The sequence below is a fragment of the Mycobacterium asiaticum genome (assembly GCF_001673635.1).
In the GTDB taxonomy this organism is placed as follows: domain Bacteria; phylum Actinomycetota; class Actinomycetes; order Mycobacteriales; family Mycobacteriaceae; genus Mycobacterium; species Mycobacterium asiaticum_C.
Genome location: NZ_LZMH01000055.1, coordinates 1 through 53889 on the forward strand (window position 1 = coordinate 1; position 53889 = coordinate 53889).

A 53889-nucleotide genomic window follows, 5' to 3' on the forward strand; every position below is an offset into this window, starting at 1 on the left:
GCCACCGCCTCCATGGTGTCCACACACCACTCCTCGGTATCAGAGCACCGCGACAACCGGTAAGCGAACAACTTCCCAACGCCCCCCGCAGGACTACTGCGCCCAGCGCACCGCCATGATGCCCAAACGCGCCCGCACCCGCACCCAAGACCGCGCCTACCGCATCGCCACCGAACGCAACCACAACCACCACACCCGCCAAACCACCCGCCAATCCCGCTACGACCACCCCGACGGCCAAGCACCACCAAACCCCGACAACGACCCACCACCCTTCTAGACGGCCGACAGCCGCCACTCACCCGGCACGCCCTTAAGTTGATGCGCGCCGGGGAGGTGCTCACGATTCCTAGGACTACGGCAGCTCGGTTTCCGGCGTCAACGGTGGCGCTATCGGTCCTCCGACCGCTGCGGGAGATGGTGCCGGAACGGGCATACCCTCACCGGGAAGAACGGGCGCACTGGAAAATCCAGCCGGTTCCATATGGTCCTGGCACGCATTAGGAACGGGCACCATATACCATTTCCAGGCGCCTGGGGGATTTGGTGCCGGCGCCATGCTGTTGTCGGGGCATCGCCAGGTGCAACTCACGCCACCGACACCTGCGCCGCCAAGACCAAGCGTGGCACCGCCGCCGATAGCGGCGCCGGCGTCAACGCCGATGCCCCCCGCCTCGCAGTGCATATGGGATCCATTAATTTCGGTCGGCCAATCGCAATACGCGCCCTGGGAGAAGAAGACGGTTCCGCCGGTGAGGACGGCAGGATAATCACATAAGCCGGCATTAGCCCTCGTCGGCGGGAAAACGCATATCGCACCAAATAGCAATACCGGAGCGAGCCAGCCTTTATTCATCAACTACCCCAACTCGTCTCACCGCACCACCGGACACAACATCGCACGGAGTTCCGCAGTCGCTCCAAATGGCCAAAGTTCACGTACGCCGATACCCCGCGTTCGCACCCATACCTCCAGTCGCCCACAGTCAAGGACAACATCGGTGAACGATTGCGGTGTGTTACGCGGTTGATGCCAACCGCAGCCCGTGCTGCGCCGCGGACACGTGCAGACACCGCAAACCTGGTGCGCAGGACCGTTCACGACGCGCGATCAGAACCAGTCCCCACCGTCCGGATCGCGGAAATTGCGCACGAATAGCACCATCCGTCGCATCCATTTGGGCCGGCGGCTGAGCCACGGGTCGAACCATTCCGCCGAGGCGAATTTGAGGATCCCGACCGCGGTGATCAACCCGAACACCAGCCCATATCCGGCAAAAACCAAACCCGAGAACTTGGTATAGGCCTTGTCGGCGAGCACCCGGACCTCCAGCGATGTCCCACTGGCATACCGGTGCAGCACCATTCCCTGGATTTTCCCGACGTAGTTGCGTCCGCCGACGCTCCACGCGCTTACGCAGGTGTAACCGTACTTCTCGGTGGCGCAACCCTGGACCGTCGCCGTGGTCGGGGTGCCGAGCAGGTAGGCCCCGACGTCGTAGGCGCCAATACCGAAGAATCCCAGCGACACCAGCACGCCACAGGTTGCGACGAACCGGGCCGCCGCGCTGCGCACCCGGGCCAGCGGTTTACCGCGACGTTCCGTAACCCGCCCATCCACCAGCAAATGCTGTCATTCCCGCGCCGCGTCAGCGAATCGACAGCGGCACCCCGGCGTCGCGGCGAGACGATTCCGCCAGTTCAATAGCCGCGGGCAGCAGCTCGCCGAGTTGACGCGGGTACACCTGCTCGCCGACGGCGATCAGCTCGGCGATGTCGACCGGAGTGCACCAGCGGGCCCCGTGGATGTAGCTGTGCTCCAGCTCGGTGCGACCGGTCGCCGTCGGCTCGAACCGCCGGGTGCGGTGCACCAGGTAGAACTCCTCGCTGTCGATCGTCGACCCGTTGAACTCAAAGACCTCGTCGCGCCGCCAGATCGGCCCCACGAGCTCGGCCGGTGCCACCTGCAGGCCGGTCTCCTCGGCAAGTTCGCGGGCGGCGGCTTCGGCCAATCGCTCCCCCGGCCGCACCTCGCCGCCCACGGTGAACCACCACCTAGGCGCATCGGCGATCGCGGGATCCGAACCGCACAGCAACAGCACCGCGCCGTGTTCGTCGAGCAGCACCACCCGCGCCGACGTGCGGTGGTTGAGCTCGCTGTCGGTGTGGCGCTGGGCGTGCGGCCGCTCGGCGATCTCGAAATACGTTGGCAGCGGCGCCCTTCCGCCCAACCGGAACAACCGCACCATCCGGCGCTCCGCCAAAACCAGGGTGTCGCGCACCGCATCGTTGTGGAATCGGCGGGCCAGCAGCACCCGGGCCTCCGCGTCGGCCAACTCCGCCACCAAAGCCGCGGGCACCGACGCCGGGTCGACCCTCGCCAGGGCCGCCGAAAGCTCGTTCTCCGCGGTCTCGCGAGCGTTGCGCGGCGCCCGCTCGGCGGCAGCGGCCAAGGCCGCCAGCCGCTTGCCCTCCGGTGAGCCGCCATAGGCATCAATCGCCACGGCACGCGCCACCACCGCCCGGCGGGCCAGCGCTCCATCCAGCGCCTGCCAGGACAGGTCGTAGCGCACGTTGAGCCGGTCGAGTCGATTGGCCCGCTGATAGCCCCACGCGCCAAAGACCACCAGCAGCACGACCAGCAGGATGGTTGCGGCAACCAGCCACTCCATCAGCTGGCCACCTGCACCTTCACGCCCGATCCGGCGACCGTCTCGTAGACCCGCATGATCTGGCTGGCCACCACCGACCAGTCGTAGCGGCGCACCGCTTCGGTGCCCGCCGCCACGTACCGCTGCCGCAGCGCGTCGTCCTGCAGCACCTCGATCAACGCATCGGCCAGCGCGGCACCGTCTTCCACCGGGACCAGCCGTCCCACCTCACCGTCCTGCAGTACCCGCCGGAACGCGTCCAGGTCGCTGGCCACCACCGCGGTGCAGGCAGCCATCGCCTCCACCAGGACGATGCCGAAACTCTCACCCCCGGTGTTCGGCGCACAGTAGACGTCGGCGCTGCGCATTGCCGCCGCCTTGCCGGCGTCGTCGACCTGGCCCAGGAACCGCAGGTTGTCGACGAGTCCGCTTGCCTGACTACGCAATTCGTCCTCATCACCGCGCCCGACAATGAGCAGCTGCACATCGGGGAACCGCTCGACCACCTTGGGCATCGCCTCGAGCAGGGTCGTCATCCCCTTGCGCGGCTCGTCGTAGCGCCCCAGGAACAGCACCGTCTTGCCCGGCCGCGGATATCCGTCCATCGGTTCGGCCGACGCGAAGAAGTCGACGTCGACGCCGTTGGGGATCTCCACCGCGTCTGAGCCCAGCGACTCCATCTGCCAGCGGCGGGCCAGGTCGGACACGGCGATCCGTCCGACGATCTTTTCGAACCTGGGCCGCAACATGCCGCCCAGCACCGACAGGGCCACCGACTTGGTGGCCGAGGTGTGGAATGTCGCCACGATCGGGCCCTCGGCGATGTTCAGCGCCAGCAGCGACAGGCTCGGCGCGCTGGGCTCGTGCACGTGCAGCACATCGAAGTCGCCTTCGGCCAGCCATTTCTTGACCGCACGGTACGAGGCCGGGCCGAACCGCACCCGGGCCACCGACCCGTTGTAGGGAATGGGGACGGCCTTCCCGGCCGAGACGACGTAGTCGGGCAGTTCCGTGTCCTCCCCGACGGGCGCCAGCACGCTGACGTGGTGCCCCCGGTCCCGCATCACCTCGGCCAGCTGCAGGACGTGCGACTGCACCCCGCCCGGCACATCGAACGAGTAGGGGCAGACCATCCCGATCCGCATCAGGCTTCCTTCAACCACGCCTGCCGCTCGTCCGAGAGGTCGGCCAGCCACTGCGGCTGCATCATGTGCCAGTCTTCGGGGTTGGCGGCGATGTTGGTCTCGAATTCACGGGCCAGCGCCTGGGTAACGGCCTGGACGTCGCCACTGCTGCAGTCCAGCGGTTCCTGCATGTTGCATTCCCAGCCATCGCCCGAGAACCAGCAATGCGACGGCAGCAATTGCGCTCCCGTGGCGATCGCCAGCTTGGCCGGCCCGGCGGGCATCCGGGTGGTTTCACCGAAGAACTCGACCTCGACGCCGGTGCGGGTGAGGTCGCGCTCGGCCATCAGGGCCACGATCTGGTTGGCCCGCAGCCGGTCGCACAGCACCTCGAATGGGGGTCGCTCGCCGCCGGAATGCGGAATCACCTCGAAACCCAAGCCCTCGCGATACTCGATGAACCGGCGGTACAACGATTCCGGCTTGAGCCGCTCGGCGACGGTGGCGAAGGTGCCGTATGTCTGCGAGAGCCAGACCCCGTTCATGTCCCAGTTGCCGCTGTGCGGCAGCGCCAGCACCACGCCGCGACCGGCCGCCAGCGCCCCGTTCAGGTTGTCCTGTCCCCCGGTGCAGCTGTCCAACCGGCGGGTCAGTTCGGCCAGATCCATGGTCGGCAGCCGGAATGCCTCCCGCCAATAGCGGGCGTAGGACGCCAGGGAAGCGCGCATCAGCGAATCCGGCACCTGCGCGGGCCGCACCCCGATCACCCGCGCGAGATTTTTGCGCAGTTGCTCCGGCCCGCCGCGCCGCGCGGCGTAGCGGGCCCCGGCTTCGAAGGCGTTGCGCGCGGCGAACTCCGGCAGCGCCCGCACGGCCATCCAGCCCGCCGCATAAGCCCAACCGGTCGCGGTGCCGGTCAGCATTTCGCGGGGGCGTCCGGGCATTTTCAGTCCCACCGACGGAGGTATCACTACTCGCCCTTTCGTGGCAGCGGGATGCGGTCAACCGCCCCGGGTGAGGTGCGCACCGCGTACAGGCGTTGCGCGCAGGTGATCACACTGAGTACGGCCAACAACCACATCGCGATCGGCAGTGCCGGTGGCCAGGCCACGAACGGGAAATCCGACACCCCGGCGCCGACCAGCACGATGATCAGCCGCTCGGGACGCTCGATGAAGCCGCCGTCACCGCGCAACCCACTGGCTTCGGCCCGGGCCTTGATATAGGAGATGACCTGCGAGGTCACCAGACAAATCAAGGTGGCCGCGGTCAGCAGCCTGTCGTGCAGGTGGAACGCGATCCACCACAGCAGCCCGCAGAACACCGCGCCGTCGCTGATCCGGTCGCAGGTCGCGTCCAGGACGGCGCCGAACCGGGTACCGCCGCCGCGTTCCCGGGCCATCGCACCGTCGAGCATGTCGAACAGCGTGAAAAACCAGACGACGCATCCGCCGGCGAACAGTTTGCCCATCGGGAACAGGAGCAATGCGCCGGCCACCGACGCGCTGGTGCCGATGAGCGTTGCGGCATCCGGCGTCAACCCGATCCACAGGGCCGCCCGGGCGACCGGGTCGGTGATCTTGGCGAAGAACGCCCGCGACAGGAACGGCAGCTTGCTCACGACTGCCTGGCCCATTCGTCCGCAAGCAGACGGCGGGTCTCGCGCAGCAACTGCGGTATCACCTTGGAGCCGCCGACGATCGTGATGAAGTTGGCGTCCCCACCCCATCGGGGCACGACGTGCACGTGCAAGTGCTCGGCCAGCGACCCGCCCGCGGAATGGCCCAGGTTGATGCCGACGTTGAAGCCGTGCGGACGCGACACATTCTTGATCACCCGAATCGCCTTCTGGGTGAAGGCCATCACCTCGGCGCTCTCGGCTTCGGTCAGGTCCTCGAGTTCGGACACCCGCCGGTAGGGCACCACCATCAGGTGACCCGGGTTGTACGGGTACAGGTTGAGCACGGCGTAGACGAGTTCGCCGCGGGCCACCACCAGTCCGTCCTCGTCCGACATCTGCGGGATGTCGGTGAACGGTTCGGCGCGGGCGGCGTCATTGCGCTTCATCGGCGCCTCGGCCAGATAGTTCATCCGGTACGGCGTCCACAGCCGCTGCAGGTGGTCGCGCTCGCCGACACCGCGGTCCAGGATGGTGTCTTCCTGCTCACTCACCGTCGGGTACCTACACCAATTCGGCTGTTGGCGTGGCATTTTCGCGTCTGGTAAGCCAGTCGACGATGGCCGCCACGGCGGCGTCGCGCGGCACACCGTTGATCTGGGAGCGGTCGCCGAACCGGAAGCTGACTGCGCCGGCCTGCACGTCGCGGTCGCCGGCGAGCAGCATGAACGGCACCCTCTGATTGGTGTGGTTGACGATCTTCTTGGCCATCCGGTCGTCGCTGGTGTCCACCTCCACCCGCACCCCGTGCGACTTCAACTGCGCCGCAACATCTTCCAGGTAAGGGATATGGTCATCGGCAACGGGGATGCCGACCGCCTGCACCGGCGCCAGCCACGCCGGGAACGCCCCCGCGTAATGCTCGGTGAGGATGCCGAAGAACCGTTCGATCGAGCCGAACAGCGCGCGGTGGATCAGCACCGGGCGCTGGCGGGTCCCATCGGAGGCGGTGTATTCCAGCTCGAAGCGCTCCGGCATGTTGAAGTCGACCTGCAGCGTGGACATCTGCCAGCTGCGACCCAGCGCGTCCTTCACCTGCACCGAGATCTTCGGGCCGTAGAACGCCGCACCGCCCGGGTCCGGCACCAGCTGCAGCCCGGAGGCCTCGCCGACCTCGCGCAGGATCTCGGTGGCCTCTTCCCACACCTCGTCGGAGCCGACGTATTTCTCCGGGTCCTTGGTGGACAGCTCCAGGTAGTAGTCGTCAAGCCCGTAGTCGGCCAGCAGGTCGAGAACGAAGCGCAGCACCGAGCTGAGTTCGTCGCGCATCTGTTCGCGGGTGCAGTAGATGTGCGCGTCGTCCTGCGTCATGCCCCGCACCCGGGTCAACCCGTGAATCACGCCGGACTTCTCGTAGCGGTAGACGCTGCCGAATTCGAAGAGCCGCAACGGCAGTTCGCGATACGACCGCCCCCGCGCCCGATAGATCAGGTGGTGCATCGGGCAGTTCATCGGCTTGAGGTAGTAGTCCTGCCCCGGCTTGCGCACCGTGCCGTCCGCGTTGAATTCCGCGTCGAGGTGCATCGGGGGGTACATGCCGTCGGCGTACCACTCGAGGTGCCCCGAAGTGACGTAGAGCTGCTCCTTGGTGATATGCGGGGTGTTGACGAACTCGTATCCGGCCTGCTCGTGCTTACGCCGGGAGTACTCCTCCAGCTCACGACGGATAATGCCGCCCTTGGGGTGGAAAACCGCCAAGCCCGAACCGATCTCGTCGGGGAAGCTGAACAGGTCCAGCTCCACGCCCAGCTTGCGGTGGTCGCGGCGTTGCGCCTCGGCGATCAGCTCGAGGTGACGGTCGAGGGCTTCCTGCGACTCCCACGCGGTGCCGTAGATGCGTTGCAGGCTGGCGTTGTTCTGGTCGCCCCGCCAGTAGGCGGCCGAGCTGCGGGTCAGCTTGAACGCCGGAATGTGTTTGGTGGTGGGGATGTGCGGCCCCCGGCACAGATCACCCCAGACCCGTTCGCGGGTGCGGGGGTTGAGGTTGTCGTAGGCGGTCAGCTCATCCCCGCCGACCTCCATCACATCGGGGTCCCCCGATTTGTCGTCGACGAGTTCGAGCTTGAACGGCTCGTCGGCCAGTTCTTTGCGCGCTTCGTCCTTGGACTCATAGACCCGCCGGTCGAACAGCTGCCCTTCTTTGACGATCTGGCGCATCCGCTTTTCCAGCGCCTCGAGGTTCTCGGGCGTGAACGGCTCGGTGACGTCGAAGTCGTAGTAGAAGCCGTCCGTGATGGGCGGCCCGATGCCGAGCTTGGCCTCCGGAAACAGATCCTGGACCGCCTGGGCCAGCACGTGCGCGGTCGAGTGCCGGATGACGCTGCGGCCTTCGTCGGTGTTGGCGGCCACGGGAATCACCTCGACGTCGGTGTCGGGCACCCAGCTCAGGTCGCGCAGCTTGCCCTCGGCGTCGCGGACCACCACGATCGCGTCCGGCGACCCGCGCCTCGGCAACCCCGCCTCCCCGACCGCGGCCGCGGCGGTAGTCCCGGCAGGCACCCGAATGGGGGTGGCCGGAACGGGTTGTGCGGGGGCGCTCATCGGGTTGGTCTCCAATACTTTTTGGTGGCTGGGCATACAAACCGATCGGTGGACAATGCTATCGGGGTCGTGCGTCAGGGCTGCCCCGGCTTGAGCCGCACAAACAACGCGTCGGCTTCGGTCAGCACGGTGTCGCCGTCGGTCAGCCGGCCGGACACGAAGATCTTGCGTCCCTCCACGCTGTCGATCCCCGAGGAGAACTGCAACTCCTTTTCGACAGGCACGATGTTGCGGTAGTTGATTTTCAGGTAGGCGGTGCGCTGACGGCGGCTGCCAGTGAGCACCGCGGCGGTCAACCCGAGAACGGAGTCGAAGAGCAGGCCGAGCGCGCCGCCATGCACGGCGCCGTTGCGCCCGAGATGGAAACGCGCGAACCGCGCCCAGCCCTCGATCCGGCCGTCCTCGGTCTTCCTGGCGTCCATCGGAACGCTCAGGATGTTGCCGCGCACCGGCAGGTCCATCCGGCGGCCCGACGGCGAGTGCCATTCGTCGGCGTCGAACGGCGCCAGCAGCGCCGAGAGCTTCTCCAGGCGGTCGGCGGCCTCGGTGATCACCGCGTCGGGCGCATCGACCGCCCGCGCGTGATCCTGCAGCCTGCGCACCGCGTCGATGAAGCGGCCGTAATCCGGCCCGCCCTTACTGGTCGGCTCGGGCGGGTTGAACCCACCGCCGGGGTGTTGCTGATGGTCGACTGCCACCAGAACACCGTATTGCTAGCCGCTTTGCGCAGCACCGGCAGCCGACAGCGCCTCGAATTCCTCGTCGGTGAGCTCGATGTCGGCGGCGGCCACATTCTCCTCCAAGTGGGCCACCTGGGACGTGCCCGGAATCGGCAGCACCACCGGCGAGCGCTTCAGCAACCACGCCAGCGCCAGCTGCGACGGCGTCGCGTGGTGTGCCGAGGCGATGTCCTTCAGGGGACCGTCCGGTGCCGCCAGCGGGCCGGACGCCAGCGGGAACCACGGGATGAACCCGATGCCCTGAGCGGTCGCGGCCTCCAGCAGGTCCTCGGCCGTGCGGGTCTGCAGGTTGTACATGTTCTGCACGGACACGATCGGGGCGAGCTTGCGTGCCGCCTCGAGTTGGTCGACGTCGATCTCGGACAGACCGATGTGGCGGATCTTGCCTTCACCCTGCAACGCGGTCAGTTCGCCCAGTTGATCCTCCAGCGGGAAGTTCCGGTCGATGCGGTGCAGCTGGAACAGGTCGATGGTCTCGACGCCCAGCCGCCGCAGGCTCAGCTCGCATTCCTGGCGCAGGTAGCTCGGATTGCCCAGCGGGATCCAGATGTCGGGGCCGGTGCGCAACAGCCCAGCCTTGGTGGCGATCACCAGGCCGGTGTAGGGGTGCAGCGCCTCGTGGATGATCTCCTCGGAGATGTAGGGGCCGTAGGAATCGGCAGTGTCGATGAAGTTCACCCCGAGTTCCACCGCGCGCCGCAGCACTCGCACACATTCGGCGCGATCGGCCGGTGGGCCCCACACCCCCTTCCCGGTCAGCCGCATCGCGCCGAAACCGAGCCGGTTGATGGAGAGGTCACCGCCCAGTGCAAAAGTTCCCGAATTTTCCGCTGCCATGTCCCAAACCGTACGCGTGGCAAGCTGGCTGTGTGGACCTGAATGCGCTCGCCGACCAGCAGCTGACCTATCAGGAAGTGGGCGCCACGGCCGCCGCGCAGTTGCCACCGGGCTACAGCCACCTCTCTGCGTCGGCGCAGATCGGCACCGGCCGGGATCGCTTCGAACGGGCCGCCGACGCCGTCATGCACTGGGGCATGCAGCGCGGAGCCGGCCTGGGCGTGCAAGCCAGCTCCGACACCGTGACGGTTTCTGCGGTGGTCGTCGTCAAGACGCTCGGTTTGCTGCGCGCGCCGTGCCGGGTGGTGTACGTGGTCGACGAGCCTGACGCGCGCGGCTTCGCCTACGGCACCCTGCCGGGCCACCCGGCCACCGGCGAGGAGCGGTTCGCCGTCCGGTACGAGCCCACGACCGATGCGGTGTACGCCGACGTCTCATCGTTCTCACGACCGGCTACCTGGTGGAGCAGACTCGGCGGCCCGTTCGTGGTGGTGGCCCAGCGCCTGATTGCCCGCCGCTACCTGCGCGGGATCTGACTGACGACGGTCCCGGCGTGGACGCCCTGCGCCAGCCTGCCCAGCGCAAGCGCGCCTACCAGCAGACCGAAGTCCCGCAACGCGACATCGTAGAAGCCCGGCCCGGTGACCAGGTTGAGGATGATCCCCGCCAGCCAGGCGGCAACAACCCAGGCGCCCCAGCGCGGCGCGACCGCGACCAGAATGCCGGCGACGATCTCGATCGCCCCGACCAGATACATGGCCTGATCCGCGTTACCGGGGATGAGCCCGTCGATCCAGCCGGCCAGATACATGTTCCAGTGGTGCGGATGGGTGAGCACGTTGAAGAACTTGTCCAGGCCGAAGACGATCGGCGCGACCGTGAACACCGTGCGCAGCAGCAGGAACGCGGAGTACGCGGGATCGCGCAATCGGGTGGACAGGCCGGAGACCTGCCGGGTGTCGTGGGTAGCGCTCATCAGACGCCTCCTATTGTTTCTAACGGATAATATTTCTAACGTTAGAGCTGCCCGCTTGTAGTGTCAACAACTTTGTCCGTTAGAATCGGGCGGCATGGGACTGCAGCGGGACGCCGCCGGGATCGGAGCCCTCGCGGACCCGGTGCGGCGTCAGCTTTATGAGTTCGTCTGCGCACAATCGGCGCCGGTGAGCCGCGATCAGGCCGCCGACGCGGTCGGCATCGCTCGCCATCAGGCCAAATTCCACCTCGACCGCCTCACCGACGAGGGCCTGCTGGACAGCGAGTATGCGCGCACCGGCGGACGGTCGGGCCCGGGCGCCGGGCGCACCTCCAAGCTGTATCGGCGGGCCGAGCGGGAAATCGCAGTCAGCCTCCCGCAGCGGGAGTACGAGCTGGCCGGTCGTCTGATGGCGGCGGCGATCAGCCGCGCGACCCGGTCCGGCGAGCCCGTCGTCGAAGTGCTCAACGAACTCGCCCATGCCTGCGGTCGCCGCATCGGTGCCGCGACGGACGAGCCCACCACCGCAACCGACGCGTTCGAAGCGGCCTTGCACATGTTGCGCAAGTACGGCTACGAACCCCGGGGAGCCGACGGCGAGGTGGAACTCGCCAACTGCCCATTCCATGCGCTGGCCCAGGAGCAGACGGAGCTGGCGTGCGGCATGAATCTCGCGCTGATCAGCGGGGTGGCCGAGGCGCTGAGCCCGTACGGGCCGGACGTGCGGCTGGATCCGCGGCCGATGCGCTGCTGTGTGGTGCTCAGGTGCGGGCCCACCGGGCCAGCAACCTCTGCGCGCCCGAACACATCTCCTCGATGACCTCGCCGACGGTGGCTGCGTCGCGGACCATGCCGACGCCCTGACCCGCGTCGACCGGCGCGCCAGCCACCTCGTGGATTAGCACGCGCGACGGGAAGCGTTGCGGCCACGGCAGACCCGCGGCAATATCGAAATCCCGGGTCACCCGGGTGTCGGTGCCGGCGGCCTCGATCAGGGCGCGACGGTTCGTGTCGCCGCTTAGCGCTTCCGGACATGCGGCCAGCCGGGTGCCGACCCAGGCGCCGGCGGCGCCGGCGGCCAGCACCGCGGCCAGGCTCCGGGGTGAGGCGATGCCGCCGCCGGCCAGCACCGGCGCCGACACCGCGTCCAGCACCGCGTCCAGCAGCGGCAGGGTCGCGAGGCGCACCTCGCCGTGGCCGCCTCCTTCGGCGCCGCGTGCCACCAGGATGTCGACGCCGGCATCGGCCGCCCGGCGAGCCCCGTCGGCGTCGTAAACCTGTGTGACGGTGGTGATTTCGGCCTCGTGCGCGTGCCGTACCCAGGTCCAGTCGGTGCCGAAGCTGACCGACAACAGCGCCGGCTCCGCGGCCAGCGCGTCGTCCAGCAGCCCGGCCTGGCTGCGCATCACCCAGTCCACCAGGCCGATACCGAATCGGCCGCTCACCCGTTGCAGTTCGGCGGCCAGCGACTCCCGGGTGGCGGTGCTGCCCATGCCGATCATGCCCAGCCCGCCGGCGGCGCTGACCGCCGCGGCCAGCCGACCACCCGCTACCCCACCCATCGGCGCGTTGACGATCGGCACCCGCAGGCCGAAGTCCCGCGACCAGGGGGTGGCCAGCACGCTAGTGCGAAGCGCCGGGCTGAGATTTCAGCACGGTCAGCATCACCACCGAGTCCTCGACCGCGTGCAGGGCGTGGCGCACCGGCGGGATGGCGGCGTAGTCGCCGGTCTTGCCGTCCCAGACGTCGTCACCGGCGGTCAGACGCACATGTCCCTGCAGCACCTGCAGGGTGGCCTCGCCTGGGCTTTCGTGTTCGGACAGGTCGTGGTCGGCCAGCAATGCCAGCACGGTCTGACGCAATTCGTGGGTATGGCCGCCGTGGATGGTGTGGGCGGCCCGGCCGCTGTGGGACGTGCGCGCCTCGGCCAACTTCTCGGATGCCAGCTCGGTCAGCGAAATCGATTCCATCGGTGAATCCTTGTCGTCGTCAGCCCTGGACTTGTAAGAGCAGTATCCCTGCCGCCAACAGCGCAACGACCTTGACCGTCTCCAGCGCGACGTAGACGTAATGGGCATGGGAGCGGGGCCCGTCCGAGCCCGCCAGCACCTGGTCGGATCGCTTCGTCAGGCGGGGGCGCACGGCGACCAGCTGAACCGCCAGCATCGCGACGGCCACCGCCAGCGCGACGATGATCCGCATCGGCGTCGGTCCGGCCAGCGCGATCGCCCCGGTGACGAGCGCGAAAACAACTTCCGCGGTGTTGAGGGCGCGGAATACGAGGCGGCCGATGCCCAGCCCGATCGGCAACGTCACGTTGGGCGCGCGGAATTTGAGCGGCGCTTCGAGGAACGAGATGGCCAGCACCATGCCGAGCCAGACGAAGGTGACGGCGACCTCGATGGAGCGCCCGACGGTCACGGCGCGGTTGCCGCCGGCGCAATGTGCGCCAGACACAGGTCCGGTTCGACGAAGGCCTCCAGCCGTTCGACCGTCACCGGGGCATCCCACTTCTCCAACGCTCCGCGCATGAGTCCCAGGTGGATGGGGCACACCACGCCCGGTTGCTTCTCGGCCATCTCCAGAAATGGGCAGTGCCGCAGACCGAGCTGCCGCCCGCCACCCGATGCCCGCAGCTCGGGTTCGAAGCCAATCTCGTCGAGCACTCCGGCCAACCGATCGATTGACTCGTCCACCCCGCTTACCGGGCCCGAAAACTCCAGACGCTCACCCCAGGCCCGCCCGGTTGCGATCGCCCGTGCTGCCGGATCCGGTTCGGCCGCGAGGCCGCTGGCGAGGATTTCGGCCAGCAACTGATAGTGGCGGGTGCCGCCGCGGTCCATCTGCGGCACCGCCCGGAACATCAACGGCGGACGGCCCGGGCCCCGCCGATGCGGCTGCACGCGCTCGACCAGGCCGTCACCGATGAGGCTTTCGAGGTGGAAACGCACCGTGTTGGGATGCACATCGAGCTGCTGCGCGATCGCCACGATGCTCAGCGGCACCTGCGATGCCCGCAGTACCCGCAGCACCGCGCGCCGTCGCCCGGGCTGCTCCTGGTCTGACGCCGTCATGTCACCCCTCATCGAACGAGCGGACGGCCCTTATTTTACACAAGCGTCATTGTAAAAACCAACGCGGCTCGCGGGTCGGAAAGGCGGAGCCTTGACGACTGCCAGACCGCCTGCACACACTCCTGACGATCAGCGCAAGTCCGGACGATAACGTTACGCGGTGGTCAATAAGTTTGGGAAGGTGTTGTGATGGCCGGCAACGAGCAACCGCTGCCCCTGTCCCATCGTGACGACGAGCATGTTCAGGGCCACTGGCTGCTGGCCCGATTGGGCAAACGAGTGCTGCGACCCGGCGGCGTCGAGCTGACTCGTACCCTGCTGGCTCGCGCCGGCGTCAACGGCGCCGACGTCCTGGAACTCGCCCCCGGCCTGGGCCGCACGGCCGCCGAGATCATCGCGCGCAACCCGCGCTCCTATGTCGGCGCCGAAGCGGACCCCGATGCCGCGAACCTGGTGCGCGGCGTCGTCGCCGGCCAGTCGTCACCCGCGCACACCGAGGTGAAGGTGGCCGATGCGGCCGACACCGGGCTACCCGAGGCCAGCGCCGACGTCGTCATCGGCGAGGCGATGCTCACCATGCAGGGCGACACGGCCAAGCACGCGATCGTCGCGGAGGCGGCGCGGGTGCTGCGACCGCAGGGGCGCTACGCCATCCACGAATTGGCCCTGACGCCCGACGACCTTCCCGAGGAAGTGACCACCGACGTGCGGCAATCCCTGGCCCGCGCCATCAAGGTCAACGCGCGACCACTGACCGTCGCGGAGTGGTCACAATTGTTGGCCGGGCACGGACTGGTCGTCGAGCATGCAACCACCGCGCCGATGGCCCTGCTGCAGCCCCGCCGGGTGCTCGCCGACGAAGGACTGGTCGGTGCGCTGCGGTTCGCCAAGAATGTGCTCACGCAGCCCGACGCGCGTAAGCGAGTATTGATGATGCGCAGCACTTTTCGGCGCCATCGCGACCGGCTCACCGCCGTGGCGATCATCGCTCGCAAGCCCTGATCTCAGCCGGACGTCACCAGACCCGACTGCACCAGCGAATCCTGGATGAACCGCTGGACCGGCCTGGACCGGATGAATCCGGCGTGGCCGCCGCGGTACCAGATGATCTGCGGTTTGCCCCAGTGCTCCCAGAGTCGGGTCACCTGTTCGCGGGGGTGCACCACCTGGTCGGCGATGCCGGCGTAGACGAAACGGCCCCGCATGGACACTTGGGGGCGCAGCGACAGGGGCGACAGCATCCGCCCGATGGGCTCGGCCAATGCCACCGTCTCACGACGGGGGTCGCCACGGCGCAGGCCAGAATGCCGGCCCAGCAGGTCGACCAGGTTCGCCGCGGGGACGCCGAGAATCGCGCAGGTCAAGCCACTTTCGAGGCTGGCGACCAACGCGGCGATATAGCCGCCCAGCGACATACCGTTCACCCCGATCGCCGAGTCCGGTTCCTGCGCCCGGATCCAGGACAGCAACCGCCGGATGTCCCACACCGCCTGGGCGGTCGCGTGGACGTCGTCCAGAATGTCCTCGCCGGGGAACACCGCGCCCTTGGGTAGGTCGCGCGCTCGCGGGCCGTGCATGGGCAGCACGGGCAACACCACATTCAGGCCCAGCTCTTCATGCAACTTCCAGGCCCGGAATATCCTGAGATCGATTGCGGCTCTGCCCATTTCGGTGCCGTGCACGCAGACCAGCCAGGGTCGCGGCTCCGGGTGCCGCAGCACCAGGACGTGCGCCGTGCGCATCGCGGTATACCCGAGCCACCGCTCGGCACCGGGTTCGTCCGGATGCGGGCGGTACCCGCTTTCGAAAGTCAGCCGCTGATAGGTCCGGCGCAGACCGTTGACGTACCGGCTCTTCACCTCCAACAGCGGCGGCGGTGGCGCGAAGAAGGCTTCGGGATCATCCAGCCATCCCTTGTCGCCGTAGAACTCCAGCGCCGCGACCACCTCGTCGTTGATGCGCTGAAACACCTGGGGCTCACTGATCGGCCGGCGCATCAACAGACCGGCCAGCACGACTTCATCCCGAAAAGCCTGTGCCGCCAACGCCAATGTTGGCCGCGCGATCGGCAGCTCATCGGTGTGGTCGTCGCGGTAGTCGCGCCAGGAACGGGCGAAATAGCGGCCGGTGCGCGCGAATGGCCGCACCGTGCTGCTCACCGTGCCGACCACGGGGGCCGGAAGGGCCCGGCGAGCCGCTCGCCGCCGTCGCCGCTCGCCGTCTTTGGCGGGTGCTGTCATGTTTTCGACGCTAACACCCTGCAAGACCGGGTCTCGGGTGTGCGCGGGTCGATCCTCATCACTTTCATACGCCACTATCGCCCGGCTCACACCCCGTCGAGCAGCCGCTGCGCATCACGCACGCTGGTGTCGATCAGGTGGTCGACAGCGCCGAAAAAACTCGGAGACGGTGGGCGACCGGCCAACTCGGCAATCGCGCGCTGCTCCCCCAGCACGTCGGCCGCATCCAGATTTCGCCGCATGTTCGCCGCATCCACCTCCAGCCCGGCCAGCAGTTCGGTGCACTGCGAGCCCGCGACGACGGCGCGCCGTGCCAGGGTGCGCAACGTGTCCCATTCGGCATGCCATGCGCCGTCGGGTCGTTCTTCGCCGGCGAGCGCGGCGGCGGTGTGCAGCGTGACCGCCAGCGGAGGTGCCGCGATTGCCGCCCGCCGGATGAGGACCGACAGCACCGGGTTGCGCTTGTGGGGCATCGAGGAAGACCCACCACGCTGGCCACTGACCGGCTCGCGCAGTTCGGCGATCTCCGGGCGGGTCAGGATCAGCACATCGGCGGCGATGCGGCCCCAGCGATCGCTGCATCCGACCAACGCGTCGGCGGCGGCGGTGATCGGTGTCCGGGTGGTGTGCCATGGCCGGCGATGGTCGAGTCCCAAAGTTGTTGCCGCATCTTGCGCCAGCCGCGCGGCCACCGCCGCCGGTTCGGCCCCGTCGGTGCGTAGGGTCGCCAATTCGACCGTGGCCGACCAGGTCCCGACGGCGCCGCCGAACTGGGCGGGAATGCTCAGCGCCGCCAGCCGCCGATAGGCGTCGGCCACACCGTCGAGCCAGCGCGCGGCTTTGGCGCCGAACGTCGTGGGCGCCGCGTGTTGGGTCAGGGTGCGGGCCACCATCGGTGTGCCACGATGCTGGACGGCTAACTGCGAGAGATCCGAGATCTGCTCGGCAACCTGGTTTTTCAATTGTTTGACGACATCCTGCAATGCCAGCATCAAGCCGGTGTCCACGACGTCCTGACTGGTCAGCCCCCGATGAATCCAGGGCGCAACCCCCGGCGCCGCACGCTGCCGCAACAACGCGACCAGGGCGATGACGGGATTGCCGCCGCCTTCGGCGGCGGCCGCAAGCATGTCGCAGTCGCGTGCGTCCACGAGGTGGTGCAGCGCGGTGTCGGACCGGTCGACCGGCGCCAGCCCCGCATCGGCCAAAACCGCGAGCCACGCCGATTCCACCGCCACCATCGCAGTCAGCAGTGCCCGGTCCGTCATCAGCGCGCCGGCTCGCTGGTCACCCGGCCACAGCAGATTTGTCATCGGCGGCGCTCCCGGTAGGCGAGGAATACGGTCTCGTTCGGGCCCTGCAGGTAAATGTCGAACCGGTATCCCGTTCGGGGAGAATTGTTTTCGGCGATACACAGCAGCGTCTCGCGCCGGCCGCGGTCGAGCGTCGACAGCAGCGGATCCGCAGCAATGTCACCGCCCGGCAGGTAGGCGCGAGTGAACAGGCCCTGCAGCAGCCCGCGCGCGAAAACGCTCACCGCGAAATACGGTGGCCGTCCGGGGTTCACCGGCCCCGGAGGCACCGTGATGAAGCGGTAGTGCCCGTCGGTGTCCGTCGCGGCCCTTCCCCAACCGGTGAAGGAACGGCCGTCGCGGCGCAGCGATCCCGGCGCACGCGAGAGTCGGCCCGCGGTGTCGGGTTGCCAGATCTCCACCAGCGCGTCCGGGACCGTAACGCCGGCGCCGTCATAGACGGCTCCGTGCAATTCGACCGCGCCAGGGACATCTGCGCCGACCAGTGCGCTGTCACCCGGAAACGGCAGACCCAAACCGAAGAATGGCCCCACCGTTTGCGCTGGCGTGCAAATCAATTCAGAACTAGGCATCGCCGTTTTCCGTCCAGGTCCGTGCCGGGCCCGACAGCACGATGTCCCACCGGTAACCCGTGGCAAACTCCGGTTCGGTGACCTCGTGGTCATAATTGGCAATAAGTTGTTGGCGCGCAACGGGATCGACGATCGAGTTGAAGATCGGGTCCAAGCCGAACAGCGGGTCGCCGGGAAAGTACATCTGGGTCACCAGCCGTTGGGTGAACGCGGTGCCGAACAACGAGAAGTGAATGTGGGCGGGGCGCCAGGCGTTGCGATGATTGCGCCATGGGTAGGGGCCCGGCTTGATGGTGGTGAATCGGTAGCACCCGTCGGGCGCGGTCAGGCACCTGCCCGCGCCGACGAAGTTCGGATCGAGCGGGGCCGGATGCTGATCGCCGTGGTGGTGATAGCGGCCGCTGCCGTTGGCCTGCCAGATCTCGACCAATTGACCGGCCATCGGCCGGCCCGATCCGTCGACGACCCGGCCGGTCACGATGATCCGCTCGCCGATCGGCTCGCCCGGGTGTCCGGCGGTCAGATCGGCGTCCAGCGGGTCGACGTCCTGCTCGCCGAAACAGGGTGCCGATAGTTCGAGCTCGTCCGGGTCGACGATGATCCGCGGGTTCTTCGGGTGGCGTAACGCGCTGCTGCGGTAGGGCGGGTAATCCAGCAGCGGTTGGGTCGGTGCCCCCTGGCCGAAATAGTCCGCGGCAATCGCGTCGATCTCGGCCGTGATCTCGCCTTGCGACGCGATGCGCTGCGGTGCGAACTCCACGAACCGTGAGGCTACTCGTGCCATCGCGAACCCGCGCCTAACCTGGACGGCATGCCCAGCGACTACGTGTACGACCAGGGCTTCGCCGAGGAACGCAGCCGGTTGAGCGCCATGGAGAGCCTGTGGGATCCGGGCACTCAAGCGCTGCTCACCGAACTCGGCATCGGACATCCCGCTGACCCGCAAAACGCTTGGCACTGCATGGAAGTGGGCGCCGGCGGCGGCTCATTGGTGGAATGGATGGCGGCAAGCGGCGCCACAGTGGTCGCGGTGGACATCGACACCCGTTTCATCGATTCGCTGGGGAGCGACTCCATCGAGGTCCGCCAGATGGACATTCGGACCGACGAGCTCGGTCAGGGTGAGTTCGACCTGATCCACGCCCGCCTGGTCCTCGAGCACCTACCCGATCGCCGCGAGATCCTGCAAAGACTGGCGGCGGCCCTGCGTCCTGGCGGCTGGATGGTCATCGAGGACTTCGACTGGACGGCGTTCGGCTTCGAGGGTCTCGACCCGGAGCTGGACCGGGTGACCGGGGCGGTGCTGTCGTTCATGCAGCAGGCGGGTTTCGAACCGCACTATGGCCGCCGGGTAGTCGCCGACATGGCCGCCGCCGGGTTGCGCGACGTGCGCGGTGAGGGCCGCGCTCGCGTGATCGACTCGCACGAGAAGGGATTCGACTTTTTCCGGCTCTCGTTCGAAAGCCTGCGCGGCGCCGTCGTGGACGCCGGACTGATCTCACGTGCGGAAGCCGACGCGACAGCCGCACGCTTCGGCGAGGACATCCGCGTCTACACGCCGGTCATGATGGCCGGACTCGGCCGCCGCTGACTCGGCTAAATCGCCTTCAGCAGCGACGTCTTGCCTCGGGTGCGCAGCCGGTGCAGGCTCGAAGCCCGCAGCTGCTCGATCCGGGCTGCCATCTTTTCGCCGAGCTCCTCCAGTTCGGCGTCGGACAGCTGGACCGGCGGCGGAGCGGGAATCATGTCTCGCTCTTCTTCGTCGGCGTGGGCCTCGAGCACCGTCTTGAAGGTATTCCACTCGTCCTCATAGCCGGGCGCGCTTTGCGGCGTGCGCAGCAGCACGCCGAGCTGGTCGACCACCTGGCGATGCTCGGCATGCGCGATCGCGATCAGTTCGCTTGCGGCCGCGAGCGCCGGGTAGTACAGGTCGTCCTCGATGCGGAAGTGGATGTCGAGCTCCAGCAGCATCTCGTCGAAGAGCTCATGCCGCTCCTGGCTGTTCACCGGTGCCTCGCTGACCTTGCGGCCGAGTCCCTTGAGTACCACGTGATGCTCTTTGAGCACGTCGTAGGCGTTCATCTGGCTACTTCCTCTCCACGCACTTCGATCACTCCGTCGACCAACCGGGCCTCATAACGCGGCAGCGGGCTCGCCGAGGGACCGCGCAGCACCTCACCGTTCTCCAGCGCGAATCGTGAACCGTGCCAGGGACATACGATTCGGCCGCGATCCACCCAGCCGTCTGCCATCGGCGCCGCCAGGTGCGGACAGAATTCGCCGAACGCCGAAACCTCACCGGGACCGCTCTGGCAGACCACCAGTCCCACGCCGTCCACTTCCACCCGTACCGGCTTGCCGTTCAGTTCGCTGGCGGGCAGCACGGGCGTCCACCCATGGCTGGTTAACCGTTCGCCGGATCGGTCGACACCGACACCGGAGCCGAATACCAAGGCACCGCCCAGGTAGCTGCCTGCGGCGGTGATCGCATAGCCGATAGCGCTCAGCGCCACTCCCCGACCCCGGCGCCCGCGGCGGCGGTCGCGCCAGGACTGCACATAGAGCAGCGTGGCGGCGGAATTGACCGCACCATGCACCATGCCGACCCGGCGGTCCTGCCGGTGGGTGTGCTGCCAGTCGGACACTCCGGTGACGGCCGAGCCGAGGCTGGCCGCGATTCCCACGCCCAGGGCGTAGGTGGCGAGCCGAGCGGTGTCCCGGGTGCCAGGTGGCCGCGCCGGCAGCGCGCTCAGCGCATCAAGGGCCACCGTCGTGCCAAGCGCTCCGCTGGCCAGCGACGCCAGCGGCGGATGCACGGGGTGTCCCAGCCAGACGCCGTTGAGCGCATTCATCACGCGGTCACGTGCCCCGCCCAGCCCGTTGAGCAGCAGTGTGAGGACATGTTCGAGCCGATAGCTGGGCCGATCCAGCCACTCTTGACGTCCGATGGCGGCCACCAATCGCGGCCCTAACTTCTGCATCTCGACCTTCCGTGCGGCGTTATGCGTCTCCAAGACGATGCGTCCCCCTTCGGATCCACGCGGCGAACGGGCAGCCGGTTCACCACCGCAAGGCCAGAATTCCCGCTCCGTGCCCGGGTTTGAATGCGAGCCGCCTGTGAATTGGCTATCGGGCTGCTGTATGGCGCCATGCTGGCTTCTCTGCTGAACAGAGATATCCTCTGTAAAGCAGACATGTCCGAGTTGATTGTGGGGTCGCCGCTTGACCAGCCGGATTTTCGATGACGTTCGCCGCGGCATGATCCCGGCGCACATCTACAACGACAGCGAATTGTTCGCCCTGGAAAAGGAACGCCTGTTCAGCCGAGCGTGGATGTTCGTGGCGCACGAGTCGGAGATCCCGGAGGAAGGCGACTACGTGGTGCGGCGGGTGCTCGACGACTCGTTCATCGTCACCCGCGGCTCGGATGGCGTGGTGCGCGCCCTATTCAATATGTGCCTGCACCGCGGGATGCAGGTGTGCCGCGCCGAGATGGGCAACGCCTCCAATTTCCGTTGCCCCTACCACGGCTGGACCTATCGCAACGACGGCAGGCTCACCGGCCTGCCGTTCCACCGCGAGGCGTACGGAGGCGACGAGGGCTTCGCAAAAGGCCAGAGCCTGTTGCCCGCGCCGAACCTGGCGACCTACAACGGGTTGATCTTCATCAACCTGGACCCGCACGCACCACCGTTGCTGGACTTTCTCGGGGACTTCGCGTTCTATCTGGACTTCTACACCAAACAGAGCGCCGCCGGCGTCGAAGTGCGCGGACCCCAACGGTGGCGGATCAAAGCGAATTGGAAGATCGGCGCCGAGAACTTCGCCGGCGACATGTACCACACGCCGCACACGCACGCGTCCATCGTCGAGATCGGCCTGTTCCGGGAACCCAAGGCGCAGAAGCGCAAAGACGGAGCCACCTACTGGGCCCAGCGGGGCGGCGGCACCACCTACAAGCTGCCGCCCGGAGATTTCGACGAGCGCATGCGGTACGTGGGATACCCCGACGAGATGATCGGACGGATCAAAGACACGTGGTCGCCCCATCAGCAGCGGGTGGTCGCCGAGGACGGCTTCATGTTCTCCGCCGCCACCTGCTTTCCCAATCTCAGCTTCGTGCACAACTGGCCCAAACTGCCCGGCGGTGATCAGGTGCTGCCGTTCATCTCGATCCGGCAATGGCAGCCGATCAGCGAGAACGAAACCGAGGTCTGCTCCTGGTTCGCCGTCGACGCCGCGGCCCCCGAGCAGTTCAAGAAGGACTCCTACAAGGCGTATCTGATGTGCTTCGGATCCACCGGCATGTTCGAACAGGACGACGTGGAGAACTGGGTGTCGCTGACCACCACGGCAGGGGGTTCGATGGCCCGGCGTCTGCTGCTGAACAGCCGGATGGGGCTCCTCGCCGACGACCGCTCGGTGATCGAGTCACTACCGGCCGAGTCATTCCACGGGCCCGGGCGCGCCCAGGTGGGCTACAACGAGTACAACCAGCGGGAACTACTCAAGCTGTGGGCCGACCAGCTGGAGTCCGTATGAGAAAGGCATTGCCGTTCAACGACACTCGCCATCTGCAGGCCCATCAGTTCCTGGTCGACGAGGCTTATCTGCTGGACGGGCAGCGGTATGAGGAGTGGCTGGAGACGATGACCGAGGACATCCGGTACGTCATGCCGGTGCGGGTGACGACCGCCCGCGGCGCGGGCTTCACCGTGTCCCCCGGTATGGATCACTTCGACGAGGACAAGTATTCGCTGACTCAGCGGGTGGCGCGGATGGGCACCGAGCACGTCTGGGCCGAGGATCCCCCGTCGCGGCTGCGGCACTTCATTACCAATGTGCGCACGTTCGAGGCCGACGACGCGGGGCACCTGGTTGTGGAGTCGGCCGAACTGCTGTTCCGCAGCCGCGGCGACGTCAACGAGAGCGCCTTGCTGTCGTGCGGGCGCGAGGACGTGCTGCGCTGGGACGAGCCCGGTCATGCATGGAAGCTGGCCCGGCGCAACATCTTTGCCGACGAGTCGGTGTTGCGGATGCAGAACTTGGCGGTGTTCCTGTGAACCCGGTCGGTGAGCCGATCAATCTGGCGAACGAATTCACCGAAGTCGTGGTGCAGCGGGTGGACACCCGCAATGGGTCGCGGCTGCTGATCAGCGCACCGAAGTCCGGCCAGTGGATAAGCCTGGACCCGCTGGAGGTCGAGGCGCTCACCTGGCAGAACGCCCGTACGCTGACGGCCATGGTGGGAAACACCGGAGCTCCGCTGCTGCCCGATGAGGACCAACCGGCGCCATGACCGGTTGGCTGGACGGCAAGCGGGCGCTGGTGGTGGGCGGCGGATCTGGGATCGGCCGGGCGGTTGTGGACGCGTTCGGTGCCGAGGGCGCGAAAGTCGCTGTCTTGGAACGTGAACCGGCGAAATGCGAACGGCTGCGTGACGAGCTGCCCGCGGTTGCGGTGGTCGAAGGCGACGCCACCACCCGGGCCGCCAACGACCGTGCGGTTGCGGCGGCGGTGGAGTCCTTCGGCGGCCTGGACACCCTGGTGAACTGCGTCGGCGTGTTCGATTTCTACAAGGGGATCGACGACATCGGCGCCGACGACCTTTCGGCGGCGTTCGAGGAGATGTTCCGCACCAACGTGCTCAGCCACCTGCGGTCGGTGAAGGCTGCGCTAACGGCCCTGCGCGCCGCGGCGGTCTCCTCGATCGTGCTCACCGAGTCCACGTCGGCGTACTACCCCGGCCGGGGCGGTGTGCTATACGTGCCCTCGAAATTCGCGGTGCGCGGACTGGTGACGGCGCTGGCCCATGACCTGGCCCCGCACATCCGGGTCAACGGGGTGGCGCCGGGCGGGACGCTGCACACCGACCTGCGCGGGCTGGCAAGCCTCGGGCTGGACGGTGTCCGCCTTGATGACTCCCCCGACCGGGCAACCGATTTGGCCGCCCGCACCCCGTTGAACGTCGCGCTCTCCGGCGCCGACCACGCGTGGAGCTATGTGTTCCTTGCCTCCGACCGGTCGCGCGGAATCACCGGCGAGACCATCCATCCCGACGGCGGATTCCGGCTGGGCGCACCGAAATGAGCTTCGAGGCAGAGCGCACCCTGGTGGCGCAGGCCTGCCGCGTCGCCGCGGCCCGTGGCCTGGTTGACGGCATCCTCGGCCATCTGAGTTTGCGCGTCGGCGACGACCACCTGCTCATCCGCTGCCGCAGCGACACCGACACGGGTGTGGCATACACCCGACCCAGTGACATCCGGCTGATCGACTTCGACGGGAATGCCGGCGCCGCAGGCGAACTCGACGGTTACCGGGTGCCCAACGAGTTGCCCATCCACGCCGAGACCCTGCGCGCCCAACCGCGGCATCGCGCCGTCGCCCACCTGCATCCCCCGGACGTGGTCGCCGCCGACCTGGCCGGCATTGTGATCCGCCCTATCTACGGCGCCTACGACATACCCGGCGCGTGGCTGGCCCGCGCCGGTGTGCCGGTCTACCCACGCGCCGTGCTTATCCGGAACGCGCAGCTGGGCAGGGAGATGGTCGCGGCGATGGGTAACGCGCAGGTGATCATCTGTCGCGGGCACGGGATCACCAGCGCCGCCGCCACAGTCGAGCAGGCGGTGCTGCAGGCCATCAGCCTCAACGAGTTGGCCCGGATGTCGTTGCGGGTACGCACGGCCGGCGGCACCTTGCACACCATCGACGACGATGACTGGGCCGAGCTGCCGGACTTGGGATCTGGGTTCAACGTGGACGCGGCGTGGCGGCATGAGATCGCCCGGTTGGCCGATCAGCCCAACTGATCACCGATCTCCTTGGCCGCCTCGACGAGTGTGGCGGCCACCGACGAATACTTTGAGGTCGTCAGTCGGTGCTGCGGCGCAGACGCGTTCAGCGCGAGGCGCAGCCCCGGAGCGCGAGTCGGTACGGCCACCGCGACCGACGCGACGCCCTCTTCGCTCTCTTCGCGGTTGGTGGCGTACCCGCGCTCGCGGACCCGGATCAACTCCGAAAAAAGCCGGGCGCGGCTCACGATCGAGCGTGCCGTGATGGCTTCCAGCTGCTCGTCCGGAATCACTTGGCGCAGTTCGCTTTCCGATAACTGTGCGAGCAACGCCTTGCCCGTCGACGTGCAGTGCGCCGGCATCGTGCGACCCAACCGGGAAGCCACCCGAACGGCCTTCGGCCCTTCGATCGCCGCGACGAAGCGAACACTGGCTCCGTCCAGCATGCCAACATGGATTGTCTCACCAAGGGTTTCGGCGATCCCACGCATGACCGGCAGCGCCGCCCCCTGGATGTCCAGGCGCCCGAAGATCGCGAACGCCACACTGGTCAGGGCCGGGCCGGGCAGGTACGCCTTGGATTCCGGATCCTGGCGGACAAAGCCACGGTAGGCCAGCATGGCCAGCAGCCGGTGCGCGGTCGACGACGCCACACCGAGATATCGCGTCGCCTCGCTCAACCGGATCTGCGGTTGCTCACCCAACAGCAGAAGCAGTTTCAACGCGTTGTCGACCGACTCGATCGGATACTGCGGCACCTGTTTCGGCACCTGCTGAGCGTATCGCCCGGTCAGCCCGCGTCGGCAATTGTTACGGGCGTCGAACGATCTCGGCGAAAACGCCGTACGGCGCCGCAATTACCGATACGGTTCGTACGCGTCGCGTTGCTCAGCGGTCGGGGACATTGTGGCTGGTAGGCAGCGCGGCGCGCCATTCTGCCCGGCGTCGGGACCCTAGCCCGCCGCCACTTGGGCCTTGGCCCAACGGTAGTCAGCCTTGCCCGACGGCGACCGCTGCACCTTGGGACAGAAAATCACCTCTTTGGGCAGTTTGTAGCGCGCGATGTGACGCGCCGCCTCGGCGATGATGCCAGCGCTGTCGGCCTCCGCACCCTCCGCCAGCTGGACCAGTGCGACCACTTCGTTCCCCCACCGCGCACTCGGCCGGCCGGTCACCACCACGTCGTATACCGCGGGGTGTTCGTGGATGGCGGCCTCCACCTCTTCGGCGAAGATCTTCTCGCCGCCGGAGTTGATGGTCACCGAGTCGCGGCCCAACAGTTCGATCTGACCGTCGGCATGCCAGCGCGCCCGGTCACCCGGTACCGAGTGCCGGATCCCATCGATGACGGGAAAGGTCCGCGCCGTCTTGGCCGAATCGCCGAGGTAGCCCAGCGGGATGTGGCCCTGCTGGGCCAGCCAACCGATCTCGTCGTCACCGGGCGCCAGGATCCGGGTCAGGTCCTCGCTGACCACCACCGCACCCGGGTTCGGCGCGAATCGGCCCGACGCGCTCTGCAGCCTGCTGGAGACCTGTCCCATCTGGTTTCCCGACTCCGATGAGCCGCCCGCATCGAGAATCGTCACGTGCGGCAGCAGTTCGACGAAACGCTGCTTGAGCGGCGCACTGAGCGCGGCCCCGCCGGTCACGACGATGAACAACCCGGAGAGGTCGTAGTCCCCGGCTTCAAGTTCTTCGACCAGCGGCCGTCCGAACGCGTCCCCGACGAACGACAGCGAGATGACGCGCTCCCGGCTGGCCAGCGCCCACGTCTCGGCGGGATCGAAATGGGTAGTGGTCGGCGCCATCACGAACGGCCGCCCGCCGCACAGGTTGATGAAGGCCGCCCACTGCGCCGCGCCGTGCATCAACGGCGCGGCCGTCATCGACCCCGGTCCTTGGGGTCGCGACCGCTCGACGATGTCGTTCAGGCTCGTCACCAGCTCACCGCCGAACGGCGGTCGTCCGCCCATTGCGTTCATGTAGATGTCGTGCTGGCGCCACAACACCGCCTTGGGCATACCGGTGGTGCCGCCCGTGTAGAGCATGTAGAGGTCGTCGGGTGAGGGCACGACGTCCAGCGGTTCATCGGAGGCGGAGGCCAGCAGCTCCTCGTAGCGCACCGCGCCGGGCAGCGGCTCGTTCCCGGACTCGTCGTCGACGTGGATCAACCGGACCTCGCGCGGCACCCTGGCCAACGCCTCGGCCAGCGTCGACGCGAACCGCGCCTGATAGACGAGGGCGTCGGCGCTCGCGTTGTCGATCAGATAGACCAGCTCGTCGGCGACGTAGCGGTAGTTGACATTGAACGGGGCGACCCGGGCTTTGTAGGCACCGATCATCGCCTCGACGAATTCGTTGCAGTTGGCCAGATACAAGCCCAGGTGACTCTGGCCGGATTCGTGGGGCGCCAGCTCGGCGCGCTCCCGTCGGGCGAGGTAACCCCAGTCGTGCAGCGCCCGGGCGAAGCGGCGAGCTCGTTCGTCGGTCTGGGCGAAGGTGAACCGGCGATCGCCGAAGACGATGGCGTCGCGGTCGGGGTTGGCGGCGGCCACCGCCGAGAAAACCTGGGCGAGGTTGAATTCCACTGGCTCTCCTGTCGTCCGCTCGACAGTCTCGACATTATCGATGACGGTATAGAGCCGGATCGGACGCATATGCAGGACGCGTCAGGCATCCTTTAACGCATGAATGTGGAGGCCCTGCTGCAGACAATCCCGCCGCTAGCGGTGTATCTGGTGGTTGGCGGCATCGTCGGGCTGGAAAGCCTGGGCATCCCGCTGCCGGGCGAGATCGTGTTGGTCAGCGCGGCGTTGATGTCTTCGCATCACGAGCTGGCGGTGAACCCGGTCGGAGTCGGGGCCGCCGCGGTGCTGGGCGCGGTGGTGGGCGACTCGATCGGCTATTCGATCGGCCGACGGTTCGGGATGCCGTTGTTCGATCGGCTCGGCCGGCGGTTCCCGAAACACTTCGGCCCCGGACACGTCGCGCTCGCCGAACGGACCTTCAACCGGTGGGGTGTGCGGGCGGTGTTCTTCGGACGGTTCATCGCGCTGTTACGCATCTTCGCCGGGCCGCTGGCCGGCGCACTGAAGATGCCCTACCCCCGCTTCCTGGTGGCCAACGTGTGCGGCGGCATCTGCTGGGCCGGGGGGACGACGGCGCTGGTCTATTTCGCCGGCGTGGCCGCCGAGCGCTGGCTGTCCAGGTTCTCCTGGGTGGCGCTGGTCATCGCGATCATTTGCGGGGTCACCGCCGCGATACTGCTGCGCGAACGGACGTCGCGCGCTATCGCCGAACTCGAGGAAGAGCACTCCCGTAAGTCCGACACCACCGCGGCGTGAACTAGCCGGCCGCCACGCCCAGCTTGTGGGTGTCCTCCGGACGATGCTGCTCGATGAGCGCGTGTGCCATCGATTGCGCCCGCAGGGCCGCGTCGGGTTCGCCGACCGCCGCCATGATGATGGCCCCCTTCATCAGGATGTGCCAGGACATGGCGAACGCCTCGACGTCGATCAGTCCCGCCGCCACCGCGCGCTCGCGGACGATCTGGCGGACATTCGCGATGTGGGCGATGCTGGCCTGGCCGACCGGGTGGTCGACACCCAGCTCCAGCAGCACGTTGATGAACGAGCAGCCCTCATAGCCGTCGCGGTTGTGAAACCACTCGTGCAGGACGTCGAAGATCGCCAGCAACTGTTCCTCGGGAGTCTTGCCGCGTGCCGCGGACTGCTCCTCGATAAGTCCATGTGTCCAGAGCTGTTCCCGACGGTCCAAAACGGCCAGGACCAGGTCATTCTTGGTCGCGAAGTGACGGTAGAGGGTGGCCCGGGCCACACCGGCCCGCTCGATCACCTCATCGGTGCCCACCGCGCGAATACCCCGCCGACTGAACAACTCGTAGGCGGCACCTAGTATCCGTTCACGGGCCGGTACCTGGGTCCCCGTGACATCGGGCACGGACATAACGAGGCTTACCGTACTCTTACGCAGGCCATGTAGACAGACCGCCCTGTCTTGTTATAGAACTGAGACTTACAAGGCGAGTCTGTCTGTCTTCAGATCAGAAGGATGGGCATCCTTCGCGGCGCGTTCTGCGCTTGCCGATTAGGAGTGCACAAATGAGCCTGGTCATTGCAGAAGCTTTTTCTCCCACGCACCTCACCCTGAGCACGCGGCTGGTTTACGAGCTCGGGGACCCGTGCAGCACGCTGCGCGCCATCACCGACCGCCGCGGTGAGGCGGTGATCATTCACGCCGGTGGCGAGATCGACGCGTGCAACGAGCACACCTGGCACCGGCTGGTGACGGAGGCGGCGGCCACCGCTACCCCGGCGGGCCCGTTCGTCATCGACGTGTCCGACGTGGACTTCATGGGTTGCTGCGCGTTCACGGTGTTGGCCGACACGGCCGAACAGTGCCGGGAACGCGGCGTCGAGCTGCGGCTGGTGACTCAGACGCCGATCGTGGACCGGATCGTGGAAGCCTGCGGGTTGAGCGTGCTGCTGCCGATATACCCGACGGTCGACCACGCGCTGGCCGTGACTCCCGCCAGGTGAGCCCAGCGGTATTCCAGCGGACCGTTGGCGGTGGTCCCCTGGCTTGTACCCAGCGGTGGTGGGCCTACCTCGAGCACCGACCGCACCGCGGCGTGTAGATAGTTTCGCAGCGTGGACGGGGTGTACCCCTGCCCGCGCAGTGCGATCCACTTGGGCAGATCGACGATGCAGGTGGCGATCAGGTTGACGGCGGCGGCATCGCTGCGCCGCCACAGACTCTCGGCCAGCTGCGCCATCACCGCGGTGAGCTCGCGTTCCAGCGCGCGTAGCTGGTCGGCGATCTCGCGCGGCATCGGCTGGCTCACCACGTCGTCGCGGCGCACCGTCATCAAGCAGGCCGACGATTCCGGATACATCTCCGGATACAGCAGCGACGTCTCGGCCGCCGCGTAGACGGCGTCCAACGGTTCGCTGCCCGGGCGCGCCTTGGCTTCCTCGATCAGGCTGGTCAGATGGTCCAGAAAACGCCGTTCCGCGCGAATCCACACCCGGCCGAGCAGCCCGCCACGCGACTCGAACGTGCGGTAGATGGCGCCGTTGGAGACCCCGGTGGCTTTGGTCAGCGCACGGATCGTGACGGCTTCGATGCCATCCTGGGCCACCAAGCCTTCAATGGAATCAAGAACGTGGTCGTGCTCTTGCAACCCAACACTCGACACTGCTGATCGCTCCTCACACCCGACGTGCATCGAGACCATTGTCCCGAACTGGACGGATTCCCACAGGGAAATGGCAGACATAGCGCCATCAAAGGGTTCGGTAGGTATCGGTTCCGCAGGTCACGCCAGTGTCTGGACGCCAGGTTTTCGGTGCAGCAGTAGGGGTAGTTTGCGGATATGAGCACCGGGTGCTCGGCGGACGATCTCCCGACTTTCGGCGTGGAAGAGGAATTCCTGCTCGTTGACCCGCACTCCGGCGAGCCGGCGCCACACAACGGCGCGGTCGCTGCCGAGGCCGAACGGCGGGGCGTCGACCTGCAGGTGGAGCTGAGCAGCTGCCAGGTGGAGACCACGTCCAGCGTCGTATCGTCCAGTGGGCGGCTCGGCGAGGAACTCAGAGAGCTGCGACGCACCGCGGCCCGAGCCGCCGAAGCGGTCGGGGTACGGCTGTTGGCCCTCGGGCTGCCACCGGTCACACCCAGTGAGTTTCCGGTCACCGACACCCCGCGCTACCGCAAGATCGGTGAGCAGTTCGGCATGGTGGCGCACGAGCAGGGCATTTGCGGCTGCCACGTGCACGTGCAGGTGCCCGACCGGTCCGCGGCAATCCATGCCAGCAACTGGCTGCGACCCTGGTTGCCGACGCTGTTGGCGCTATCGGCGAATTCGGCGATCTACCGCAACTCCGAGTCGGGCTACGCCAGCTGGCGCAGTGTGCTGTGGCGGCGCTGGCCGGTGGCGGGTGCGCCGCCGTATTTCAACTCGGCCGACGAGTACGACCGCACGGTGCGCATGCTGGTCGACACCGGCGTGATCCTGGATACCGGGATGGTCTATTGGGACGTGCGTCCATCGGCCGATTTCCCGACGGTCGAGGTGCGGGTGGCCGACGTGGCGGCCACGGTCGCCGACACGGTGCTGCTGGCCACCCTGATCCGGGCCGCGGTGATGACGGCGGTCGACGAACGCCCCGAGGGCGCCGACCGGCTCCCCCCAGCGGCGCTGCGGGCCGCGTATTGGAAAGCCGCGCACGACGGCCTGGCCGGCGACACGCTGGATCTGGTGCACGGCCGCGGCGCGGTGCCCGCCCGCGAGCAGTTGAGCGCGCTGGTCCATCGGGTGCGCCCGGCGCTGGACGCACTGGGCGAGTACCACCACGTCGTCGACGAACTCGAGCGCGTCACCACCCTGGGCAACGGGGCGATGCGGCAACTGCGGGCATTCCGCGAACGCGGCGACGCGATGGACGTGATCGCGGCGGCCGCCGAGGCGACGCTCAGCTGATGCTGGGCGCTTCCGCACCGCGGGCTACCCCGGTGCGGAGCTTGACCGACTCGGAATAGGTGAGGCTGCGGAACCGCAACACCGGGTCCTCGGAGGGTTCGATGCCGTCGGTGACACGCAACGGGTCGAACACGACGATGTCGCCGTCGTGTTCGCGCTCCGTGTCCAGTCCGGTGATCTCGATGGTGCCGACGCTGACGGTGTCGTTGTGCTGCCACGACGCGGAGGGGTCGACGGTCGAGTCGTTGGGTCCGGCGATCTGGACCTGGTAGTCGAACCGAACGGGTTCGGCGGCCAGCCTTGCGTTGAGCTCGTCGGTGAGGAAGTCGGGTCGTTGCTTGCGGGCGGCCCGCTTCGACAGATGCTGGAAGCCGGCGGCCGGAATCAGGTGGTAGCGAACGAATCTGCTGCCGCCGTCGGCGCCGGTCCAGCGGAAGGCGTGCAGACCGTGGTATTCGATCGTGGCGTAACTCGCAGGGGTTTTCCCGGCGGCCGCCAGTATCGGCAGCGCCCGCAGCAGCGCCGGCCGGGTGGCGAACAGGCGTGCCAGGCGCGCCGGCATGGTCGGGCCGGGTCGCAGCGCCCGCAGCAACTCGACGAACCCGTCGGGCGTGCTGGAGGCGAACAGCCGAGCGGTCTGCGTCGAGACATCGGTCGTCTTGCCGTCGGGAAGGGTGAACTTCACCGCGAGACCGCGCACCCCCGCGGCGCCGTCGGCCTGCGTCGGGTTGCCCGATCCGTTGGAGAACCGCACCAGCGTCGGCACCGGCGAGCCATCGAGATGCGTTGCACGCGAGAGCTTCGCGGCCTCCGGTGTGGCGGTGAACGTGCCGCGGTACAGCGTCCCCTTCGCGTGCAACGCCCGGTGGCCGGGACAGGCGCCGCCGGTGCCGCGGATCGCTGCTATCGCGTCATCGGGAGTGACCGGCATTGCCGAATCCTATGCCGCCGAAAGCACATTTACACGGCGAGCAACCGGTAGAGCCCGACGAGACCGACCACCACGATGGTGGCCCGCAGCGCACCGGGCGACAGCCGTCGCCCGTAGCGCGCCCCGAGCAATCCCCCGATCAGCGACCCGACCGCGATCAATCCGGCGACCGGCCAGCTGATGCGTTCCCAGGCCACCAACGTATAACCCACCGCGGCAACGATATTCACAATCAGGGTGAGTAAATTCTTGGCGGCGTTCATCCGCTGCACCGATTCGGGTAACAGGGCGCCCATCACACCGACCAGCAGGATGCCTTGGGCGGCGGTGAAATAACCGCCGTAGACGCCGACGAGGAAGGTGCCCAGGATCAGCATTGCCATCCGAGTCGGGGTGAGGTATTCGGCGGAGCGCCCGGCGTCCTCGGCACGCCGGCGTGCCCACGATTGGATCCAGGGCCCGATCAGCACCAGGATCAGCGCCAGCACCAGCAGCACCGGCACGATCCTGATGAACACCTTTTCCGGCAGGTGCAGCAGCAGGTAGGCGCCCAGCACACCGCCGGCCAGCGACGCCGGGATCTGCCAGCGCAACCGGTCCCACTGTCCACGCAGTTCCCGGCGATAGCCCCAGGTGCCCGAAACACCCCCGGCGACCAGGCCGACCGCGTTGGACATGGTCGAGGTGACCGGTGGATAGCCGAGCGCGACCAGCGTCGGAAAGGTGATCAGGGTGCCGGACCCGACGAGCGAGTTGATGGCACCGGCAGCCATGCCCGCCAATCCGATCAACAACATGTGGGAGATGGACACTGATGCACCCTATGCGGAGTTGCAGCGACGGCGCTGTGAGGAAGCTGGCACCATGTTGGCTGTGCTCGAACTGATCGACAAAGGCACCACTTCACAAACCCACCCGGCGCCGCTGCTGTTCGTGCACGGCGGTTGCCTGTCGGCATGGTGCTGGGACGAACACTTCCTCGATTTCTTCGCCGAGCGGGGGTATCGGGCGGCGGCCGTGAGCTGGCGGGGTCATGGCGCCAGCAGCTCGCCGAAGCCGGTCAGCAAGTGCTCCGTGGCGGACTACCTTCATGACGTGCGGTGGGCGGCTGATCAATTGGGCGGCCGCCCGGTGCTCATCGGTCATTCCACCGGGGGTTTCGTCACGCAGAAGTACCTGGAGAAGCGCGACGCGCCGGGCGCGGTGCTGCTCGCATCGACGCCTACTCGCGGCATTTTCCCTTCGGCCGTACGGGTTTGGCGCAAAGAGCCGTGGATTTCGGTGCGAGCCAATGGAATCGGTCAGGCACACGGTATCTTCAACACCCCTCGGCTGGCACGGCAGTTCCTCTTCAGCCCAACGACTCCCGAGCCCCTCGTCGAAGAGGGGGCGCGACGGGTCGAACCCGACAGCCTGCGTGCCGTCTTCTTCGACCAGGCGGTTCGGCTGCCGCGGCCGCGCCGGGTGACGACGCCGATGTTGGTGTTGGGCGGCGAGCACGACGGGCTGATCAGCAATGCCGAGGTGCGCGCAACGGCGCGAAGGTATCGAACCGAGGCGGAGATCTTCCCGGGCATGGGGCACATGTTGATGCTGGAACCGGGCTGGCCACGCGTGGCCGAGCGGATCCACACCTGGCTGAGCGATCGGGGGCTGTAGGAGTTATGGGAGTCGATGCACGGCGGCGCGAGTGTGCCTTCAGCGTGTTGGGTGGCCCGACGACGGTGGTGGATATCGCCGGGCGCCGGATCGTGATGGATCCCACGTTCGATCCGCCCGGCGTACACGACTATCTGACCAAAACCGTTGGCCCGACGGTGAGCGCCGATGCGCTCGGGCCGGTGGATGCGGTGTTGATCAGCCACGACCAGCACCCGGACAACCTCGACGACGAAGGCCGCCGCTGGGCACTGGCCGCTCCCCTGGTGCTCACCCATCCCGGCGGCGCGTCCCGGCTCGGCCCACCGGCGGTCGGAGTGGCGCCGTGGGAGTCCTACCAATTACCTGGCGGCACGAGTGCGCTTGTGGCCCAGGCGGTTCCGGCCGTGCACGGTCCGGCCGACGGGCAACGGGACGCCGGGGGCCACGTCAACTGCGAGGTGACCGGCTTCGTGTTGTCGGGACCGGAAGTGCCCACCGTCTACCTCAGCGGCGACAACGCCTCGATCAGCGCGGTCAAGGAAATCTCGGTCCGGGTAGGCCGCGTCGACATCGCGGTCCTCTTTGCCGGCGCGGCGAGCGTGGCTTCCAAGGAACGTGGACGCCCGCTGACGCTCACATCCGCGCGTGCCGCCGCGGCGGCCGAACTACTCGGGGCCGCGCTGGTGATACCAGCCCACTTGGACGGCTGGGCTCACTTCAGCGAGGGCGGCGAGGAGTTCGTCGCGGCGTTCGATCAGGCCGGAATCAGCGGTGTGCTCGGGCTTGCCGCCCACGGCGAGTGGATCGACTGGGTCGACCCGAGCACCCGCTGACTTTGGGACTAGTTGCCGGTGTACGGAATGTTGGGAACGTTGGGCAGGTGCGGGAGGTTGGACAGCGACGGCATCGGTCCACCCTGCTGGAACAGCTGAACGGCGGCGTCCTGGCCGTTGGCGTTAGCCACCCAATCACGAATCGTGAAGTACAGGTCCGTGCTGGCGCGGGTCGCCAACTGGGCCGCCAGGTCGTACTTCGTCATGTTCGTACCGGGGACGAGCTGGCTGCCGCGCGGGGTGTGTGGGCCGTCCTTGTTCAGCGTGCTGTGGCATTCCTGGAAGCCGGGCGGCGGGCCGCCGGCCGGGCAACCCTCGAGGGGGAACTGCTGAGCGAAGTCGATGCTGTAGTAGCCGGTGTGCAGGTCTGCCGGGAAATCCGCCGGGTTGCAGTTCGGGAAGATCGGCGGGGCGAGCCGGTCCAGCTGGCCGATGGCGATGTTGTCGTCGACCCAGTTGGAGTGCGCGTAGAAGTCCTGCTGGGTGTGCAGCAGCGCTCCGAACGCGGCGCGGGCACCGGGGCCGTCGGCCTCGACGTTGCCGTTGAGCACCGACCCGCTCAGAACGACGGGTGAGAAGACGTCCCAGGCTTGGCGGGCACGGTTGCAGATGTCGACCGGGTTGATCGAGTTGTCGAGGTGACGGAACTCGTCGGTGGCAAAGACGTCACTGCCCATGGCCCCGCCACCGGGCGGCGGGCCCACCAGAATCTGGTTGACGGCCAGCTGACTGACCTGATCTGCGGGTAGAGCGTTGCGCGTGATCGTCTCGTGGTACTTGACGTAGAACGCCTGAGCCGGCGGTGCGTACACGACGAGAGATGTGACAGCGGCGAGGCTGGCCACAACCACGGCGAGGACGCCCAGCGGGTGCCTGCGGGATAGCGTCATGAGAGCTCCGTGCTAGTAGGGACGTGGGTAGTGCGCTTTTGTAAACGTTTCCTTATAGCCCATTCGAAATCAATAAAAACTCGCGATATCAGCATGGGTGAATACGGGTGGCGTTTACTCGACAAATGCCGAATAGCGTCTTCCGGCCACGGCCGAGCCTGATTTGCGGGTGAAAAGCGTTGCAACGCTTGGCTTAACCAGCTGTGAACGACCGTCCCAAATAACGGCGTACTAGGTGTTTGATTTGTGTTTCATGTGAATCGCGGCGTTCAAACGTAAGGCAAAGTGGTCGTTCGATACGTCTCGGTCGTGTGTTCGACAAGATCCGTGAACTGCGCGCGCAGCGTCGCTGTAGCTTCACCTACCGGCTTGTCGCAATACCGGCAGTGGATGGTGAACTGGGCATGCTCGCCTTCCTCGGGCCAGAATCGTCGTGGCCCGACCGCGGCACCGGGGTCGTACTGGACCGATTGGTGCGCGGCCTCCCGCAGAATCCTGCCGACTGGGTGGGCCTGCGGACATTCGAGTTTCAGCGTGCCGATGCCTTCGGAAAAGCTCATGCACACTGACGCTAGGCCAATGCGCCGGGCTGCGCTCGCGTTAGACGTCGGAGGTGGCGTACCTGGTCTTGACCGGCGGGGCGGCCAGTAGCGGAGGTAGCTGGGTCAGCTTTCCTTCGCCGGCCCGGAAGCGCCGGTAAGCCTCGTCGGCGTCCACCGACTCCCATAGTTCATAGATCAGCCAGTGGGCTTCGTCGTCCTCGTCGATGAGCACGTCGGTACGCAGATTGCCGTCGAACGCCCGGGTGTCCTGCAGCGCGCGTCCCATCAATTCCCGCCCCGCAGCCACCTCCTCGGGCTTAAATCGGAGCTCGAGAATCACCGTGACCGACATCGTCGTCTTCCCTTCTGCGGCTCTGCGCGTGCGGACCAAGCGATCCTAGCTCAGGCGGCTTCCAAGCTTTCTAGCTTGCTGGCTGACGAAACCGCTTGTGCGGCGGGGAATCTCCGGTCGCGGGAAGACGTCGTTCAGCGTGACGGTGCGCAGTTTGCGGGTCTTGATGATGTCCACCAGCGGCCGGCCGCCGCCGGTTGACTTCCCGCACGCCGGGACGCTCCCGTTTGGGATGGACCAGGCCAGGTTAGGCCGAACGCCGGCCGACGCCGCAGTGCATCCGTCGAGCGTCGGAAGCTTGGTATTCAGACGTGATCTTCGAGGTGGTCCCGGCTGGGATCGAACCAGCGACCTTCCGCGTGTGAAGCGGACGCTCTCCCACTGAGCCACGGGACCGGCGCCGAGAGGCGAACGACGTCGAACACTAGCACGATCACCGCTGGCGCCGGCGGGGGCTCTCAGGCAGGCGCGCCCGGTACCAAGGGATTTGTGTGGGCCGGTTCACTGGACTATCGTCTTGCTTCGCACCGGACGACGATCTCGCCCGTTGCGCGCGGATGTAGCGCAGTTGGTAGCGCATCACCTTGCCAAGGTGAGGGTCGCGGGTTCGAATCCCGTCATCCGCTCGAGAGGTGCAAGAGGCATCAATCCCAGCGGTGGAGTGGCCGAGTGGTGAGGCAACGGCCTGCAAAGCCGTGCACACGGGTTCGATTCCCGTCTCCACCTCCAGTTTTGATCTCCCAGCGCGATTAGCTCAGCGGGAGAGCGCTTCCCTGACACGGAAGAGGTCACTGGTTCAATCCCAGTATCGCGCACCACGTTCTACCTGCCGGTTCGTGGCGTTCGCACAACCACGCACTCCAAGGCCGCTGTGCTACTCTCCGCCCACCTATCAGCTCCACAACGAGGTGATGAGATGGGCTTCGGGCAGGCGATCTCGACCGGATTCGTCAAATACTTCAATTTCAACGATCGGGCCTGTCGATCCGAATTCTGGTATTGGAGTCTCTTCACGATCGCCGTCGGCATTCTGACGGCCATCATCGACGGGCAACTGGATATCCAAGTCACCAACGTGGCTTTCCAGGTGGTCACGTTCATTCCGAGCCTGGCCGTCGCCGTTCGACGCCTGCACGACATCGACAACTCGGGCTGGTGGGTGCTGATCGCTTTCCTGCCGATCCTCGGCTTCATCGTTCTCGTCATCTTTTGGGCGATGCGGGGCACCGACGGGTCGAACCGCTTCGGCCCGGATCCCTTGGCCGAAGACCCCTCCGCGAACCAACCCTTCGGCGCCCCAGCCTGAGGGCAAACGCTCGACCCGCGTTGCCCTGAGCCCGATACACCCCGGCTAGGTTCTAGAGGTGAGCTGGACACGGTACGAGGGCAAAGCACCCGCAGACCCGGCTCTGCACGGCGACGCACTCTGGGCGCAACTCCAAGACCACATCCGCCTCCACAATCCGCACTACACGGACGTCCGGCTCGACAACGCCACAGCGACCGACGAATACGACACGTCGGTTCACCCGGCCCGGCGGTGGTATGTGGTCACCTATTTGGCCGAGGGCGCCTGAGACACTCCCGAGCCAAAGCGGCCCCTGCTCCACCAGATCCGGTTGCTACGCGGACCCCGGATACGTTGGTGCCCAGGCGATCACGTATGGCCCGGCTTGGTGGCCACCGGCTGGGACCTGAGCGTGTGTCATCTTTACCACGCCGACTTCAACGACAACAACGACCCAGTCGGGATCGCCGAGGGACCCGGTCCCGGCTGTCGGCCGACAGAGTCACGATCAGGCCATCGTCTACAGATTCGAGTGAGCTATGAATCGCATCCGACGTGTATCGGCCGTAGCCGCCCTCACCCCGGCGATGGTGCCGCAGTTTCGCAAACCTGGGCGTCGCTTCAGCGGACCCGAATGTGTGTGGCGGGCCCGGTACGCCGCCCTACGCTGGTCCGGGCCCGCTGACACCGGAACAGCAGTGCGCACTGATTGCGTGGCAGACCTGGACGCCATGCAATTGGTTGGGCGTGCAGGTCCCGGTGGGCACCCCCCGGGTCGGCGTAACGGTCCAAAACCACGGAGCCACAACGTAACCGAAAAGTCAGTGCCGCTCGTCCTCACGGGCCTTGGCTTCATCCTCGGCCTGGCGCAGATGACTGTCGTGCGCGGCCTGCCAATGCTCGTCGGCCTTCTGCTGCAACAAGTACCGTGGCCCGTCGTCACCACGGATCGCGGCGCGCTGGTAGATGTTCGCGGTCTGCTCGTGTATGCGGGCCAACTCCTCGTGCCGATGGGCCGCAGCCAGGTGAGCCTCGCGGGCGCGTTCCAACGCGGCCTCGGCGCGCTGTTGGGCGAGGATCGCCGACTCGAGTGTGGGCCGCCGACCGGCAGCCAGCTCCGCTCGGCGCTGGCGCAGTTCCTCTACCCGGCGTTCGACCCTGGCCGTCCGTTCCGCGAAATACTTGTCCTCGGCGTGTCCCTCGCCCGCTGACCCCGTCACCGTCCTGCCATCCTCTGAGTCCGATTCCGGCGGAATTGACCGTGCCGGCACGATCAAAACACTATGCCGAACGACGTCACTCGTCGACGTCGAGTGCTTCGCTGACTCGGGTGAGGAACTTGCTGAACTTGACTACCTCGGCCTGGCTGAACTCGGCGGCCAGCAGGTCGTCGATCTCGGCCAGTTTTGCCGAGGCGCGCCGCCACGCCGCCCGCCCGGCCGCGGTGAGCCGCGCGTCGATGATCCGCGCGGAGACCTCCGATTGCGCGCGCTCGATGTAGCCCTTCTGCTCCAGCGCGGTGATGAGCCCGACCATCGCCTGCGGGGTGACGAACACCGTGCGAGCCAGCTCGGCCGACGACGCCTTTCGCATGTGCGCCAGTGCCTGGATCACCCCGAACTGCGCCTTGGTCAGCCCGGTCCCCCGCAGCTTGGCGTCGAGCAACCGGGCGGCCGCGCGCTCGGCGCGTTTCAGCTCCCACGGTAGGTGGGCCACCGTGGGCTCGTAGTCGTCGTCTCGCTGGACCGCCATCGAGATCAACCCTAGCGGCGGTCGGCGGGGCTGGACGGTCACACCATCTCCATCAGGCCGTGGTGGCCCCAGTAGGCGCCGGGCCGGCCCGCCACGAAGTGCTCGGTGACCCACGTGTCCGGATCGATAACGCGTGGCTCCCAGGCGTACTCGATGTTCCAGCCCGACGGGTTGCGGAAGTAGAACGACACCGAGTGGTCATTGGGGTGCCGGCCCAGCGTCGTGGTGGTGAGCTCGTGATCCAGGCACACGTCGTAGGTGGAACCGACGTCGTCGATGGTGTTGGTCTGCAACATCAGATGCTGAATCTTGCGCGGCGCGTTGGGGGCGGCGAAGAACGCCAGCGAATGGTGGCGCCCGTTGCAGTGCAGGAAGCTGGCCAGCAGCCCCATCCGGGGAATCACCGTGTAATCGCTGACCCCGAATCCCAACACGTTGACGTAGAAGTCGCTGGCCTTCTGCACATCCGAGGCATAACAGACCACATGGCCCAGCCCGTGCTCGCCGGTGTGAAAGCCCGAGAGCGGCCGCGACGGCAGGAAGGTCGGTCCGAACATTGCCTCATGCCCGTAGGCCAACTCCATGCGGACCCCGCTGTATGGGCAGGTGAAGTACACGAAACCCAGCACCCGGCGCAGGTCTGCTTCGCCCGGACTGCCTTCCAGCACTTCGACTCCCGCGTCCGAGACGGCGGCCGCCGCGCGGTCGAGCGAAACGCGGTTGTTCACCTCCCAGCCGACATAGCTGATGTCATCGGTGTCAGCAGGCGACACCACCAGCCGGTGATGACGGTCGTCGAAACGCAGATACAGCGCGTGGTCGTCGGTGTCGGGCATGATCTGGTGCCCCAGTACCTGGCTCGCGTATCCGCGCCACGCGTCAAGGTCGGTGGCGCCGGCACCCAGGTAGGCGAGTTGATTGACGAGGCTCACGCTTATGCCCTTCTATGGCTCAGGAGAAACCCGGCGGCAGCGGCAGTCCGAGTACCTGCCTGCCCCAGTTCCCGTAGACGGTGTCGGTGTTGTAACCCATGTGCGCGGCGACGCCGTGTACGTCGCGCCAGGCCTGCTGGACGGTGTGGTGGTCGAAAAGTCCACTGCCGCCGCTGAATCGCATTGCGCGCTCGACGGCCTCGACGCACATCCGCACGGCGGTGGTGACATCGCGGTTGGTGGCAAGACGCTGTTCCAGCGTGGGCCCCAGACCCTGCTCGACGAGATCGTCGAGCAATCCGGCGCGATAGAGCATCAACCCGCGCGCCGCCTCGGCGTGCGCCGCGACGGTCCCGACATGGATGATCATCGGGTCGCTCAACTCGGGCAGGCCGGTGAACTTCGAGACCTTCTTCTTCGAGTAGCCGGCGAAGTCGCGTGCGGCCCGCCGGGCGATCCCGATCGCCGTCGACCCCAGATAACTCGAAAGTGCCGAGGAGAACGAAAGTTTGAAGATCGGTGACAGGTTCGCCAACGACCCGGGCGCGCGGCCCTCCATCACGTCGACCGGATCGACGGTGCGATGGGCGGGTACAAAGGCGCCGTCGATCACCACCGTGTTGCTGCCGGTGCCGCGCAGTGCGCACGTCGACCACGTGTCCACGACGGTGTAGTCGCTGCGCGGCAGCAGGCACCACCGCGGTGTCGGGGGGCTCGCGCCGTCCGCCGGGGGCACCACAATGCCGACCATCGCCCACGAACAGTGGTCGGAGCCACTGGAAAACGGCCACCGTCCACTCACCCGGAAGCCGCCGTCACACGCCGACACCTCGCTGGCCTCCGCGGCAAACGAGGACGACATCAGCGCGTTCGGGTCTTCACCCCACATGTCGTACTGGGCTTCCAGGTCGAACACCGATCCCAGCCAGAAGTGGCTCGCCAGCAGCCCGAACACCCAGCCGGACGCGCCGTCGCCTTCCGCGACCGTGCTCACCAGCTCGACGACGGCGCGGCTGCCCAGTTCCAGGCCACCCCAGCGGGCGGCCTGGTTCATCCGCAGCAGCCCACTGTCGACGAACTCGCCGATTGTCTCCTCGGGCAGTCGCCGGGCCTGCTCCCCCGCCAAACGCCGCTCCAAGACCGCGGCCGCCAGCCGTTCGGCCACCTGCCTGGCGTCATCCAGAGACATCACCCGAGTCGATGTCACCTCACCACCTCCTGACCACCTCTTGCTAGAAGTTCTCCGGCCGTGCGGCCGCATCGATTCCGCCGTCGACGACGAGCACGCTGCCGACCATGTACCTGCTGCCCTCCGACAGCAGCCAGCACGCCGCGTCGGCGATGTCGGGCGGCTGCGCCCACCGCCGGATCGGTGCGGGGTTCTCGTCCATCAACCGCGCGATCTCCGGGTCTGCCATGGCGATTTCGGTCATCGGCGTGACGGTGGTGCCCGGGGCGATGACGTTGACGCGGATGCCCGCGGCGATCCACTCCGGTGCGATGCGGCGGCCGAACTTCAGCGTGGCCAACTTCGAGGTGTTGTAGGCGATTCCGTGATCCCCGTGTTTGACGGTCAGCTCGATCGCGCGCTGCTCGTCACCGGCCAGCATCGCCTCACACGACTCGTCGTCGACGGCCTGCACCATCGGCGCGATCGAACTCACCACCACCACAGCCGGTTTCGTCGCGGCGGCCAACTGCGGCCGCAACGCCGTCAGCAGGTCGACCTGCCCGAAGTAGTTGACGCTGGTGAGCAATCCGATGTCGAGGACCGACGGGCCCACTCCGGCGTAGCCGATATAGCCGTCCAGTGCGCCGCCCGCCGCATCGGCGATGGCGTCGGCGGCGCGGGCGCGACCGCCGGGATCGGAGAGGTCGGCTTGGATTTCGGCGTCCGCGAGGTCGACGCCGATGACGCGTACGCCCTCGGCTTCGAGGGCCTGCCTGGTGGCCAGTCCCAGACCCGATGAGCTGCCGGTGACGACGATCGTGCGGCTCACACGCGGGCCCCTTTGTCTGCCAGCACTTTCTGGTAATCGCCGGGGCTGTTGATCGCCAGGTAGGAGCAGCGCTGGCTTCCGACATTGCGGATGCCGTGCGGCACATTGGCCGGCACCATGACCGCCTGCCCGACGGCGACGGTAACAGGCGGGCGGTCGCCGATGGTGTACTCCGCCTCGCCGGCGATGATCACGTGCAGGTGTTCGGTGACCGGATGGTAGTGAAAGTCGTTCTCCTGCCCCGGTTCCAGGTTCCACACCACGATGCCCAGGCCGCTGTCGGCGATGTTGGAGTACATCAGCGTGACCACCGCCGAGTCAGGATCGAACACCTGATAGGTGGTCAGGTCCACCACCAGTGACTCGGGGCGGGTGGGGTCGATGCGCCCGACCAGGTCCGGCACGAAGCGTTCGGCGGATTCCTTAAGCATGAACCGGCCCCTTTCGGTCCGCGGTTTCGGTGGATTCACACAACTTTCGCCAGGCGGCCGCGTTGGTGAGCGCCGCAGCACGCCAGGCCTCGGGCAGGTCTGTGTACGGAGGGCGCGGCGGCCCGCATCGCGTGTACCCGGCGGCGTCAATCCGCGCCTTCTCGAACTGCAGGTTGTACTGCGCGAACAAGGTGAAGTCCGGAATGGACAGCGGCACGGTGTCAATGGCCTCCAGCAGCACGATGGCCCGGTCGCGATCCCCCGCGGCCACCGCCGACATCGCCGCCACCCAGGGCTGTGGTCCCATGGCCGCCGAGGTCGCCCAGCAGCCGTGCGGATACTCGGGGAACGCCTTGTAGGCCGCGGTCAGCAGGCCGCCCTCGCCGTTGAGGAAGGCGACCTGCTCGCCCGCCACCGTCAGCAGTTCCTCGGTCAACGGGAAGCTGGTCTTGCAGGCCACCACCGTCGGGCAGCGCTGCGCGACACCGCGCCAGAACTCGATCGGGTACTCGAATTTGAAGAAGAACCGGTTGGCGTACACCAGCAGCGGCAGGTCCGGCACCGCCTCGGCCAGGTCGGCGTGAAAACCGACGGCGTTCGCCAATGTCGGGGTCTGCCAGAGCGGCAGGCCGACGAACGCCCCCGCCAGACCGAGTTCCCGCACGACGCGCATCTGTTCGACGACCTCTTTGGTGCCCAGGGCGGTGGTGCCGGCCAGCACCGGCACCCGCCCGGCGGCCGTCTGATTCACCGCGTCGTACAACTGCACCCGCTCGGCCCACGTGGTGGTGGCACCCTCACCGGTGGTGCCACACAACCCGATCAGCCCGACACCGTCGCGGATCAGCTTGTCGGCCAGCCGGCAGGCCTCGTCGAGGTCGACGGTCGACTCGGGGCCGAGCGGATCGACGTCGGTGCGCATCGGCGTCGGCGGCAGGGCGAGTACGCGCCCCTGGAAATCTGCGGCGGTCAGCATAGGCGCTCCTTCGGTTTCAGCACATCGGGGTCGCGGCGAAGCTCTTTGCGGGCCATCGCTTCCCAGAACCCCTCGAATTCGGCGACGCCGAGCGTCGCGTTGACGTCGGGCTGCAATTCCTTTGCCCCGCCCAGGCCTTCGACCAGCGCGGCGCGTTGGCAGCGCTCCGCGAACGACACCGCACGCAGGTGTGCCCGCGGCAGGTCGGGACCGAGGATGAACACGCCGTGGCCGGCCAACAGCGCGATGTCCGCGTCGCCCATCGCCGCAACGGCGTTGCGGGCCGCCTCCTCGGCGGCAACGGTCCCGCCGAACTCATCGACGAGCACCACCCGGCCGCCACCGAGTGCGCCGGTCTGGTCATGAACGCCCGGCACACGCCGGGCGTTGGCCCACACCGTCACCCAGCGCGGGTGGTTGTGGATCGACACGGCGACGTCGTCGCGGACGCGGTGCAGCGCCAGGTGCAGGTTGACGCCGGGGGCGGCCGGCCAGCGGCCTTCGAGCACATTGCCGTCGAGGTCGATGCGCACCACATCGTCGGGTCCGAACTCGTCCCACAGCAGGAACCACGGGTTGGTCAGCAGCGTGCCGTCGCTTTGTTTGTAAGTGATGTGCCCGGCCAGGTGGTCGTCGTAGCCCTCGTGCCACAGGGTGCGGGCCAGCAGCACCAGCTCCTGTTCGGGCGTCAGCGGCGGCAGCAAGGCGCCGGGCTCAGCAGTGAACATCGACGGGCACCTCCCCGGTCACCATCAGCTCGTAGCACCGGACGATGCGGTAGGCGGCGGTCAACGCCGGCGCCGCGACGCCGAGTCGTGCTGCGGCGGAGACGAATTCGCCTAGGGACTCCTCGACTTCGGTGTGCCGGTGACGCAGTAGGTCGTCGTGCATCGAGGGCCGGCCCCGCACGCCCCGCTCGGCCATCCCCCGGCCCAGGGCCATCGCGCGCTGCACGGAGGCGTCGAAGTCATCGAGCGCGAACTGGCGGAACTGCGCGTACGGCGCGAAATAGTCGCGCGGGGTGTAGCCCAGTGCGCTGTAGACACCGAGCAACTCACCGGTCAGTTGCACGTAGTATTCGGCGCCCGGCCGGGTCTGCAGGGCTTCGGTGATGGTGCGCTCGGGCAGGAAACCGACGGCGGTGATCGAGAAGGCGGCGATGAGCGCGGCCTGGAGCAGCTTCTCCCACTCCACCGCCCCGATGAATTCCGTTGCCACGGCGCCGAATCCCGCGTCACGGAAAGCGGCGGCCAGCCGCTCGACCCGGGCCGAGAGGATCCCGTCGAGTTCGCCGAAGTAGAACGACACCGGTGCGGTTCCGGTGTGGTGCACGTGACCCGGTTCGACGAGCGTCGCCGATTCGGTGGTCGAGGCCCCGATGACCCGGTCTGCGCCGATCCATTCGGCGAGCCGGGCGTCCTTGGTGACACTGTTCTGCAACGACAGGGCGGCGTCGGCGCGCAGCGCTGCCGCTTCCGCCAGGGCCTTTGCCGTATCAGCGGTTTTGACGGTAAGCAACAGATAGTCGAACGGCCCGGTGGCCTCGGCTGGAGTGGACACCGCGCCTAGGCGCACCGTGCCGAATCCGCGAATCCCCGCTATCCGCAACCCGTTTCGCCGGATCGCCGCAACGTGATCCGGGCGTCCGATCAGCGTGACATCCACGCCGGTCTCGGCCAAGCGCGCTCCGACGAGGGAGCCGAGGCCCCCCGCGCCCAGCACACAGATCCTCATCAGCTTTCGACCTTGGCGTCAGCGATGTCGTCCATCATGTCGCCGCGGTGCCCCCACAGTTCACCGCGGCCGGTGTAAGTCCGCGCCACCCAAGTCGTGTCGTCGATTTGCGATGCCTGCCAACCGATTTCCATGTTGAAACCGGACGGGTTCTGCACGTAGAACGACAGCGTGGGGTCGTTGAAGTGCTGCCCCAGGGTGTTGACGATCGGGATCTTCAGATCCATGACGCGGTCGTAGGCTTTGCCCAGGTCCTCGAGGCGACTGACCTCCAGCATCAGATGATTCGGCCCGGGCGGCATCGGCAGGTCGAAGAAGCCGATGCTGTGGTGGCGTGCCGTGGTGCGCATGAAGACGACGGTGTTGGGACCCCAGGCGAACCGGTCGGTGAGCCGGAATCCCATGGCGTCGCGGTAGAACGCCTCCGCCTCGGGCGCGGACGCGACCGCGTAGAACACGTGGCCGATCCCGAGCGGCCCGGTCAGAAACGCCTGCACGCCAGCGGGTGAGCGGAACGGCAGCTCCTCCACCGTTTGGCCCCAGTAGATTTCGTGGTGATTTCCCCACGGGTCGTCGAACGACGCCAGGCCCGACACACCGCGGCGGGCACGCAGTCGATCGTCGGCAGCTTTGACCGCGACACCGTGCGCCTCCAGGTGCGTGACGGCGGCATTCAGGGCGACGTCGTCGGCCACCTCCCATCCCGCGGCGACCTGCCCGTCGCGGTCCGCGGGCTGCACGGCGATCCGCCAGCTCCGTTCGTCCAGGCGCAGCCACAGCGTGCCGTCGGGCTCGGCCGCGGGCGGCCCGCCGGCGGGCATCATGCCGAACGCGTCCACGGTCAGCTGCCGCCAGGCCGCCATGTCGGTGACGTCGTAAACGACGTAACCGAGGCCGCGCAGGTCGATGGTCACCGCAACACCGAATCCAGCCAGGCCGCCGTGAGCGCCAACAGTTCGGGCCGATCGAACGCCGGGTCCTCGTGGCCGGCCCCGGCCAGCGACAGCAGCGTGCTGGAGACGCCCGCGCGTCCCAGCGCGTCGTGCAATGCCGCCGACTCCGATGGCGGCACCATCCGGTCCCGATCGCCGTGCGCGATCAGGAACGGCGGCGCCGAGGCGGGCGCGTTGGCCGCTGCCACCAGCGCCGACGTCGCCGCCGGAGCGTCGGCCACATCGTCTGACCCGAGGACGGCCGCCTCGAAGGGCGGGAACATGATCTGGCGCTCCAGCGGGCTGCGGGCACCCGATGACGCGAAATCGGCCGGGGCGAACCAGATCAGGGCGGCCTGCACCGCGCTGGACGGGTCCGGGTCGAGCGCGGTCATGCTGGCCAGATAGCCGCCCGCCGAGGCGCCCCACACCCCGATCCGTTCCGTCGACAACCCGTAGCCGCCGCCATTGGCCCGCAGCCACCGCACCGCCGCCTTCATGTCGTCGAGCTGCGCCGGGAACAGATACCGCGGGGCGTGCCGGTAGTTGATCGACGCGACCGCCACGCCGCGAGAGGCGAGTCCGCGCAGCCGGGTGGCCTGCGCGTCGGACTTGTCCCCGAACTGGAAGCCACCGCCGTGCGCATACACCACCAGCACGGGATCCGCGGTAGCCGGCAGATAGAGGTCCAGGCACAGGTCGACACCGTCGACGGTCGCGTAGGTCAGGTCGCGCAGCGCCTTGACCTCAAACACTGGCCTGCTCCAGCGCCGCCGAGCGAACCGCCGGCGCCACGCGGGTACCCAGCAGTTCGTAGCTGCGGGCCACCGCGTCGCGCGTGAAGGCCGCGTAGTCGCACCAGGCGGCGAAGGTGCCGAAGCCGCCTTCTCGGCACTGCTCCACGATCTGTTCGGCGACCGTGGCGGGCGCTCCGATCAGGTAGTCGTCCGGATGGGAGAGCATCGCTGCCACGTTGGGGTCGGCGGCCTCACCCTGCCGCAACACGCCCAGTTGCGTGAGATCGGCGGCGGCCTCGGCGAGTTCGCGCGCCTCCGTGTCGGACGGGGCAACGAACACGCGCCGACGCAGCGCGAGCATCTCGGGACCCGACGGCGTACCGGCCTCGCGTGCGGCCGCGCGGTAGGCCTCGGAGATCTGCGCCGCGAACGGCCGGGGCAGCCAGCCCGTGCAGATCCGCCACCCGCGCCGGGCCGCCCATTCGGCCGAACTCGCCGACATGATGGTCGTCCACACCGGCCGGGCCGGATTACCCTGCAGCCGTGGCACTATCGGTACATCGACCAGGTTGTGGAAGTCGTCGCGGTGCGTGACGTACGGGCCCGCGAGACCCTTTTCTAACAGGTCCGCGACGCTGTAGTAGCGAGGGCGGATGTGTTCGGCAGGCAACCCCGCCTGCACGGCTTCGTCGTCGCCCGCTCCCGGCCCGATCCCGATCTCGAACCGACCGCCCGACAACATATCCAGCATCGCGCATTCCTCGAGGAAGCGGCGGCCGTCGTGCAGGGGCAGCACGCTGCCCATGATGCCCAGGCGAAGCTTGCTGGTACGGGCCGCGACCGATGCAACCACCAGTTGCGGGGACGGCGCGATGAAGATCGGGTTGAAGTGGTGTTCGGCATAGAAGACCCCGTCCAGCCCCCACTGCTCGAGTTTGGCGGCCAATTCCACATACCAGCCGTAGGTCTCGCGGCAGGCGTCCACGGTCAGGTCTTCGGGAGCGGGGGCGGCACCGGAGGTGAAGATGTTGAACGCCCACACGTCGATTGCCATGCCTACCTCCGAATACCGTAAAGACCTTTATATCAATTTGTTGATGGTTTTGGAACCTTTGACCGGGTCCATTCGGCCAGCGTGCGCTTGTCCACCTTGTTGGCCGCGTTCAGCGGCAACTCCTCGACCAGCATCACCCGGCGCGGCACTTTGTAATTGGCCATATGCGTTCGCGCCCAGTCGATCACTTCACCGGGATCCAGCGACGCACCCGAAGCGGGCACCACGAACGCCGCACCGACCTCGCCGAGCCGCTCGTCGGGCACGCCGACCACCGCCGCGCGAGCGATGCCGTCATGCGCGAGCAACAGGTCTTCGATCTCGGCGGGATAGGCGTTGAATCCCCCGACGATGAACATGTCCTTCTTGCGGCCGACGACGCGCAGCCGGCCGTGTGGGTCGGCGACGCCGAGGTCGCCGGTGTGCAGCCAACCGAACTCGTCGATCGCCTCGGCGGTCGCCGCCGGATCGTCCAGATAGCCACGCATCACGTTGAATCCACGCACAACGATTTCACCGAGTTCGCCGGGCGGCAGGGTCGCGCCGTGCTCGTCCACGATGCGCGCCTCGACGCCGTCGATGACGCGGCCCGACCAGCGGGCGATCACTTCCGGTGGGTCGTCGGGCGAGCTCACCGACACCACCCCACTCGATTCGGTCAGCCCGTACGCGGTCAGCACCGTCTCGAAGATGTGGTGGCGGCGCAACCGGTGGATCAGTTCGACCGGGATCTCCGCGGCGCCGGTCACGGTGAGCCGCAACGAGGACAGGTCCGCGCCCTCGCGCTGGTCGAGCAGTGATTGCAGCAGCGTCGGCGGGCCGGGGAGCACCGTGATACGTTGCGCGGCAACCAGTTCGCCCAGCCTTTTGGCATCAAACACCGCGACCGGCAGGATCGTCGCCCCGCGCATCAGGCAGGCCAGAAATCCCGCCTTGTAACCGAACGAGTGGAAGAACGGGTTCACAATCAGGTATCGGTCACCGCGGCGCAGTCCGATCGCCTCGGTGTAGACGCCGAAGCAGCGCAGATTCTGACCGTGGGTGGTCGGAACCCCCTTGGGCCGGCCCGTGGTGCCCGAGGTGAAGAGAATGTCGGCGTCGTCGTCGGGGCCCACCGCGTCGATGGCGGCCAGCACGGCGGCGCGCGGCACGGCCGCACCCGCGTCGAGGAACTCCCGCCACGTCCGCGTTCCCGGCCGCAGCGCCGAACCGCTCAACACCACCACGGTGCACAGGTCCGCCAGTTCCTCGCCGCTGTCGCGCAGCATCACCTCATAGTCCGTGCCGAGAAAACCGTTGACCGTGAACAGGACTCGAGCCCGGCTGGCGCGTAACACGTGTGCCGCCTCGGCCGCTTTGAAGCGGGTGTTGACGGGAACCAGCACCGCCCCGGCACCCTGAATGCCCAACGCCGCGGTCAGCCAGGCGCCGCTGTTGGGCGCCCAGATCGCCACCCGCTCACCGGGCGTGATGCCCGCCGCCAGCGCGGCGGCTGTGGCGGCCCTGACATCGGCCGCCAGCTGGGTGAAGGTGCGCCGGCTTTCGCCCTCGATCAGCGCCGCGTCGTCACCGAAGCGACGGGCCGCCTGCTGGGTGAGCGCCGGCGCGCTGCGCCAGTGCACGTCGTAGCGCTGACTGATCACGGGTCGGTGCCCACCACCGTCGGGCGAAACGGTCCGGCGAACAGGACACTGCCGACACCCGTCACGGCGTCGGCCAGCGGAGCGAACGCCCGGTCCCAGCACGCGGCCGGATCGTCCTCCAGGAAGCAGGCGACCATCAGCCGCTCCCCCACACCCGCCACCTCCGGCGCCGCGGGCGGCCACCAGGGCTCCTTGGGGCGCGGTGCGAACGCGATCGCCGACGCGACGCCGCTGCCGGCCCATCGATCACCGGCATAGGCACCGAACAGCCAGTCCGCCAACGCATCGAGGCTCACCTCGGGTGTCCGCTCGAGGACCAGCCACACCAGTCCCGGGTAGCCGTGGGCCGGAGCGAGGAACAGCGGCACTCCGTCTGGGTCGCGTTCCCAGGTGGCGACCCGGTCGTAGGTGGTGGCGGTCTGCACCGTCTTGTGCTCGTAGCGGCTGGCGCCGGCCAGGTTCTCGGCCACCCACTTCTGCTGGTCGGCGAGGTGGTCCCGCTGAATCCAGTAGAGCGTCAGGTAACTGCCGTCGGTGAGCGGGCCGAACGGTCCCGAGCCGAACCGCCGCGCCTTGAGTTCATCGGAGGCGAACCAGCGCGCTGCGCCTATGGTCCACGGCGCCAGGATGCCGCCGACGTACATGTGGTCGCGCTCGTACCAGCGGTTGAAGTCGCGCTCGTGTCCGGGAAGCGGCTCGTGCAGCGCGAAGACCGCGTGGCCGACGTCAACCGGTGCACCCATGATCAGTGGTAGATGGTGGTTCGTTCGCTGGTGCGGACCAGTTCGCCGCGCTGGTTGGTCCACACCGCCCGGTCGACCAGGAGCAGCATGGTGCCCAGCCGGCCCTCCTTCTCGTACGCACTGACCAGCGTCACCTCCGAACTGATCACGTCGCCGGGCCGAATGGGCGCCCCGTACCAGGTCCGCTGGCCACCGTTGAGCCCGCGGCGCCCTGGTTCGGTGCCCATGCCGCGCATCCAGGGGTAGGCCTCCGGGTGGAAGTCGGGGTGCCAGGCATAGGGGTTGAAGTCGCGCGGCGCGACCAGTCCGCCCCAGGGGCCGAGTGCGGCGACGGCGATGTCGAACTGGTCGGCCGGGGGTGGTTCGGGATACCAGATGGCCTGCGCCCAGCGGCGAATGTCGTTGGCGTCGACCGGAAGTGACTCGAGGACCGGTAGCGCCCGCCCGAGCCAGCCGATGGTTTCGGGGTCGAGGTAGACCCCGGGCGCGCGGTCGGTGTCGACCGACGGCGCCGGGCCGGGAGGCATGGCGGGCGGCCCGTCGAACCACACCACCTCGGCGGTGGCGGGCGTGGTTTCGGCGCCGTCTTGGTTGCGCACGCCGAGCTCGAGCACCGAGAGTTGCAGTCCGTCGCGCTCGGTGGAGTCGACCACCTTGCCCCATACCGTCAATTCGTCGCCGGGAAAGTTCAGCGCGCGGAACTGGCAGCTGTAGGAGGCGATGTCGCCGCGACCATCGATCCAGCGGTGCAGCGCCGCATGCTGATAGCCGACCCGCAGATTGCCCATGCCGAAGATATCGGGTTGTCCGGCGGCGCGGGCGGCCTCGACCGACATGTGCACGTCGATGAACTCGTCGTTGACCGCGGCGTAACGGTTCCAGTGCGGCAGGTCCGTGACGCGGGAGAAAGTCCCAAGGCTGACACCCGGCCCCGGACGAATACGTTCGGAAGTTGACATCAAGACATTGATATACCAGGCTCGGCATCGAACGCAAGGAGGCGGACGCACATGACCACCACCCGGCCGGCGGCGTTCATCGTCGATGCGGCCCGCACCCCGGTCGCCAAGCGCAACGGCGGGCTCAAGGATGTCCATCCGGCGGACCTCGGCGCACACGTCATCCGAAATCTGGTCGAACGCAACGACTTCGACCCGTCAGCGATGGACGACGTGGTGCTTGGAGTGTGCGATCAGCTGGGTCCGCAGGCCGGTGACGTCGCCCGTACCTGCTGGCTGGCCGCCGGGTTGCCCGACGACGTCCCGGGCGTCACCGTTGACCGGCAGTGCGGCTCGTCCCAGCAGGCCGTGCATTTCGCGGCCCAGGCGGTGATGAGCGGGACCCAGGATCTGGTGATCGCCGGCGGCGTGCAGAACATGAGCATGATCCCGATCTCGGCCGCCTACACCGCCGCAGCGCAGTGGGGGCTGTCCGATCCGTTCAGCGGCAGCGTTGGGTGGACCGCGCGGTACGGAGCCGAGGAGGTGTCCCAATTCCGGTCGGCCGACCTGGTGGCCGAGAAGTGGCAATTGACCCGCGCCGAGCTCGACGAGTACGGGCTCGAAAGCCACCGCCGGGCTATACAGGCCATAGACCACGGCTGGTTCGAGCGCGAGATCGTGCCGCTGGCCGGCGTCACCGCCGACGAGGGCCCGCGCCGCGACACCTCACCGCAACGCATGGCCGCGCTGGCGCCGCTTCGGCCCGGTGGCACGGTGACGGCCGGCCACGCGTCGCAGATCTCCGACGCGGCCAGCGCGGTGTTGATCGCCTCCGAGCGGGCCGTCGCCGACCACGGGTTGACGCCGCGCGCCCGCATCCACCACCTCGACGTCCGCGCCGACGATCCGATCCTGATGCTCACCGCGCCGATCCGCGCCACGCACCGCGCACTGAGCCGCTGCGGGCTGTCGATCGAGGACATCGACCTGATCGAGATCAACGAAGCCTTCGCCCCGGTGCCGATGGCGTTCACCCGTGAACTGGGTGCCGACCCGGCTGTCGTCAACATCGCAGGCGGCGCCATCGCGCTCGGCCACCCCATCGGCGCGACCGGCACCCGCCTGCTGACCACGCTGCTGCACGCGCTGGAACGGACGTCGGGCCGATACGGCTTGCTGACCATCTGCGAGGGCGGCGGCCAAGCGAACGTCACCATCATCGAACGAATCTGAAAGGAGATCGCCGCGTGGGTATTTGCGACGGACGCGTCGTCATCGTCACCGGAGCGGGACGGGGCATCGGCGCCGAGCACGCCGTGGAGTTCGCCCGGCAGGGCGCTCGGGTCGTCGTGAACGACCTCGGCGGAGCCCCGGACGGCAGCGGCAGTGACACCGGTCCGGCCCACCAGGTCGTCGAGCGGATCACCGCAGTCGGCGGCGAGGCCGTCGCCAATACCGACGACGTCACCGACTTCGACGCCGCACAGCGCCTGGTCGCCACCGCCCTCGACACGTTCGGCCGGCTGGACACCGTCGTCAACAACGCCGGGATGCTGCGCGACCGCATGTTCGTCAACATGAGCCCGCAGGAGTGGGACGACTCCATCCGGGTGAATCTGCGCGGGCACTTCTGCGTGAGCAGGCATGCGGCGGCCTACTGGCGCGATGAGTTCAAGGCCGGCAACCCCGTTGACGCGCGCATCGTCAACACATCCTCGGGCGCCGGGCTGATGGGCAACATCGGGCAGTCCAACTACGGCGCCGCCAAGGCCGGCATCGCGGCACTGACCATCATCCAGGCCGTGGAACTCAGCCGTTACGGGGTGACCGCCAATGCGATCGCACCCTCGGCACGGACCCGGCTGACCGAGGGTGTGTTCGCCGACATGATGGCTGAAGTATCCGATGGCGGGTTTGATGCGATGGCGCCGGAAAACATTGCCCCGCTAGTCGTTTGGCTGGGCAGCAACGAGTCCGCCGACGTCACGGGCCGGGTGTTCGAGGTCGAGGGCGGCAAGATCTCGGTGGCCGACGGGTGGCAGCACGGGCCGCCGACCGACCTGGGCCGGCGGTGGGATCCCGCCGAGGTCGGACCGACGGTGCGTGACCTGATCGAGAAAGCGCCACCGCCGGCGGCGGTTTACGGGACGTTCTGAGATGACCACCGACAACGAGTTCGACGTCGTCGTATTGGGATCCGGTGCCGCCGGGCTGGCCGGTGCCCTGCGCGCGGCGCTGCTCGGGCACAGCGTGGTGGTTTTGGAGAAGAGCCCGATGTGGGGCGGTTCGGCGGCGATGTCGGCCGGCGCGGTGTGGGTGCCGAACAACCCGAAGATGGGTGAGGTCGCCGTCTCCGACTCCAACAAGGACGCGTGGGCGTACCTGGAGGCGGTCACCGAGGGCCAGGTGCCGGCCGAGCAGCGACGCGCCTTCATCGACGGCGCCAACCGCATGATCGCCACCTTCGAGGCCGAGACCGACGTGCGGTTCGAAC

At 67.5% G+C, this 53889-nt stretch carries 63 protein-coding genes, 4 tRNA genes and 1 pseudogene (1 of these 68 only partly in view); 23 read left to right on the plus strand and 45 right to left on the minus strand.

Translation table 11 applies throughout. The features are described 5' to 3' along the window. Positions 1–280, plus strand: a pseudogene (locus tag A5645_RS28375) (hypothetical protein); the annotation flags it as partial. Positions 281–1111: 831 nt separating this feature from the next. Here the strand turns inward: A5645_RS28375 and A5645_RS15550 are convergent. The 9 genes from A5645_RS15550 to A5645_RS15590 form a co-directional block, all read right to left on the minus strand. After that, positions 1112–1621, minus strand: a complete 510-nt coding sequence (locus A5645_RS15550; RefSeq protein WP_155768032.1) for a hypothetical protein — start codon at positions 1619–1621, stop codon at positions 1112–1114. 28 nt (positions 1622–1649) lie between these two features. Then, positions 1650–2672, minus strand: a complete 1023-nt coding sequence (locus A5645_RS15555) for an NUDIX hydrolase (RefSeq protein WP_065038621.1) — start codon at positions 2670–2672, stop codon at positions 1650–1652. Further along, positions 2672–3796: a glycosyltransferase family 4 protein gene (locus A5645_RS15560; RefSeq protein WP_065130157.1), complete on the minus strand. Its 1125-nt coding sequence runs from the start codon at positions 3794–3796 to the stop codon at positions 2672–2674. The genes A5645_RS15555 and A5645_RS15560 overlap by 1 nt, the downstream gene beginning before the upstream one ends. Next, positions 3796–4719: a phosphatidylinositol mannoside acyltransferase gene (locus tag A5645_RS15565; protein ID WP_065038632.1), complete on the minus strand. Its 924-nt coding sequence runs from the start codon at positions 4717–4719 to the stop codon at positions 3796–3798. Before A5645_RS15565 ends, A5645_RS15560 begins: the two co-directional genes overlap by 1 nt. A gap of 26 nt (positions 4720–4745) precedes the next feature. Beyond that, positions 4746–5396 carry a phosphatidylinositol phosphate synthase gene (gene pgsA, locus A5645_RS15570; protein ID WP_065130253.1) on the minus strand — a complete coding sequence of 217 codons (651 nt, stop codon included), beginning with the start codon at positions 5394–5396 and terminating at the stop codon, positions 4746–4748. Then, positions 5393–5947 (minus strand): ATP adenylyltransferase, encoded by a 555-nt coding sequence (locus tag A5645_RS15575; RefSeq protein WP_036355138.1) that lies wholly within the window; start codon positions 5945–5947, stop codon positions 5393–5395. Before A5645_RS15575 ends, pgsA begins: the two co-directional genes overlap by 4 nt. A gap of 10 nt (positions 5948–5957) precedes the next feature. After that, positions 5958–7994: a threonine--tRNA ligase gene (gene thrS, locus A5645_RS15580; RefSeq protein ID WP_065130251.1), complete on the minus strand. Its 2037-nt coding sequence runs from the start codon at positions 7992–7994 to the stop codon at positions 5958–5960. A 74-nt stretch (positions 7995–8068) separates the two neighbouring features. Then, positions 8069–8695 carry a PaaI family thioesterase gene (locus A5645_RS15585; protein WP_065038619.1) on the minus strand — a complete coding sequence of 209 codons (627 nt, stop codon included), beginning with the start codon at positions 8693–8695 and terminating at the stop codon, positions 8069–8071. Positions 8696–8707: 12 nt separating this feature from the next. Beyond that, on the minus strand, positions 8708–9571 hold the full coding sequence (locus tag A5645_RS15590; protein WP_065038618.1) for an aldo/keto reductase: 864 nt from the start codon (positions 9569–9571) through the stop codon (positions 8708–8710). Between the two features lie 32 nt (positions 9572–9603). Between A5645_RS15590 and A5645_RS15595 the strand changes: the two genes are divergently transcribed. Continuing rightward, positions 9604–10107: a DUF1990 domain-containing protein gene (locus A5645_RS15595; protein WP_065130159.1), complete on the plus strand. Its 504-nt coding sequence runs from the start codon at positions 9604–9606 to the stop codon at positions 10105–10107. Here A5645_RS15595 and A5645_RS15600 read toward each other — a convergent pair. Next, the gene (locus A5645_RS15600; RefSeq protein ID WP_065130160.1) at positions 10089–10547 is read right to left on the minus strand and encodes a DoxX family membrane protein; all 459 of its coding nucleotides are present in this window, start codon (positions 10545–10547) and stop codon (positions 10089–10091) included. The two genes, A5645_RS15595 and A5645_RS15600, sit on opposite strands and share 19 nt — an antisense overlap. A gap of 94 nt (positions 10548–10641) precedes the next feature. On the opposite strand from A5645_RS15600, the gene A5645_RS15605 reads away from it, so the two are divergent. Further along, complete coding sequence (locus A5645_RS15605) at positions 10642–11367, plus strand: helix-turn-helix transcriptional regulator (RefSeq protein ID WP_065130161.1); 726 nt, start codon at positions 10642–10644, stop codon at positions 11365–11367. Here A5645_RS15605 and A5645_RS15610 read toward each other — a convergent pair. From A5645_RS15610 to A5645_RS15625, 4 genes are read right to left on the minus strand one after another with little or no spacing between them, the layout of a single operon-like run. Next, positions 11309–12169 carry an NAD(P)H-dependent flavin oxidoreductase gene (locus A5645_RS15610; protein ID WP_065130162.1) on the minus strand — a complete coding sequence of 287 codons (861 nt, stop codon included), beginning with the start codon at positions 12167–12169 and terminating at the stop codon, positions 11309–11311. The genes A5645_RS15605 and A5645_RS15610 overlap by 59 nt on opposite strands. Position 12170: 1 nt before the next feature. Then, complete coding sequence (locus A5645_RS15615) at positions 12171–12518, minus strand: cupin domain-containing protein (RefSeq protein ID WP_065130163.1); 348 nt, start codon at positions 12516–12518, stop codon at positions 12171–12173. Between the two features lie 19 nt (positions 12519–12537). Next, entirely contained in the window at positions 12538–12918 is a 381-nt protein-coding gene (locus tag A5645_RS15620; protein WP_436405503.1) for a hypothetical protein, read from the minus strand. A gap of 47 nt (positions 12919–12965) precedes the next feature. After that, complete coding sequence (locus A5645_RS15625; RefSeq protein WP_253867012.1) at positions 12966–13622, minus strand: helix-turn-helix transcriptional regulator; 657 nt, start codon at positions 13620–13622, stop codon at positions 12966–12968. Positions 13623–13811: 189 nt separating this feature from the next. Here A5645_RS15625 and A5645_RS15630 point away from each other — a divergent pair, with 189 nt between their 5' ends. Beyond that, the gene (locus A5645_RS15630; protein WP_065130165.1) at positions 13812–14624 is read left to right on the plus strand and encodes a class I SAM-dependent methyltransferase; all 813 of its coding nucleotides are present in this window, start codon (positions 13812–13814) and stop codon (positions 14622–14624) included. A gap of 2 nt (positions 14625–14626) precedes the next feature. Here A5645_RS15630 and A5645_RS15635 read toward each other — a convergent pair whose 3' ends face one another. The 4 genes from A5645_RS15635 to pcaH all read right to left on the minus strand — a co-directional run bounded on the left by A5645_RS15635 (position 14627) and on the right by pcaH (position 18507). After that, the gene (locus tag A5645_RS15635; protein ID WP_065130166.1) at positions 14627–15862 is read right to left on the minus strand and encodes an alpha/beta hydrolase family protein; all 1236 of its coding nucleotides are present in this window, start codon (positions 15860–15862) and stop codon (positions 14627–14629) included. Between the two features lie 86 nt (positions 15863–15948). Continuing rightward, positions 15949–17175, minus strand: a complete 1227-nt coding sequence (locus A5645_RS15640; RefSeq protein ID WP_065130167.1) for a lyase family protein — start codon at positions 17173–17175, stop codon at positions 15949–15951. Beyond that, positions 17172–17747 (minus strand): protocatechuate 3,4-dioxygenase subunit alpha, encoded by a 576-nt coding sequence (gene pcaG / locus A5645_RS15645; protein ID WP_065130168.1) that lies wholly within the window; start codon positions 17745–17747, stop codon positions 17172–17174. The genes A5645_RS15640 and pcaG overlap by 4 nt, the downstream gene beginning before the upstream one ends. Beyond that, a complete protein-coding gene (gene pcaH, locus A5645_RS15650; RefSeq protein ID WP_253867013.1) occupies positions 17740–18507 on the minus strand; it encodes a protocatechuate 3,4-dioxygenase subunit beta in 768 nt (255 codons plus the stop codon). Before pcaH ends, pcaG begins: the two co-directional genes overlap by 8 nt. 51 nt (positions 18508–18558) lie before the next feature. Here pcaH and A5645_RS15655 point away from each other — a divergent pair, with 51 nt between their 5' ends. Then, entirely contained in the window at positions 18559–19338 is a 780-nt protein-coding gene (locus tag A5645_RS15655) for a class I SAM-dependent methyltransferase (RefSeq protein ID WP_065130170.1), read from the plus strand. A 5-nt stretch (positions 19339–19343) separates the two neighbouring features. On the opposite strand, the gene A5645_RS15660 is transcribed toward A5645_RS15655, so the two are convergent. Both A5645_RS15660 and A5645_RS15665 read right to left on the minus strand, forming a co-directional pair. Continuing rightward, positions 19344–19829 carry a hemerythrin domain-containing protein gene (locus A5645_RS15660; protein ID WP_065038605.1) on the minus strand — a complete coding sequence of 162 codons (486 nt, stop codon included), beginning with the start codon at positions 19827–19829 and terminating at the stop codon, positions 19344–19346. Further along, positions 19826–20728 (minus strand): Rieske (2Fe-2S) protein, encoded by a 903-nt coding sequence (locus A5645_RS15665; RefSeq protein WP_065130171.1) that lies wholly within the window; start codon positions 20726–20728, stop codon positions 19826–19828. Before A5645_RS15665 ends, A5645_RS15660 begins: the two co-directional genes overlap by 4 nt. Before the next feature lie 277 nt (positions 20729–21005). On the opposite strand from A5645_RS15665, the gene A5645_RS15670 reads away from it, so the two are divergent. The 5 genes from A5645_RS15670 to phtC are packed head-to-tail and all read left to right on the plus strand — an operon-like array spanning position 21006 to position 24559. Beyond that, the gene (locus A5645_RS15670; protein ID WP_065038626.1) at positions 21006–22289 is read left to right on the plus strand and encodes an aromatic ring-hydroxylating dioxygenase subunit alpha; all 1284 of its coding nucleotides are present in this window, start codon (positions 21006–21008) and stop codon (positions 22287–22289) included. Beyond that, positions 22286–22810, plus strand: a complete 525-nt coding sequence (locus A5645_RS15675) for a 3-phenylpropionate/cinnamic acid dioxygenase subunit beta (RefSeq protein ID WP_065130172.1) — start codon at positions 22286–22288, stop codon at positions 22808–22810. Before A5645_RS15670 ends, A5645_RS15675 begins: the two co-directional genes overlap by 4 nt. Then, positions 22807–23046 (plus strand): dihydrodiol dehydrogenase, encoded by a 240-nt coding sequence (locus A5645_RS15680; RefSeq protein WP_065130173.1) that lies wholly within the window; start codon positions 22807–22809, stop codon positions 23044–23046. Before A5645_RS15675 ends, A5645_RS15680 begins: the two co-directional genes overlap by 4 nt. Then, positions 23043–23837 (plus strand): 3-(cis-5,6-dihydroxycyclohexa-1,3-dien-1-yl)propanoate dehydrogenase, encoded by a 795-nt coding sequence (gene hcaB, locus A5645_RS15685; RefSeq protein WP_065130174.1) that lies wholly within the window; start codon positions 23043–23045, stop codon positions 23835–23837. Before A5645_RS15680 ends, hcaB begins: the two co-directional genes overlap by 4 nt. Then, positions 23834–24559 (plus strand): 3,4-dihydroxyphthalate decarboxylase, encoded by a 726-nt coding sequence (gene phtC, locus A5645_RS15690; protein ID WP_065130175.1) that lies wholly within the window; start codon positions 23834–23836, stop codon positions 24557–24559. The genes hcaB and phtC overlap by 4 nt, the downstream gene beginning before the upstream one ends. Here phtC and A5645_RS15695 read toward each other — a convergent pair. Both A5645_RS15695 and A5645_RS15700 read right to left on the minus strand, forming a co-directional pair. Continuing rightward, the gene (locus A5645_RS15695) at positions 24547–25311 is read right to left on the minus strand and encodes an IclR family transcriptional regulator (protein WP_253867014.1); all 765 of its coding nucleotides are present in this window, start codon (positions 25309–25311) and stop codon (positions 24547–24549) included. The two genes, phtC and A5645_RS15695, sit on opposite strands and share 13 nt — an antisense overlap. 183 nt (positions 25312–25494) lie before the next feature. Further along, positions 25495–27129, minus strand: a complete 1635-nt coding sequence (locus A5645_RS15700; RefSeq protein WP_065130176.1) for an acyl-CoA synthetase — start codon at positions 27127–27129, stop codon at positions 25495–25497. 99 nt (positions 27130–27228) lie between these two features. Here A5645_RS15700 and A5645_RS15705 point away from each other — a divergent pair, with 99 nt between their 5' ends. Further along, a complete protein-coding gene (locus A5645_RS15705; RefSeq protein WP_065038600.1) occupies positions 27229–27885 on the plus strand; it encodes a DedA family protein in 657 nt (218 codons plus the stop codon). 1 nt (position 27886) lies between these two features. On the opposite strand, the gene A5645_RS15710 is transcribed toward A5645_RS15705, so the two are convergent. Next, positions 27887–28507, minus strand: coding sequence for a TetR/AcrR family transcriptional regulator (locus tag A5645_RS15710; protein WP_065038599.1), 621 nt, complete (start codon positions 28505–28507; stop codon positions 27887–27889). 155 nt (positions 28508–28662) lie between these two features. Between A5645_RS15710 and A5645_RS15715 the strand changes: the two genes are divergently transcribed. After that, on the plus strand, positions 28663–29100 hold the full coding sequence (locus A5645_RS15715) for an anti-sigma factor antagonist (RefSeq protein WP_065130177.1): 438 nt from the start codon (positions 28663–28665) through the stop codon (positions 29098–29100). Here A5645_RS15715 and A5645_RS15720 read toward each other — a convergent pair. Further along, positions 28995–29840, minus strand: coding sequence for a TetR/AcrR family transcriptional regulator (locus tag A5645_RS15720; RefSeq protein WP_065038598.1), 846 nt, complete (start codon positions 29838–29840; stop codon positions 28995–28997). The two genes, A5645_RS15715 and A5645_RS15720, sit on opposite strands and share 106 nt — an antisense overlap. Positions 29841–29936: 96 nt before the next feature. Here A5645_RS15720 and A5645_RS15725 point away from each other — a divergent pair, with 96 nt between their 5' ends. Further along, the gene (locus A5645_RS15725) at positions 29937–31043 is read left to right on the plus strand and encodes a glutamate--cysteine ligase (RefSeq protein WP_065130179.1); all 1107 of its coding nucleotides are present in this window, start codon (positions 29937–29939) and stop codon (positions 31041–31043) included. On the opposite strand, the gene A5645_RS15730 is transcribed toward A5645_RS15725, so the two are convergent. Both A5645_RS15730 and A5645_RS15735 read right to left on the minus strand, forming a co-directional pair. Then, the gene (locus A5645_RS15730; protein WP_065130180.1) at positions 31036–31974 is read right to left on the minus strand and encodes a catalase family peroxidase; all 939 of its coding nucleotides are present in this window, start codon (positions 31972–31974) and stop codon (positions 31036–31038) included. The genes A5645_RS15725 and A5645_RS15730 overlap by 8 nt on opposite strands. 29 nt (positions 31975–32003) lie before the next feature. Further along, complete coding sequence (locus A5645_RS15735) at positions 32004–32786, minus strand: sulfite exporter TauE/SafE family protein (protein ID WP_065038595.1); 783 nt, start codon at positions 32784–32786, stop codon at positions 32004–32006. Between the two features lie 52 nt (positions 32787–32838). Here A5645_RS15735 and A5645_RS15740 point away from each other — a divergent pair, with 52 nt between their 5' ends. Further along, positions 32839–33633, plus strand: coding sequence for an alpha/beta hydrolase (locus tag A5645_RS15740; protein ID WP_414467466.1), 795 nt, complete (start codon positions 32839–32841; stop codon positions 33631–33633). 5 nt (positions 33634–33638) lie between these two features. Continuing rightward, positions 33639–34448: an MBL fold metallo-hydrolase gene (locus A5645_RS15745; protein ID WP_065130181.1), complete on the plus strand. Its 810-nt coding sequence runs from the start codon at positions 33639–33641 to the stop codon at positions 34446–34448. An 8-nt stretch (positions 34449–34456) separates the two neighbouring features. Here the strand turns inward: A5645_RS15745 and A5645_RS15750 are convergent, their stop codons facing one another. From A5645_RS15750 to A5645_RS15765, 4 genes are all read right to left on the minus strand, one after another. Continuing rightward, the gene (locus tag A5645_RS15750) at positions 34457–35338 is read right to left on the minus strand and encodes a hypothetical protein (RefSeq protein ID WP_065120044.1); all 882 of its coding nucleotides are present in this window, start codon (positions 35336–35338) and stop codon (positions 34457–34459) included. 269 nt (positions 35339–35607) lie between these two features. Continuing rightward, the gene (locus A5645_RS27155; RefSeq protein WP_081288373.1) at positions 35608–35898 is read right to left on the minus strand and encodes a hypothetical protein; all 291 of its coding nucleotides are present in this window, start codon (positions 35896–35898) and stop codon (positions 35608–35610) included. 40 nt (positions 35899–35938) lie between these two features. Beyond that, entirely contained in the window at positions 35939–36232 is a 294-nt protein-coding gene (locus A5645_RS15760; protein WP_065038591.1) for a putative quinol monooxygenase, read from the minus strand. Positions 36233–36556: 324 nt separating this feature from the next. Then, positions 36557–36628 (minus strand) — tRNA-Val (locus tag A5645_RS15765). 157 nt (positions 36629–36785) lie between these two features. On the opposite strand from A5645_RS15765, the gene A5645_RS15770 reads away from it, so the two are divergent. From A5645_RS15770 to A5645_RS15790, 5 genes are all read left to right on the plus strand, one after another. Next, positions 36786–36858, plus strand: a tRNA-Gly gene (locus A5645_RS15770). Between the two features lie 29 nt (positions 36859–36887). Then, a tRNA-Cys gene (locus tag A5645_RS15775) sits at positions 36888–36961 on the plus strand. 14 nt (positions 36962–36975) lie between these two features. Beyond that, a tRNA-Val gene (locus tag A5645_RS15780) sits at positions 36976–37050 on the plus strand. Positions 37051–37148: 98 nt separating this feature from the next. Then, positions 37149–37538, plus strand: a complete 390-nt coding sequence (locus A5645_RS15785; RefSeq protein WP_065130183.1) for a DUF805 domain-containing protein — start codon at positions 37149–37151, stop codon at positions 37536–37538. A gap of 58 nt (positions 37539–37596) precedes the next feature. Then, positions 37597–37809: a hypothetical protein gene (locus A5645_RS15790; RefSeq protein ID WP_065130184.1), complete on the plus strand. Its 213-nt coding sequence runs from the start codon at positions 37597–37599 to the stop codon at positions 37807–37809. Between the two features lie 532 nt (positions 37810–38341). On the opposite strand, the gene A5645_RS15795 is transcribed toward A5645_RS15790, so the two are convergent. From A5645_RS15795 to A5645_RS27165, 15 genes are all read right to left on the minus strand, one after another. Beyond that, positions 38342–38740, minus strand: coding sequence for a hypothetical protein (locus tag A5645_RS15795; RefSeq protein ID WP_065130185.1), 399 nt, complete (start codon positions 38738–38740; stop codon positions 38342–38344). Between the two features lie 76 nt (positions 38741–38816). Then, positions 38817–39272: a MarR family winged helix-turn-helix transcriptional regulator gene (locus tag A5645_RS15800; protein WP_065130186.1), complete on the minus strand. Its 456-nt coding sequence runs from the start codon at positions 39270–39272 to the stop codon at positions 38817–38819. A gap of 38 nt (positions 39273–39310) precedes the next feature. Next, entirely contained in the window at positions 39311–40204 is an 894-nt protein-coding gene (locus A5645_RS15805; RefSeq protein WP_065130187.1) for a VOC family protein, read from the minus strand. Positions 40205–40223: 19 nt separating this feature from the next. After that, positions 40224–41411 (minus strand): acyl-CoA dehydrogenase family protein, encoded by a 1188-nt coding sequence (locus A5645_RS15810; RefSeq protein WP_172830544.1) that lies wholly within the window; start codon positions 41409–41411, stop codon positions 40224–40226. Between the two features lie 25 nt (positions 41412–41436). Beyond that, positions 41437–42204: an SDR family oxidoreductase gene (locus tag A5645_RS15815; protein ID WP_065130189.1), complete on the minus strand. Its 768-nt coding sequence runs from the start codon at positions 42202–42204 to the stop codon at positions 41437–41439. Further along, positions 42201–42635, minus strand: a complete 435-nt coding sequence (locus tag A5645_RS15820) for a cupin domain-containing protein (RefSeq protein WP_065130190.1) — start codon at positions 42633–42635, stop codon at positions 42201–42203. Before A5645_RS15820 ends, A5645_RS15815 begins: the two co-directional genes overlap by 4 nt. Continuing rightward, positions 42628–43611, minus strand: a complete 984-nt coding sequence (locus A5645_RS15825; RefSeq protein WP_065130191.1) for a dihydrodipicolinate synthase family protein — start codon at positions 43609–43611, stop codon at positions 42628–42630. The genes A5645_RS15820 and A5645_RS15825 overlap by 8 nt, the downstream gene beginning before the upstream one ends. Further along, a complete protein-coding gene (locus tag A5645_RS15830; RefSeq protein ID WP_065130192.1) occupies positions 43605–44339 on the minus strand; it encodes a class II aldolase/adducin family protein in 735 nt (244 codons plus the stop codon). Before A5645_RS15830 ends, A5645_RS15825 begins: the two co-directional genes overlap by 7 nt. Continuing rightward, positions 44326–45345: a ketopantoate reductase family protein gene (locus A5645_RS15835; RefSeq protein ID WP_065130193.1), complete on the minus strand. Its 1020-nt coding sequence runs from the start codon at positions 45343–45345 to the stop codon at positions 44326–44328. Before A5645_RS15835 ends, A5645_RS15830 begins: the two co-directional genes overlap by 14 nt. Next, positions 45345–46259: a VOC family protein gene (locus tag A5645_RS15840; RefSeq protein WP_081288375.1), complete on the minus strand. Its 915-nt coding sequence runs from the start codon at positions 46257–46259 to the stop codon at positions 45345–45347. Before A5645_RS15840 ends, A5645_RS15835 begins: the two co-directional genes overlap by 1 nt. Continuing rightward, positions 46256–47032: an alpha/beta hydrolase gene (locus tag A5645_RS15845; RefSeq protein ID WP_065130194.1), complete on the minus strand. Its 777-nt coding sequence runs from the start codon at positions 47030–47032 to the stop codon at positions 46256–46258. The genes A5645_RS15840 and A5645_RS15845 overlap by 4 nt, the downstream gene beginning before the upstream one ends. After that, complete coding sequence (locus tag A5645_RS15850) at positions 47025–48068, minus strand: LLM class flavin-dependent oxidoreductase (protein WP_065130195.1); 1044 nt, start codon at positions 48066–48068, stop codon at positions 47025–47027. The genes A5645_RS15845 and A5645_RS15850 overlap by 8 nt, the downstream gene beginning before the upstream one ends. A gap of 32 nt (positions 48069–48100) precedes the next feature. Continuing rightward, positions 48101–49711, minus strand: a complete 1611-nt coding sequence (locus tag A5645_RS15855; RefSeq protein WP_065130196.1) for a FadD3 family acyl-CoA ligase — start codon at positions 49709–49711, stop codon at positions 48101–48103. Beyond that, positions 49708–50454 (minus strand): hypothetical protein, encoded by a 747-nt coding sequence (locus A5645_RS28765; RefSeq protein ID WP_065130197.1) that lies wholly within the window; start codon positions 50452–50454, stop codon positions 49708–49710. Before A5645_RS28765 ends, A5645_RS15855 begins: the two co-directional genes overlap by 4 nt. A gap of 2 nt (positions 50455–50456) precedes the next feature. After that, a complete protein-coding gene (locus A5645_RS27165) occupies positions 50457–51413 on the minus strand; it encodes an FAS1-like dehydratase domain-containing protein (protein WP_081288377.1) in 957 nt (318 codons plus the stop codon). A gap of 51 nt (positions 51414–51464) precedes the next feature. On the opposite strand from A5645_RS27165, the gene A5645_RS15870 reads away from it, so the two are divergent. The 3 genes in view from A5645_RS15870 to A5645_RS15880 are tightly spaced (at most 14 nt apart) and all read left to right on the plus strand, a layout consistent with a single transcriptional unit that may run on beyond the window. Further along, entirely contained in the window at positions 51465–52628 is a 1164-nt protein-coding gene (locus A5645_RS15870) for an acetyl-CoA C-acetyltransferase (protein ID WP_065130198.1), read from the plus strand. A gap of 14 nt (positions 52629–52642) precedes the next feature. After that, the gene (locus A5645_RS15875) at positions 52643–53551 is read left to right on the plus strand and encodes an SDR family oxidoreductase (RefSeq protein ID WP_065130199.1); all 909 of its coding nucleotides are present in this window, start codon (positions 52643–52645) and stop codon (positions 53549–53551) included. A 1-nt stretch (position 53552) separates the two neighbouring features. Further along, positions 53553–53889 carry the beginning of an FAD-dependent oxidoreductase gene (locus A5645_RS15880; protein ID WP_065130200.1) on the plus strand. 1379 nt of this gene lie beyond the right edge of the window, so 337 of the gene's 1716 nt are visible here — the first part of the coding sequence; it begins with the start codon at positions 53553–53555; its stop codon lies off the right edge, out of view.

What these genes read in the sequence shown, in the direction of transcription:
- A5645_RS15630 (WP_065130165.1), top strand. Translation starts at nt 13,812, where the DNA reads ATGGCCGGCAACGAGCAACCGCTGCCCCTGTCCCATCGTGACGACGAG.
- A5645_RS15660 (WP_065038605.1), bottom strand. Translation starts at nt 19,829, where the DNA reads ATGAACGCCTACGACGTGCTCAAAGAGCATCACGTGGTACTCAAGGGA.
- A5645_RS15830 (WP_065130192.1), bottom strand. Translation starts at nt 44,339, where the DNA reads ATGTTCACTGCTGAGCCCGGCGCCTTGCTGCCGCCGCTGACGCCCGAA.
- pcaG (WP_065130168.1), bottom strand. Translation starts at nt 17,747, where the DNA reads ATGCCTAGTTCTGAATTGATTTGCACGCCAGCGCAAACGGTGGGGCCA.
- A5645_RS15670 (WP_065038626.1), top strand. Translation starts at nt 21,006, where the DNA reads ATGATCCCGGCGCACATCTACAACGACAGCGAATTGTTCGCCCTGGAA.
- A5645_RS15750 (WP_065120044.1), bottom strand. Translation starts at nt 35,338, where the DNA reads ATGACGCTATCCCGCAGGCACCCGCTGGGCGTCCTCGCCGTGGTTGTG.
- A5645_RS27165 (WP_081288377.1), bottom strand. Translation starts at nt 51,413, where the DNA reads ATGTCAACTTCCGAACGTATTCGTCCGGGGCCGGGTGTCAGCCTTGGG.
- A5645_RS15615 (WP_065130163.1), bottom strand. Translation starts at nt 12,518, where the DNA reads ATGGAATCGATTTCGCTGACCGAGCTGGCATCCGAGAAGTTGGCCGAG.
- A5645_RS15590 (WP_065038618.1), bottom strand. Translation starts at nt 9,571, where the DNA reads ATGGCAGCGGAAAATTCGGGAACTTTTGCACTGGGCGGTGACCTCTCC.
- thrS (WP_065130251.1), bottom strand. Translation starts at nt 7,994, where the DNA reads ATGAGCGCCCCCGCACAACCCGTTCCGGCCACCCCCATTCGGGTGCCT.
- A5645_RS15725 (WP_065130179.1), top strand. Translation starts at nt 29,937, where the DNA reads ATGAGCACCGGGTGCTCGGCGGACGATCTCCCGACTTTCGGCGTGGAA.
- A5645_RS15760 (WP_065038591.1), bottom strand. Translation starts at nt 36,232, where the DNA reads ATGTCGGTCACGGTGATTCTCGAGCTCCGATTTAAGCCCGAGGAGGTG.
- A5645_RS15785 (WP_065130183.1), top strand. Translation starts at nt 37,149, where the DNA reads ATGGGCTTCGGGCAGGCGATCTCGACCGGATTCGTCAAATACTTCAAT.
- A5645_RS15825 (WP_065130191.1), bottom strand. Translation starts at nt 43,611, where the DNA reads ATGCTGACCGCCGCAGATTTCCAGGGGCGCGTACTCGCCCTGCCGCCG.
- A5645_RS15605 (WP_065130161.1), top strand. Translation starts at nt 10,642, where the DNA reads ATGGGACTGCAGCGGGACGCCGCCGGGATCGGAGCCCTCGCGGACCCG.
- A5645_RS15625 (WP_253867012.1), bottom strand. Translation starts at nt 13,622, where the DNA reads ATGACGGCGTCAGACCAGGAGCAGCCCGGGCGACGGCGCGCGGTGCTG.
- A5645_RS15560 (WP_065130157.1), bottom strand. Translation starts at nt 3,796, where the DNA reads ATGCGGATCGGGATGGTCTGCCCCTACTCGTTCGATGTGCCGGGCGGG.
- A5645_RS15720 (WP_065038598.1), bottom strand. Translation starts at nt 29,840, where the DNA reads ATGTCTGCCATTTCCCTGTGGGAATCCGTCCAGTTCGGGACAATGGTC.
- A5645_RS15665 (WP_065130171.1), bottom strand. Translation starts at nt 20,728, where the DNA reads ATGCAGAAGTTAGGGCCGCGATTGGTGGCCGCCATCGGACGTCAAGAG.
- A5645_RS15675 (WP_065130172.1), top strand. Translation starts at nt 22,286, where the DNA reads ATGAGAAAGGCATTGCCGTTCAACGACACTCGCCATCTGCAGGCCCAT.
- A5645_RS15800 (WP_065130186.1), bottom strand. Translation starts at nt 39,272, where the DNA reads ATGGCGGTCCAGCGAGACGACGACTACGAGCCCACGGTGGCCCACCTA.
- A5645_RS15635 (WP_065130166.1), bottom strand. Translation starts at nt 15,862, where the DNA reads ATGACAGCACCCGCCAAAGACGGCGAGCGGCGACGGCGGCGAGCGGCT.
- A5645_RS27155 (WP_081288373.1), bottom strand. Translation starts at nt 35,898, where the DNA reads ATGAGCTTTTCCGAAGGCATCGGCACGCTGAAACTCGAATGTCCGCAG.
- A5645_RS15715 (WP_065130177.1), top strand. Translation starts at nt 28,663, where the DNA reads ATGAGCCTGGTCATTGCAGAAGCTTTTTCTCCCACGCACCTCACCCTG.
- A5645_RS15705 (WP_065038600.1), top strand. Translation starts at nt 27,229, where the DNA reads ATGAATGTGGAGGCCCTGCTGCAGACAATCCCGCCGCTAGCGGTGTAT.
- A5645_RS15555 (WP_065038621.1), bottom strand. Translation starts at nt 2,672, where the DNA reads ATGGAGTGGCTGGTTGCCGCAACCATCCTGCTGGTCGTGCTGCTGGTG.
- A5645_RS15640 (WP_065130167.1), bottom strand. Translation starts at nt 17,175, where the DNA reads ATGACAAATCTGCTGTGGCCGGGTGACCAGCGAGCCGGCGCGCTGATG.
- A5645_RS15730 (WP_065130180.1), bottom strand. Translation starts at nt 31,974, where the DNA reads ATGCCGGTCACTCCCGATGACGCGATAGCAGCGATCCGCGGCACCGGC.
- A5645_RS15710 (WP_065038599.1), bottom strand. Translation starts at nt 28,507, where the DNA reads ATGTCCGTGCCCGATGTCACGGGGACCCAGGTACCGGCCCGTGAACGG.
- A5645_RS15620 (WP_436405503.1), bottom strand. Translation starts at nt 12,918, where the DNA reads ATGGTGCTGGCCATCTCGTTCCTCGAAGCGCCGCTCAAATTCCGCGCG.
- A5645_RS28765 (WP_065130197.1), bottom strand. Translation starts at nt 50,454, where the DNA reads ATGGGTGCACCGGTTGACGTCGGCCACGCGGTCTTCGCGCTGCACGAG.
- A5645_RS15820 (WP_065130190.1), bottom strand. Translation starts at nt 42,635, where the DNA reads ATGCTTAAGGAATCCGCCGAACGCTTCGTGCCGGACCTGGTCGGGCGC.
- A5645_RS15850 (WP_065130195.1), bottom strand. Translation starts at nt 48,068, where the DNA reads ATGGCAATCGACGTGTGGGCGTTCAACATCTTCACCTCCGGTGCCGCC.
- phtC (WP_065130175.1), top strand. Translation starts at nt 23,834, where the DNA reads ATGAGCTTCGAGGCAGAGCGCACCCTGGTGGCGCAGGCCTGCCGCGTC.
- A5645_RS15745 (WP_065130181.1), top strand. Translation starts at nt 33,639, where the DNA reads ATGGGAGTCGATGCACGGCGGCGCGAGTGTGCCTTCAGCGTGTTGGGT.
- A5645_RS15655 (WP_065130170.1), top strand. Translation starts at nt 18,559, where the DNA reads ATGCCCAGCGACTACGTGTACGACCAGGGCTTCGCCGAGGAACGCAGC.
- A5645_RS15600 (WP_065130160.1), bottom strand. Translation starts at nt 10,547, where the DNA reads ATGAGCGCTACCCACGACACCCGGCAGGTCTCCGGCCTGTCCACCCGA.
- A5645_RS15870 (WP_065130198.1), top strand. Translation starts at nt 51,465, where the DNA reads ATGACCACCACCCGGCCGGCGGCGTTCATCGTCGATGCGGCCCGCACC.
- A5645_RS15740 (WP_414467466.1), top strand. Translation starts at nt 32,839, where the DNA reads ATGTTGGCTGTGCTCGAACTGATCGACAAAGGCACCACTTCACAAACC.
- A5645_RS15565 (WP_065038632.1), bottom strand. Translation starts at nt 4,719, where the DNA reads ATGCCCGGACGCCCCCGCGAAATGCTGACCGGCACCGCGACCGGTTGG.
- hcaB (WP_065130174.1), top strand. Translation starts at nt 23,043, where the DNA reads ATGACCGGTTGGCTGGACGGCAAGCGGGCGCTGGTGGTGGGCGGCGGA.
- A5645_RS15835 (WP_065130193.1), bottom strand. Translation starts at nt 45,345, where the DNA reads ATGAGGATCTGTGTGCTGGGCGCGGGGGGCCTCGGCTCCCTCGTCGGA.